The sequence below is a fragment of the Aeribacillus composti genome (genome assembly GCF_007827555.1).
Lineage (GTDB): Bacteria > Bacillota > Bacilli > Bacillales > Aeribacillaceae > Aeribacillus > Aeribacillus composti.
The window spans coordinates 38,172-95,842 of the sequence record NZ_VISS01000009.1 but is presented as its reverse complement, the minus strand read 5'-3'; the positions used below and the strand labels follow the sequence as shown (position 1 = coordinate 95,842).

Annotated in this window: 43 protein-coding genes, 4 pseudogenes and 1 riboswitch (1 of these 48 only partly in view); of the genes and pseudogenes, 33 read left to right on the top strand and 14 right to left on the bottom strand. The window is 38.4% G+C overall.

The window, feature by feature from the left end; genetic code table 11:
- The 5 genes from bioD to FB379_RS06620 all read right to left on the bottom strand — a co-directional run.
- On the bottom strand, positions 1-42 hold the start of the coding sequence (gene bioD / locus FB379_RS06640) for a dethiobiotin synthase (RefSeq protein ID WP_144597548.1). 681 nt of this gene lie to the left of the window's left edge; the window shows 42 of its 723 coding nt (coding positions 1-42); its start codon is at positions 40-42; the stop codon falls past the left edge of the window.
- A complete protein-coding gene (locus tag FB379_RS06635) occupies positions 42-605 on the bottom strand; it encodes a biotin transporter BioY (RefSeq protein WP_144597546.1) in 564 nt (187 codons plus the stop codon). Before FB379_RS06635 ends, bioD begins: the two co-directional genes overlap by 1 nt.
- Positions 606-741: 136 nt before the next feature.
- Complete coding sequence (locus FB379_RS06630) at positions 742-936, bottom strand: uS14 family ribosomal protein (RefSeq protein ID WP_242009304.1); 195 nt, start codon at positions 934-936, stop codon at positions 742-744.
- Positions 937-998: 62 nt separating this feature from the next.
- A complete protein-coding gene (gene dcd, locus FB379_RS06625) occupies positions 999-1,541 on the bottom strand; it encodes a dCTP deaminase (RefSeq protein WP_094245416.1) in 543 nt (180 codons plus the stop codon).
- 20 nt (positions 1,542-1,561) lie between these two features.
- Complete coding sequence (locus FB379_RS06620) at positions 1,562-2,761, bottom strand: GTP-binding protein (RefSeq protein ID WP_144597544.1); 1,200 nt, start codon at positions 2,759-2,761, stop codon at positions 1,562-1,564.
- Positions 2,762-3,163: 402 nt separating this feature from the next.
- Here FB379_RS06620 and FB379_RS06615 point away from each other — a divergent pair.
- The 4 genes and pseudogenes from FB379_RS06615 to FB379_RS06600 all read left to right on the top strand — a co-directional run.
- Positions 3,164-3,370, top strand: a pseudogene (locus FB379_RS06615) (NAD(P)-binding domain-containing protein); the annotation flags it as partial.
- A gap of 236 nt (positions 3,371-3,606) precedes the next feature.
- Entirely contained in the window at positions 3,607-4,629 is a 1,023-nt protein-coding gene (locus FB379_RS06610) for an amidohydrolase family protein (RefSeq protein WP_144597542.1), read from the top strand.
- Positions 4,630-4,681: 52 nt separating this feature from the next.
- Entirely contained in the window at positions 4,682-5,392 is a 711-nt protein-coding gene (locus FB379_RS06605; RefSeq protein WP_117017476.1) for an iron-sulfur cluster assembly protein, read from the top strand.
- A 56-nt stretch (positions 5,393-5,448) separates the two neighbouring features.
- Positions 5,449-6,021: a DJ-1/PfpI family protein gene (locus FB379_RS06600; RefSeq protein ID WP_063386439.1), complete on the top strand. Its 573-nt coding sequence runs from the start codon at positions 5,449-5,451 to the stop codon at positions 6,019-6,021.
- A 396-nt stretch (positions 6,022-6,417) separates the two neighbouring features.
- On the opposite strand, the gene FB379_RS06595 is transcribed toward FB379_RS06600, so the two are convergent.
- Positions 6,418-7,548, bottom strand: a complete 1,131-nt coding sequence (locus FB379_RS06595; protein WP_130157612.1) for a CdaR family transcriptional regulator — start codon at positions 7,546-7,548, stop codon at positions 6,418-6,420.
- A 133-nt stretch (positions 7,549-7,681) separates the two neighbouring features.
- Between FB379_RS06595 and glcD the strand changes: the two genes are divergently transcribed.
- Together glcD and FB379_RS06585 are read left to right on the top strand one after the other, a co-directional pair.
- Positions 7,682-9,094 carry a glycolate oxidase subunit GlcD gene (gene glcD, locus FB379_RS06590; RefSeq protein ID WP_063386437.1) on the top strand — a complete coding sequence of 471 codons (1,413 nt, stop codon included), beginning with the start codon at positions 7,682-7,684 and terminating at the stop codon, positions 9,092-9,094.
- Positions 9,094-10,410: a (Fe-S)-binding protein gene (locus FB379_RS06585; protein WP_144597569.1), complete on the top strand. Its 1,317-nt coding sequence runs from the start codon at positions 9,094-9,096 to the stop codon at positions 10,408-10,410. Before glcD ends, FB379_RS06585 begins: the two co-directional genes overlap by 1 nt.
- A gap of 628 nt (positions 10,411-11,038) precedes the next feature.
- On the opposite strand, the gene FB379_RS06580 is transcribed toward FB379_RS06585, so the two are convergent.
- Positions 11,039-11,377: a thioredoxin family protein gene (locus tag FB379_RS06580; protein ID WP_144597540.1), complete on the bottom strand. Its 339-nt coding sequence runs from the start codon at positions 11,375-11,377 to the stop codon at positions 11,039-11,041.
- Between the two features lie 872 nt (positions 11,378-12,249).
- Positions 12,250-12,639 (bottom strand): type II toxin-antitoxin system PemK/MazF family toxin, encoded by a 390-nt coding sequence (locus tag FB379_RS06570; protein ID WP_242009303.1) that lies wholly within the window; start codon positions 12,637-12,639, stop codon positions 12,250-12,252.
- A gap of 541 nt (positions 12,640-13,180) precedes the next feature.
- Here FB379_RS06570 and FB379_RS18970 point away from each other — a divergent pair.
- From FB379_RS18970 to FB379_RS06525, 10 genes and pseudogenes are all read left to right on the top strand, one after another.
- Entirely contained in the window at positions 13,181-13,303 is a 123-nt protein-coding gene (locus FB379_RS18970; protein WP_261308773.1) for a hypothetical protein, read from the top strand.
- 579 nt (positions 13,304-13,882) lie between these two features.
- A pseudogene (locus FB379_RS19205) lies at positions 13,883-14,000 on the top strand (UPF0236 family transposase-like protein); the annotation flags it as partial.
- Positions 13,948-14,211 carry a hypothetical protein gene (locus FB379_RS19200; RefSeq protein ID WP_063386432.1) on the top strand — a complete coding sequence of 88 codons (264 nt, stop codon included), beginning with the start codon at positions 13,948-13,950 and terminating at the stop codon, positions 14,209-14,211. The pseudogene FB379_RS19205 and the gene FB379_RS19200, both read left to right, overlap by 53 nt.
- An 18-nt stretch (positions 14,212-14,229) precedes the next feature.
- The gene (locus tag FB379_RS06555) at positions 14,230-15,726 is read left to right on the top strand and encodes a TIGR02677 family protein (RefSeq protein ID WP_063386431.1); all 1,497 of its coding nucleotides are present in this window, start codon (positions 14,230-14,232) and stop codon (positions 15,724-15,726) included.
- Between the two features lie 47 nt (positions 15,727-15,773).
- Positions 15,774-16,904 carry a TIGR02678 family protein gene (locus FB379_RS06550; RefSeq protein WP_066249980.1) on the top strand — a complete coding sequence of 377 codons (1,131 nt, stop codon included), beginning with the start codon at positions 15,774-15,776 and terminating at the stop codon, positions 16,902-16,904.
- Positions 16,894-21,045 carry a TIGR02680 family protein gene (locus FB379_RS06545; protein ID WP_144597538.1) on the top strand — a complete coding sequence of 1,384 codons (4,152 nt, stop codon included), beginning with the start codon at positions 16,894-16,896 and terminating at the stop codon, positions 21,043-21,045. The genes FB379_RS06550 and FB379_RS06545 overlap by 11 nt, the downstream gene beginning before the upstream one ends.
- 12 nt (positions 21,046-21,057) lie before the next feature.
- Positions 21,058-22,350, top strand: a complete 1,293-nt coding sequence (locus FB379_RS06540; protein WP_066249918.1) for a TIGR02679 family protein — start codon at positions 21,058-21,060, stop codon at positions 22,348-22,350.
- A 429-nt stretch (positions 22,351-22,779) separates the two neighbouring features.
- The gene (hsdR, locus tag FB379_RS06535; RefSeq protein ID WP_144597536.1) at positions 22,780-26,025 is read left to right on the top strand and encodes a type I restriction-modification system endonuclease; all 3,246 of its coding nucleotides are present in this window, start codon (positions 22,780-22,782) and stop codon (positions 26,023-26,025) included.
- Positions 26,026-27,507 (top strand): class I SAM-dependent DNA methyltransferase, encoded by a 1,482-nt coding sequence (locus FB379_RS06530; protein ID WP_144597534.1) that lies wholly within the window; start codon positions 26,026-26,028, stop codon positions 27,505-27,507.
- Complete coding sequence (locus FB379_RS06525) at positions 27,504-28,946, top strand: restriction endonuclease subunit S (RefSeq protein WP_144597532.1); 1,443 nt, start codon at positions 27,504-27,506, stop codon at positions 28,944-28,946. Before FB379_RS06530 ends, FB379_RS06525 begins: the two co-directional genes overlap by 4 nt.
- 322 nt (positions 28,947-29,268) lie before the next feature.
- Here FB379_RS06525 and FB379_RS18740 read toward each other — a convergent pair.
- A pseudogene (locus FB379_RS18740) lies at positions 29,269-29,801 on the bottom strand (DDE-type integrase/transposase/recombinase); the annotation flags it as partial.
- A gap of 265 nt (positions 29,802-30,066) precedes the next feature.
- Positions 30,067-30,855, bottom strand: a complete 789-nt coding sequence (locus tag FB379_RS06520; protein WP_066249929.1) for a helix-turn-helix domain-containing protein — start codon at positions 30,853-30,855, stop codon at positions 30,067-30,069.
- 231 nt (positions 30,856-31,086) lie between these two features.
- Between FB379_RS06520 and FB379_RS06515 the strand changes: the two genes are divergently transcribed.
- The 8 genes from FB379_RS06515 (at position 31,087) to FB379_RS06480 (ending at position 43,285) form a co-directional block, all read left to right on the top strand.
- Entirely contained in the window at positions 31,087-32,232 is a 1,146-nt protein-coding gene (locus FB379_RS06515) for a mandelate racemase/muconate lactonizing enzyme family protein (RefSeq protein WP_066249932.1), read from the top strand.
- A gap of 36 nt (positions 32,233-32,268) precedes the next feature.
- Positions 32,269-33,708: an aldehyde dehydrogenase gene (aldA, locus tag FB379_RS06510; protein ID WP_063386423.1), complete on the top strand. Its 1,440-nt coding sequence runs from the start codon at positions 32,269-32,271 to the stop codon at positions 33,706-33,708.
- A 25-nt stretch (positions 33,709-33,733) separates the two neighbouring features.
- On the top strand, positions 33,734-35,083 hold the full coding sequence (locus tag FB379_RS06505) for a lyase family protein (RefSeq protein WP_063386422.1): 1,350 nt from the start codon (positions 33,734-33,736) through the stop codon (positions 35,081-35,083).
- Positions 35,067-36,578, top strand: a complete 1,512-nt coding sequence (locus FB379_RS06500; RefSeq protein ID WP_063386421.1) for an aldehyde dehydrogenase family protein — start codon at positions 35,067-35,069, stop codon at positions 36,576-36,578. Before FB379_RS06505 ends, FB379_RS06500 begins: the two co-directional genes overlap by 17 nt.
- A 60-nt stretch (positions 36,579-36,638) precedes the next feature.
- A complete protein-coding gene (locus FB379_RS06495) occupies positions 36,639-37,796 on the top strand; it encodes a Zn-dependent alcohol dehydrogenase (protein ID WP_063386420.1) in 1,158 nt (385 codons plus the stop codon).
- A gap of 59 nt (positions 37,797-37,855) precedes the next feature.
- Positions 37,856-39,052 (top strand): iron-containing alcohol dehydrogenase, encoded by a 1,197-nt coding sequence (locus FB379_RS06490; RefSeq protein WP_063386419.1) that lies wholly within the window; start codon positions 37,856-37,858, stop codon positions 39,050-39,052.
- Positions 39,053-39,136: 84 nt separating this feature from the next.
- Complete coding sequence (locus FB379_RS06485) at positions 39,137-40,699, top strand: BCCT family transporter (RefSeq protein ID WP_063386418.1); 1,563 nt, start codon at positions 39,137-39,139, stop codon at positions 40,697-40,699.
- 1,107 nt (positions 40,700-41,806) lie between these two features.
- Positions 41,807-43,285, top strand: coding sequence for an aldehyde dehydrogenase family protein (locus FB379_RS06480; RefSeq protein WP_066249948.1), 1,479 nt, complete (start codon positions 41,807-41,809; stop codon positions 43,283-43,285).
- Between the two features lie 626 nt (positions 43,286-43,911).
- Here FB379_RS06480 and FB379_RS06475 read toward each other — a convergent pair.
- Complete coding sequence (locus FB379_RS06475; protein ID WP_144597530.1) at positions 43,912-44,190, bottom strand: hypothetical protein; 279 nt, start codon at positions 44,188-44,190, stop codon at positions 43,912-43,914.
- Positions 44,191-44,923: 733 nt separating this feature from the next.
- Here FB379_RS06475 and FB379_RS06470 point away from each other — a divergent pair.
- A complete protein-coding gene (locus tag FB379_RS06470) occupies positions 44,924-45,439 on the top strand; it encodes an OsmC family protein (RefSeq protein ID WP_063386415.1) in 516 nt (171 codons plus the stop codon).
- A gap of 313 nt (positions 45,440-45,752) precedes the next feature.
- Here FB379_RS06470 and FB379_RS06465 read toward each other — a convergent pair whose 3' ends face one another.
- The gene (locus FB379_RS06465; RefSeq protein WP_144597528.1) at positions 45,753-46,616 is read right to left on the bottom strand and encodes an SDR family oxidoreductase; all 864 of its coding nucleotides are present in this window, start codon (positions 46,614-46,616) and stop codon (positions 45,753-45,755) included.
- Positions 46,617-47,897: 1,281 nt separating this feature from the next.
- Between FB379_RS06465 and FB379_RS06460 the strand changes: the two genes are divergently transcribed.
- The gene (locus FB379_RS06460) at positions 47,898-48,512 is read left to right on the top strand and encodes an SRPBCC family protein (protein WP_144597525.1); all 615 of its coding nucleotides are present in this window, start codon (positions 47,898-47,900) and stop codon (positions 48,510-48,512) included.
- Positions 48,505-48,885, top strand: coding sequence for a VOC family protein (locus FB379_RS06455; RefSeq protein ID WP_144597523.1), 381 nt, complete (start codon positions 48,505-48,507; stop codon positions 48,883-48,885). The genes FB379_RS06460 and FB379_RS06455 overlap by 8 nt, the downstream gene beginning before the upstream one ends.
- Before the next feature lie 65 nt (positions 48,886-48,950).
- Here FB379_RS06455 and FB379_RS06450 read toward each other — a convergent pair whose 3' ends face one another.
- The gene (locus tag FB379_RS06450) at positions 48,951-49,994 is read right to left on the bottom strand and encodes an LLM class flavin-dependent oxidoreductase (protein WP_144597521.1); all 1,044 of its coding nucleotides are present in this window, start codon (positions 49,992-49,994) and stop codon (positions 48,951-48,953) included.
- A gap of 578 nt (positions 49,995-50,572) precedes the next feature.
- Here FB379_RS06450 and FB379_RS06445 point away from each other — a divergent pair.
- A complete protein-coding gene (locus FB379_RS06445; RefSeq protein WP_063386410.1) occupies positions 50,573-50,767 on the top strand; it encodes a hypothetical protein in 195 nt (64 codons plus the stop codon).
- Positions 50,768-50,852: 85 nt separating this feature from the next.
- Here the strand turns inward: FB379_RS06445 and FB379_RS19090 are convergent.
- Positions 50,853-50,969: pseudogene (locus FB379_RS19090) on the bottom strand (ATP-binding cassette domain-containing protein); the annotation flags it as partial.
- 834 nt (positions 50,970-51,803) lie between these two features.
- Positions 51,804-51,892, top strand: a riboswitch (cyclic di-GMP riboswitch).
- A gap of 515 nt (positions 51,893-52,407) precedes the next feature.
- Between FB379_RS19090 and FB379_RS06435 the strand changes: the two are divergent.
- The 5 genes from FB379_RS06435 to FB379_RS18440 all read left to right on the top strand — a co-directional run.
- Entirely contained in the window at positions 52,408-53,679 is a 1,272-nt protein-coding gene (locus tag FB379_RS06435; RefSeq protein WP_144597519.1) for a methyl-accepting chemotaxis protein, read from the top strand.
- Between the two features lie 428 nt (positions 53,680-54,107).
- Complete coding sequence (locus FB379_RS06430; RefSeq protein ID WP_144597517.1) at positions 54,108-54,398, top strand: hypothetical protein; 291 nt, start codon at positions 54,108-54,110, stop codon at positions 54,396-54,398.
- Between the two features lie 66 nt (positions 54,399-54,464).
- Complete coding sequence (locus FB379_RS06425; RefSeq protein ID WP_144597515.1) at positions 54,465-54,773, top strand: hypothetical protein; 309 nt, start codon at positions 54,465-54,467, stop codon at positions 54,771-54,773.
- A gap of 615 nt (positions 54,774-55,388) precedes the next feature.
- Positions 55,389-56,966: a type I restriction-modification system subunit M gene (locus FB379_RS06420; protein WP_130156735.1), complete on the top strand. Its 1,578-nt coding sequence runs from the start codon at positions 55,389-55,391 to the stop codon at positions 56,964-56,966.
- Positions 56,967-57,213: 247 nt separating this feature from the next.
- On the top strand, positions 57,214-57,671 hold a 458-nt coding region (locus FB379_RS18440), incomplete at its 3' end, for a hypothetical protein (RefSeq protein ID WP_422386924.1).

The following is a 57,671-nucleotide window of genomic DNA, read 5'->3' as shown; positions in this document are numbered from 1 at the left end:
AATTTCTGTTCCGGTCCCTGTGATAAAAATCGCTTTTCCCATTAAGATGCAACTCCTTGTTTATGAATCAAAAAGTTCGTCCGTGGAAGAATCTGCGCTGCGATGATGGAACATAGGATACATAAGAAAATATCTCCCGGTATAGGAATCACAAAACCAAATAATAATGTTTGAGCAATCGTTAACGACTTATCGAAAATAAACTTCATTGCTCCATATAACCAAAGACAGCCAAGAAGATACACTACAAGAAGGCAGGCGAAATTAGCGAGGAAAATAGAAAATGTTTTTACCAATTGAAATCTCTTAATCAACCAGCCATTGACGTATGCTCCTAACACAAAACCTAGTAAATAACCAAATGTAGGTTTAAAAATGTAACTTGGACCTCCTCCTTCCGCAAAAACAGGCGCACCTGCCAGTCCAATCAAAACGTAAACAAGCTGGCTTAACATTCCGAGTTTTGGGCCTAACAAACACCCAGCTAAATAAACAGATACAATTTGCAGCGTAAATGGGACATATGGAATAGGGATTTTAATAAACCCACCGATCGCCGTTAACGCCGCAAAAAGAGCAATTAACACCATCGACTTGATTTTCATGCTTTTCCTCCTAATACAATATTTGTTTTTTATTATGCAAGAAGAATGATAGAAATGTCAACCTAAAATTTTATTTGGTTAACATATTAAAAAGGAAGGAGGTTAATGAAGGGAACTTTTCCAGCCATAACAGCAATCATCGAAAGACCGATTTTGTCATTGAAGCATTTTTACGGAGATAACCTCTTGGCCTTCCGGTAATTTCACAACGATTTTTTAGACGGATAGGGGGGAGCTTTTGAAGAGCTTCATAGTCCCCTTTCTCCTTTAGCTCTCGTCTTAGCTCAGCATATTTAACAACGAATTCTTGTCTTTTTCTTTCTTTCGCTATTTTTGATTTTTAAGCCAATGTTCGTCCTTCCTGTCATATCATTTATTATTGAAAATTCCTCATTATTGCGTGACATCATCGTCTTGAAAAATTCGGCTTTCTGTCGCTCCTTTTTGAAATAGATATTTTCCGCTGTATGGTTTTGCTTCTTGATCAACTTTAGAAATGATAATCTGACAAATTCTTCTTCCTATCGTTAATTCGATCGGTAGGCGATTCGCGTTAAACAGTTCCAACGTGATTTGTCCTTTAAATCCCGGGTCAACCCAACCGGCATTTTGAATAAATAGCCCTAAGCGGCCGATCGAGCTTCTTCCTTCTACGAAAGCAGTAAGATTTTCCGGCAGCTCGATGGTTTCTATAGTAGTAGCAAGCAAGAAAGAGAAGGGGGGAATGACAATTTTCTCGTTTTCAGCCACTACTTCTTTATATTTCGCTTTCGCCTCTAATGATAGATGAGCATTGGCGTGCTCATCCATCACAAGAAAATGATTTCCAAGGCGCAAATCTACTGAAGCAGGTTGAATTTGCTCTTTTGTTAAGGGATCAATGACTAATTCTTTATGTTGTATTTTCTCAAGAATAGTTTTTCCAGATAAAATCATTCCTTCTTTCCTTCCTCCAGTTACACTTTTTGTAAATTCCAAGGGAATGGATCTGGAAGAGTAGACCAGTCTTGATCAAACTCAGAGTCGGTTAGTAAACATTTATCCAATTCCTTTATGATTTCTTCAGGGCGTAAATCCATTCCAATAAATACTAATTCTGTTTGCCGATCTCCGAACTGATCATCCCACTCGTCCAGCAAATGAGGGTTTTCCTTTAAAATTTGCTGCTGCTCTTCTTTCGGTAAAGAAGCGACCCAATAAGAGATCGGTTCAATACTAACAGAAGGTCCTGCCTGAGACATCAAAAGGGCAAGGTTATTCCTAGTTGCGCACCATGCAATTCCCTTTGCCCTTACAATATTTTCGGGCATGGAGTGAAGCCAATTGTAAAAGCGCTCGGAATGGAAAGGCAAACGTCTTGAATAAACAAAGGAAGAAATTCCATATTCTTCATTTTCCGGTGTATGCTGATCATGCCCTTGCTCTAACTCCTTGATCCATCCTGCTGAAGAGCTTGCTTCCTCAAAATTGAATAGTCCAGTGTTTAAAATCTCTCGAGGATCAATCTCACCTTTGACAGTACGAATAAATTTCGCTTTTGGCTGCAATGTTTTTAATACCTTTTCCAGCTTTGCCAATTCTTCTTCAGACACCAAGTCACACTTATTCAAGATGAGCACATCGCAAAATTCAATTTGGTCAATAAGAAGGTCTGCGATTTCACGAGTATCGTCTTCACTTAACGCTTGCTTTCTATCTAATAGCCGATCACCTGACTGGTAATCCTTCCAGAATCGATTGGCATCTACAACCGTCACCATCGTATCCAATCGACAAAAGCGCGTCAGATCGATTCCTAGTTCTTCATCAATATATGAAAAAGTCTGAGCAACTGGGATTGGCTCACTAATTCCAGTCGATTCAATAATGATATAATCGATATTTCCTTGTTTAGCGAGCCTTTCTACTTCGATTAATAGATCTTCCCTTAATGTACAGCAAATACATCCGTTTGACATTTCGACTAGCTTCTCCTCAGTTCTTGAAAGCTCTCCGCCTTGTTTGACTAATTCAGCATCAATATTGACCTCGCTCATATCGTTCACAATAACGGCTACCTTGAGCCCTTGGCGATTTTGTAAAATATGATTCAGAATGGTAGTTTTCCCTGCTCCTAAGTAGCCGCTTAAAACGGTCACAGGTATTTTTTTATCCATTGTCATCTTCCTTTCAACAATTAAAGTTTTTCTTTGACCTCAGATTGGTTCGAGAAAATTGAAAACCAATTTATATAAATCGTAATCATTACGATTTATATAATATTTAAACATATTTTTTTCGTAAATGCAAAATAAACTGTGGGAGTATTGATTTAGAATGACGCAAGCCGAATATTAAACGATATACACAAAAGCAGAACGGTTGGTGCAATCCATCCATAGCTGCCAAAAAATACTTCAGAGAAAGGTCTTCTACAAAACAATCGTACAATACACATCATGAACAATTTCTGGAAGCTTGAAATCGATGTGCACAATGCTTTTATAAATGGAAAAAAGATTATCCATTCACAAATTCCGTTTTAGATGGTATAGTTTTTACTATTTTCAAGGAGTGAGATGAACCCTTTTATTCTAATCGTAGGAGCGGGTCCTGCCGGGATTGGAATGGGGATATTATTAAAACAATTAGGAATTAAAAATTTCGGAATTTTAGAGCGTGACCGTATTGGGTCATCGTTTATGCAATGGCCGAAGGAGATGAGATTTATTACGCCATCGTTCACAGGACAAGGATTTGGTGCATTAGATTTAAACGCCGTTTCGCTGTCTGTTTTTGATTATAAAAAATTTGTTTAATCACCCAAAAAATTGCTGGAGAAATGGTTATTTTTTTGTTTAAGTGTATATATCAAATTGAGGATGAACCAAGTATAATTTGATTAAAATTTTCTGAATAAAAAGAAAATAAAGTATTATTACCTGACAAACATCAATGAATATTCGTAAAAAATGATAGCGATTTCAATTATTTAATTAATCTCATGTGAGGGGGAATGAAATTGTTTAAAGCATCTAATGGTGAAGAAATTTTTATTATTGATGCACACATTGCCTTATGGGATGGAAGCAAGGAGAATCAATTGAATATCCACGGAGAACAATTTATTAGTTGTTTTTATGATTATCACAAAAATCTAAGTCCGAAAGAATATTGGTGGCCGAAAGATGAGTTTGTAAAGTATTCTCCAGAAAAACTTGTGAATGACGTGTTTATGGAAGGATATGTGGATATGGCGATTTTTCAGCCAGTTTTTCTAAAAGAGTTTTATAAAAATGGCTTTGGTAATTTTGATGCAAATGAGGAGCTTTCAAAAAAGTACCCTAATCGTTTTATTTGCAATGGAACATTCGATCCTCGGCATGGCGAACGAGGCTTAGAAAAATTAGAAGAAAACAAAGAAAAATACAACTGGCAAGGGGTCAAGTTATATACAGCTGATTGGTATGGTAATTCAAAGGGCTATAAACTATCTGATGATTGGTCAAAAAGATATCTTGAAAAATGTCAAGAACTGGGGATAAGAAACATACACATTCATAAGGGGCCGACGATCACTCCTTTAAATCGGGATGCATTTGACGTAGCAGATGTTGATGATGCAGCAAGCTGTTTCCCTGAACTGAACTTTATTGTCGAACATGTAGGGCTTCCAAGATTAGAAGATTTTTGCTGGATTGCTACACAAGAGAAAAATGTCTATGCAGGTTTGGCAGTTGCCATTGCTTTAATCCATGATCGACCTCGTTATTTTGCTCACATTATAAGTGAATTGTTGTATTGGCTTGATGAAGACCGAATCATTTTTGGAAGTGACTATGCTATATGGGAACCGAAATGGATCATTGAAAAGTTTCTTGAATTTGAGCTTCCAGAGGATATACAAGAAGAGACTGGAGTTACATTTGATTTGGAAGTGAAGAAAAAGATTTTAGCAGGAAATGCAGCGAGATTATATAACATTGATATCGAAAAACAAAAAGAAAAATTAAAAAATTGTCAATTATCCAAATGGATAGCGTGACGAATAGAGAATAGTTGATGAAAAGACTTAAAAGGGAGGTGAAAGCGAGGTAATGGATAAAGAAAAGCAAGTGTATAGCATGCTTGAAAAAGTGTATGATCCTGAACTGGATCAGCCGTTAACAGAGTTGGGATTTATCGATCAAGTCCTAGTGAAGGATAATCATGTTAAAGTAGTCTTTCGCCTTCCAACTTATTGGTGCTCTCCTAACTTTGCCTACATCATGGCTGAAGATATAAGGAAATATGTATCTGAGATTGAATGGGTAAAAACGGTTCAAGTTCATTTACTCGATCATTGTGCATCCGATGAAATTAATCACGGAGCATCAGCAGGAAAATCATTTCGCGAAGTCTTCCATAATGTATCTGACGGAGATCTTGAAGAATTGCGCAAAACTTTTGATATAAAAGCCTACTATGCTAGGCAAGAGAAACTGATGAAATATTTACTAAAAATAGGAATGTCAAAGGAAGAAATTACGTCTTTATCTCTGCAAGAACTGAATGAACTGTCCCTGCCTGAAGAAGGGAGGCTGTTAAGAGAAAAATATTTGGAGAAGAAAAAAGTATTCCATCACTCAAGTACATTTGCCATAACAACTCCAGAAGGGAAGCCATTGACTGAAGAAGAGTTTTCAGATTACTTGAAAGGCGCCAAGCTGACAAGGTTGAGCATGGAGTTTAATGCGCATTATTGCCGGGGATTGTTGGAGGCACGATATAATTTGTCTGCTGCTTATGAAGGCAGTTTGGCAAAATGATTCATAATTTTTACAGCGTACAAATAATTTCATAATAAAAGGAAAGGTGATGTAAGATGAGTAAAAATGTTCTTATTATTACTGGCGATGCTGCTGAAGCATTAGAAGTGTTTTATCCTTATTATCGCTGTATTGAAGAAAATATTAATTGTACAATTGCCTCACCTGTTAAAAAGAAGCTCCAGACGGTTGTCCATGATTTCCTTCCTGAAATGGAGACTTTTACAGAAAAATGGGCATATAAAATCGAATCTCATGCATCAGTAGATGAGATTAATCCTGCCGACTATGATGGATTAATTATCCCAGGAGGGCGTGCGCCTGAATATATTCGTATGAATCCAAAGGTTCAGGAAATTGCTGCTCACTTTTTAAAAGAAAATAAACCTCTTGGGGTGATCTGTCATGGACAATTAGTCTTAACAACTGTAAGAGAATATATCAAAGGAAGAGAGATGACAGCTTACACTGCTTGTAGACCAGAAGTGGAAGCAGCAGGAGCTACTTATGTGGAAAAAATGCTTCATGTGGATGGGAACATTGTATCGGGCCACGCTTGGCCGGATTTACCGGGGTTCATGAGAGAATTCTTTAAATTGTTGAATGTAAGAGAAAAGTCTGCTGTTTAAAACATAAAAGGGCTGATGTATTTGAAAATGCCCCCCGAATATCGGATACTTGAAAAAAGTTCGATATTCGGGATTTTTTGTTTCATCAGGAAAAATACGTTTATCATCGAATCCAAGATGTAAGCGGAGAAAATCCAATGAGGATGATTTTGAGTGACGTTCAAATGAGACAGTTAGAGAAAATCATTGGAATGTCAAACATGTGTCGAGACGTTCTCCACATTTAGAGCAGTTCCTAATTACTTGTCTAAAAGGAAATTGCCCATTGAAAGACACTATGGACTTAATACTTGGCGTATAGCAGCAATCCCAAGTTTTCCTGCCGGTCGTCTCCCCGAACAACATTTGCCGATTGTCTTTTTTCATTCACTCCCGTTTCGATCAAATTATCCGGACTTAACGGTTTAAAGAATTTAATAACAGTAACGATATATAAAATATGACAATTCCTTCTGTTGTTTTAGGGTTAATTCCTGTCAGCTCTTCGATTTTATTTAAACGGTAGTGCAGTGTATTAATATGGATATTCATTTCCTCTGCTGTTTTTTTGATCGATTGATTATTGTTCATATAGTGTTGTAACGTTTCGATTAGAATTTGATCTTTTTCCATCATATGAATGGTTTGCTTCAAAAAATCTTTTTGCATCTCTGATGGGATATCTTCCAAGATGATTTCTAATATAAGATCCTCATAAAATACAATGCCTTTATTTTTTCGCGCTACCTTTAATGCTTTTTGTGCTTCTTTAAAAGATTTATTGATCATGTGTTTGCAAGCTGTTTTTCCTATGCCAATAGCTAAAGTGCTTTTGTATCTGTTTTCGAATCTTTTTTTTAAATCGTTTAACTGACTGTAAAAATAATTTTGTTTATAAGAAGCATCCATCTTTTTTAATACTAAAAAGCGCTCTTGCCCCCATCGAACAATAAAATGTTTTTCTTTCCCGAAGATAGAATAAAACAATTCTATGATTTCTTTTTGAATTCGATGAATATCGTAATTATTTAATGTGTGTATCTCCAATTCCATGAGTGTGCAAACATGAGTGTCATACACAGGAATGCCTAACATAAACCCGCGCTCTAAAAAATCTTTATCCACAGATGAAGCATTGATCCATTCATAAAGATACGATTCTATTCCTCTTATTTCCCATTCGTTTCTTTCAGTATAATATGCTTCTTGTATAATGAGCTCTGTCATTCTTCTAATTAAGTCCGCATAAGGCTCCACTTGTTTCGGTTCGCCAGTTATTCCGATCACTCCAATTACCTTCTTATGAAACATAATGGGCATATTGATTCCTGCTTTGACTCCTTTCAGCACTTGCGCTTTGATTTGATCAATGTAAAGCTTTTGTTTGGACTTAATAACAATCGTAGCTCCTTCATGAAAAGAGCCGATCCGACTCTCATCAGTGGAGGATATGATGATCCCATTAATATCAACTAATATGATATCCTCTTTGACTACGTCCTGAACCTCTGAAATAATTTTAGCAGCCAGCTTTGGGGATAATTGCAACTCGTACACCACCCTTTTGGTTAAAAAGACAATAAAAAAGGCATTTTTGGTATGTTAATTATATCATCATACATAGATAATGTGACTCTCATTCTTTATAATAAAACGAAAAGAATAAAAGTGAGGGGTTTGAATGATTGCTCCTGATATAAAGAGGGAATTCATAAATATTGTAGGAGAAGAAAATTTTGAAGATTCGGAAGTTGAAAGGTTAGTATATTCGTATGATGCGACTCCAAATTTTCAATCGATTCCGGATGCGGTCGTTTCGCCTAGAAATACAGAGGAAGTATCTAAAATATTGCAATTATGTAATGAAAATAAAATACCGATTGTTCCGCGGGGCTCTGGTACGAACTTATGCGCCGGCACTTGTCCTGTTGAAGGAGGAATCGTTCTTCTATTTAAACATATGAACAAAATTTTAGAGATCGATGAGGAAAACTTAACCGTCACATGTCAACCGGGAGTTATCACACTTGATTTAATCCATGCGGTGGAACAAAAAGGTTTGTTTTATCCACCAGACCCAAGCTCAATGAAAATATCTACAATTGGGGGAAATATTAACGAAAATTCTGGAGGATTAAGAGGACTGAAATATGGAGTAACTCGTGATTATGTGCTAGGGCTAGAGGCGGTTCTTCCTAATGGGGAAATTGTTCGAACAGGAGGAAAGCTAGCGAAAGATGTGGCAGGGTATGATTTAACGCGCTTATTTATAGGTTCTGAAGGAACGTTAGGAGTGATTACAGAAGCGACATTAAAGCTGATCCCACTGCCTGAATCAAAAAAGACAATGCTTGCTTTATTTCAAGATTTAGAAGCTGCTGCGCGTTCCGTATCGAAAATTATTGCCAATAAAGTAATTCCGGCAACTTTAGAGTTTTTAGATCAGCCGACGCTAAAAGTAGTGGAGGACTATTCACAAATCGGACTGCCAACAGACGTTCAAGCCGTATTACTGATTGAACAAGATGGAACGCCTGAAAATGTGAGTAAAGATATGAAGGTCATGGAAGAAATATGCAGGAGTGAAAACGCCGTATCTGTACAAATTGCCCAGTCAGAAGAAGAAGCTGAAGCTTTACGAACAGCGAGACGCACCGCTTTGTCCGCCTTAGCCAGACTAGCACCAACTACTATTTTAGAAGATGCGACTGTTCCAAGATCAGAAATTGCCAAAATGGTCAAAGCCATTAATGAAATAGCCGCAAAACATAACGTAAAAATATGCACGTTTGGTCATGCGGGAGACGGAAACCTTCATCCTACCTGCACGACAGATATTCGGAAGAAAGATGAGATGGAACGGGTGGAAAAAGCTTTTGCTGAAATATTTGCAAAGGCCATTGAACTGGGAGGAACAATTACTGGAGAACATGGAGTAGGAGCCATGAAAGCGCCTTATTTAGAATGGAAGCTAGGGAAATCTGGCATCGATGTGATGAAGTCGATCAAAGCTGCATTGGATCCAAACAATATTATGAATCCTGGGAAATTATTTGCAAAGGATACACGAAAACGAGTGGTGATCTCAAAATGATGACAGAATCAGAAAAGCAAAATATCCAAAGAGATTTCAAGGAACGCATGGACGAAGATGAGCTGTTAAATTGTATGAGATGCGGTTTTTGTTTGCCATCTTGCCCAACTTACATTGTGTCTGGATATAAAGAAAGCCAATCACCAAGAGGAAGAATTGCCTTAATGAAGGCAGTTTATGATGGGGTCCTTCAACCGGATGATGAATTTGAAAAGTCTTTAAACTTATGTTTAGGATGTCGTGCGTGTGAGCCGGTTTGTCCATCGGGTGTGAATTATGGACATTTATTAGAAGAAGCAAGAGACATAATTAACCAAAATAAAAAGCATTCTTTACCTGTGCGGGCAGTTCGAAATGTGGTTTTTAAACAACTATTTCCTAAGAAAAATAATTTAATCAACATAACTAGCTTAGTTGGATTTTATCAAAAATCTGGACTTCAAAAAGCGGCACGTAAAATAGGATTTATGAAACTGTTTCCAGATCATCTCCGCGAAATGGAAAAAATATTGCCTGATGTTCTTGAGAGAAAGACACTGAAACAGCGATCTGAATATTTCCCGCCAAAAGGAGAGAAAAAAGCAACTGTTGCTTTCTTTTCCGGATGTTTAATGGACACGTTGTTTCTCGAAACAAATCATGCAACCATTCAATTATTGCAAAAAGCCGGGTGTGAAATTGTTATTCCTAAAACACAAGCATGCTGCGGAGCTTTGCATGGTCATAGCGGAGAAAAAGAACTAGCGAAAGAATTAGCAAAACAAAATATTGAAGCGTTTGGAAAAAACGAAGTAGATTATATTATAACAAACGCGGGTGGCTGCGGCGCTTTCTTGATTGAATATGATCACTTATTAAAAGATGATCCGCAATGGTCAGAGCGCGCTGAAAAATTTGTTGCAAAAATAAAAGACATTACGTCCATTTTATATGAGCTTGATTTTCACAAACAATTTCGCCTTTCACTTCCTGAACAAGTCGTCACATATCAAGATTCCTGTCACCTGAGAAACGTCATGAAAACGTCAAAAGCTCCTAGAGAATTGCTTCGTTCAATTAAAGGAGTAACATTCACAGAAATGGAAAATGCCGATAGCTGCTGCGGCTCTGCAGGCATTTATAACATTGTCGAACCGAAAACATCCATGGAAATTTTAGATCAGAAAATGGAAAAAATGAAAAAAACCAGTGCTACTACAATAGTAACAGCTAATCCAGGATGTTTCATGCAAATGAAGCTAGGAATTGAAAGAGAAGGATTAAAGGATGTAAAAGCTGTTCATATTGTGGATCTATTGTTAGAAGCAGCGAAATAACGAACAAGCACTATATTTGATGTAATTTTGAAACTTAATGTGAATGTTTAATTGTTAAGCTGCAGTTTTTTGTTCAGATGGTTATGGGGGAGGACTTTCTCTAAGAAACGGACTTGTTTGAAGTAGCTTCTACTCAAGTTTCTCAGACCTTCGGAAGCATCTGTGTCTGATTTTAAGTTAAATTCAACATAAAATGAAGAAAAGAAACGGAATGTACCGCGCATGCATTCCGTTATTTCAACCGCCATCAAGATAGATTTTACGGTTGGCAAAACATTTAGATTTTTCATGAAATAACTAAACGTTTCTTTTTATTCCAGACTTCATTTTTATCATTGGAGATTTTTCTTGCGGCGTTGGCAAGTTTGCTTTCGTTTGATGATCCAGTCTAACTTTAAGCAGATTCATTCCCTTTTAGAACAAGAATATTTTTTGGGCTGTCCAGAATGAAACATCATAAGCATTGATATATCAACGTTTCAAAAATATTAAAGGGGCGTCTATAAGCCGGAAAATCGACTTATTAGACAGCCCCTATGTGTAGAAGACTCCGCTCATGGAATACATTTGTTAGCATTCCGCCTCTGTGAAACATCTCAGCCAAAAGGCGCCTTCACCCGCAAACAAGTTACGATTGCTCCGCTAAAAAATAAATTTTCTTCACTTTCTCCTTAAACTGCTCAACATGAACAAACCGTGCTTCTCGCAAAACCTCTTTTCCATCGACATACAAAATTAAAACAGGTGCGGTAAATATGGATAAGTGACCGGCTATGCTCGGAATATCATCGACGTTGATAAAGCCCATTTGAATCTTTGGAAACTCAGCCAGCACTTTTTCCACCTTTGGCAGCAAAGCATGACAAACACTGCAATTTGTTTTGGATATATATAAAAATGCCAAATGATGACTATTAATAAATTGCTCGACATCTTCTATGGAAAATAAATCATGGTTTGTCTGCAAAATTCATTTCGTCCCCTTTCATGATCAAAAAACTTACTTCATTATACCATAGGAATGTATAAAGAAATTGAACAGATGCTTCACACGTTGAGAAGCAGGAGATTCACTTGGAGGGGCTTTAGAAGATGTGTATTGACGGCTTCTATTCTTTAATCGTTTGAATAGAAATATTTGAAAAACTGATTATGAACAAAAACTGGAAGTGATGAATCAAATTTGAGAGTAAACGTTCGATGATTTCAAATTGTGCGGATGATATCGCTTACCTTAACAGGAAAGAACACGGAAAAACGAATTGATGTTAGAAGTCTTTCTTGTATATAACAAAGAAATTTTAACTTATTGCCCTTTGTATTGTTCTTGTTCGTTGATCTGCTGGGCAAAAATACCTTTTTCTATTTATTAGGCAACTGGCAGCAAAATCAACGGATGCTCTTTTCTACCCCTTGTAAGTGAACACGTACATTAATTATGTTGAATTACACAAGTCATTCAGCCGCTTTGATGCGGAATCATTCAACATCGCAGACCTTTATGTAGATTTTCTTCGAGAGAAATCTTCTCCAATAAATACATTAAACCCCAGCACCTAAGTACTGGGGCAAAAAAACATGAATCCCCCGCTGACGGGGTGAAATGGCCTGCGACGCGGCAGGCAACTTATCATTAAGTTATGAGCTTTTTGCTGATATTATGCAAGGAGAGGAGCCATTTAGGCTCCTCTCCGTTGGAAAACACAAACGAATCCACGTTTTTTCACGTGTGAAATGGTCTGTGACGAGACAGACAACTTATTTTGTATTCTAAGTATAGAAAAAACCTTGGGAAATGTCAATACATGATCAATACACTGTCAATACGTTGTAAGTACGTTACAGATTAAATACCCATTTTACACGGTTCATAATCTTATTTAAATCATCCTTGTTTATATTGCCGATATGTTGCTTTAGCCTTACTTTGTTGACTGTCGTTAATTCTTCCACCTTTACGGCGGAAGTCTGCGTTAAAAACGGATAGACTTCCTTTTTGAGAAAATAATGTGTCGCAAGTTTTGGCGATACCTTTGTTTTTCCTTTCCGATCTGTTACAATTTTGTTTTTTAACTTTGTAGTCAGCGGAGCTATCTTAACATTACCGGATGTACGGTTAATTCTGTTATTAGAAAGGACAAGCACCGGTCGTTCTCCGTTTTGCTCTGTGCCGATATTTTCCCCGAGTTCACAAGTGAAAATGGCCCCTTGAACGATCAGTCGTTTCATTTGCATTTGCTCATTCACAATCCATTCATTAGCTAATGTGATCTTATTGGGATACATTCGTCTAGTTTAGCTTTTTTGTCAGCTTTTTTTAAACTAATCATCGCTCCTGTTTTACTGCATCTGATTCCATCTTCTTCTCCCTTTCCCTTTGTTTTATACCGTCACACTCATGATTGTATCACGTCATGATCTTAAAGTTTGTTAAAGCTTCAATATTTTTTCCGCTATACATTCCCATTATTTTGTCGTTTGCAGGGTATGCCGAAACATCAATAGAATGATTATATAACAGTGTTATAACAGAATGTATCGGTGTTTTGACTAGTGATATAGACGAAGGACTAATATTGATTGAACCGAGAGACGTGTGTACCTAGTTAAGAATGAAGGAATCTGCTTTAAGAAAGTATGCTCTCATTCTCCAAGCAAGACGCGGGTGGGAGCGAGGCTATTTAGAAAAGACATTATATTCTCTTGAAGCGTTTTATGGAGATAAAACAGAGCAGCGATATGACGCCAGAAACAAGCGGCAGAAGCAGTAATGGCATGTGTTCGACAATCAAACGTAGCAGTTTGCGAAATGAAGACAAAACGGGAATTAGATCGTTATAACGATAATATACAAACGTTAAAAGTGATGGTGCCAAACAAAACGATCTGCTAAAGTACTCATGATGAGGTTAGATCAACAACAGAAATACATAAAGGAAAGGGATGAACTTCTCACGCGGTTTCTAAAGGAATCCATGGAGACACACAAAATGATCACTGTGGCCAAAGAGGAAGAGCAAAAGAAGAAAAAGTGTTTTGGTCTCTTCATCTCTTTTGTGATTGTTCATTTCACATGCATCCTCTTTTCCCTCAAGTTCAGTATTCATGCGAGAATCAAAATTGTACATTTATTAAATTAGCATTCATATGCATCTTCGCTCTGTATGAGTAAAATGTTTGTTGGAGAAAGATAAGATCCTTCCGTTAGAAGCAGGAGTTTCTCTTAAATGGTAGGGGGAAAGGCAAAATAAATGCAAAAAGGACTCTCCTCCTGTATTGTGATAAGTGCACAAACCAAACACAAGGAGAAAAGAGAGGTGGGCAAACATTAAAAGAGATCGAAATGGAATTATTTTCGATGATTCAAGAAACCTTCGGGGAACTGCTTCAACAGGTGTTGGAGTACATCGATCATGAGTGCCCTTGGTAAACAAACGTCACTATGTGCATCAGACGAAATGAGCCGGTGTAGGAAGGGCTTGAAGGGTTTATGATGGAAGAATACAGCTATGACCCGATGATGGACTGGTTTTCTCAATGGAGATAGAACCGCGTGGATCACCGCTTGCCGGGAGTATTTCGGAAAACGGCAGGAACACCGATTTACAAGCATTAAAAGTGTTGAAAGGATTTAAAAAAACAAAAGAGGCACATACAAACAGGATGAGATGGTTGGCGAACGCTTACAAAACAGATCGTAAAAACGAAATATACCCAAAAAATCAAAACAGCAAAAAAATCCCCATCAAAATCTTGTCTCAATCTCTCTGCAAATCTATTACAATAGAAATAAAAACATAATTTATAAGGTGATGCATAATGGATTCTTCATGGCTGAAGCCGATTTCTGAGGCAAAGTATTTGGCAACGGACAATGCTTATCGCTATCGGGCGATTTTACGATATTTTTATATGCAGCATGAACGAATGCGGCAATATTTGTTTCCTGAAGAAGTATTTGCATTTTTAAAAGAACATAAGGAGTTTCAGAACTATACTGAAGACGATCTCCAGCAGGATTTAGATCAGCTTGTCAAATGGAAAAACTTAATTGCTCGGCAAGAGACGGTGAATATTCGCACAATCGAAGAATTTAAAAAGAAACGGTTTCGTTATCAATGCAGTCCTTACACGGTTGAAATTGAGAGGATGATCCGCACGTTAGAGAAGCTAGGGGATTCATTCGGAGGATCTTTAGAAAAAACGCGTTTTGACCGTTTATACTCTTCACTCGTTCGAATAGAAAATATTATACAAAACGATTTTCAAGAAAAACGAGAAGAGATTAATCAAATTTGGGAAGAAACATTCGATTATTTCAAAAAAATCATTCAAAATTCTGCGGATTACATCGCTTACCTTAACAGTGAGAACACGGAAGAACGAATGATGTCGGAAGCCTTTCTTGTATATAAAGAAAAATTTACGACATATTTACGCGATTTCATCGTTGCCTTACAGAAAACATCGTTAAAAATTGAAAAGTTGTTGGAAGATATCGCAGAAGATGATGTTCACAAACTAGTCGCAATTGTTGCTGATTATCAAATGACGATTCCTCGATTAGAAGAAATGGAAGTGACGAAAGAACAACTTGAAGAAGATTTATTCGAAAAGTGGAGAGGTCTAAAAGAATGGTTTTTAGGCAGAGAAGGACGTGAAAGTGAATTGTATTTTCTTCAGCACCAAACGAATGAAGCCATTCGCCGCATGACTCGGGTCGTGCAAAGGCTGGGGGAACGTCATCACAATTTCCGCAGCCGCAAGAAAGATTTTCTCCATTTAGCAAAGTGGTTTTCCGAGCTTCCGAGTTTAGTAGATGCCCACCGACTATCCTCTGTTGTTTTCGGCTGTTTCCATACAAAGCATCTCATAACAGAGAACGATGCAACAGAAAACTTTTATCGCGATATTTGGGAAGAAGAGCCGACAGAATGGACGGTAAAGCCTCGCGTTCGCCATTACCGTGAAAAGAAAAAGCCGGAAGCGATCGAAACACATGAAAAAGAGAAACAGGAGATGAAGGAGAAATTTTTGCTGGAGAAAAAACGTGAGAAAGAAGAGTTAGAGAACCTCATTCAAGACAATAAAATCGTATTACGAGAGTTGCCGGTGATCGAACCGCACATTCGAAAAACATTGTTAAGCTGGATAGCAAAATCAATGACAAAACAAGACGGAGTCGTAAAAACGGAAAACGGGTGGAAAGTGAAAATCTTGCAAAAGGATTCTTCCTCGATTCAATTGAAAGCCTCTGACGGTACACTTACGATGCCGAATTATGAACTTTATGTCCTCGAAAAGGGAGAGATGTAACATTGGAAAAGACGGAGCAAGGGTTTGATGAAAAAGCGAAAGAAGCCATGACAGCCCTGTTTGAAAACTTCTGGATTGTCCGGGAAGAGGAACCAGAGCTTTATCAAAAGATTAGAGAACGTGAAAAAGTATTGAAACGTTACTTGCAAGAAAAGTTTGGATATCGGCTAATCATTCACCGCTATTTTGCAAAGCTTGAGAAAATCCCGGCTGAGCCAGAATCGTGGATGGGTATTCAAGATTTTCAAGATATATTAGATTATGCCCTGTTTTGCTGCTTATTAGCATATTTAGAGAGCAAAGCCGTCGATGAGAAATTTCTTCTGTCCGATTTATGTGAAGAGATTCAAGCGATGTATCCCGGGGAACTGCCAATCGATTGGACGAATTATCAACATCGGAAGTCGCTCATTCGGGTACTGAGGACGTCGGAGCTAATTGGTATCGTAAAACGCGTCGATGGGGATCTTGAAGGGTTTGCAAATAAAGAAGACCATGAAGCACTCTATGAAGTTCCCGTTGTATCCCGCTATTTTATGAGATCATATCCGAAAGACTTGTTTCAATATGAAACGATAGAGGAGATTTTAGAAGAAGAATGGAAAGCGTCCCCGCAAGACTATCGCCGCCATCGGATATATCGGCAACTATTTTTATCGCCAGCCATTTATCGAAGACAAAAAGACGATCCTGACTTTTATTATTTAAGAAACTTTCGCCATCGCTTGCGGGAAGATATTGAAAAACATACTGATTATCACTATGAACTTTTTAAAAATGCGGCACTTTTAACTTTACCGGAACGTCAAAGCCGCTATACGCTGTTTCCAGATCAAAAAGGTACTTCGGAGATTATTCTTCATTTTTCCAAAATTATTCGCCAGCATCTTGATGTTCACATACCTGATGAATATGGACAAATCCGCTTAACACCAAATGATTTTTTAGGTCTGTTAAAAAAATGCCGTGACGAATTTTCCGAAGGATGGAGTAAAACATACCGCGACATGACAATCTCTCAGCTTTCTGATGAAGTATTGAGTGCATTAAAGGAGTGGAAAATGGCAGAACGTGAAGCGGAGACTGGGATGATTATTCTCTACCCTCTTTTAGGTCGATTAGTCGGAACATATCCTGATGATTTTCTAATGAAAGGAACGAATGAAGATGACGAGTAAATGGGAGTTATATCGAGCGGGAGTGTTAAATTTTTGGTATTATGATGAAGAATTTTTTCATTTCGCAGACGGAAAACTTCTATTGCGTGGAAGCAACGGCTCCGGCAAATCGGTGACGATGCAAAGTTTTCTTCCGGTTCTGCTTGATGGAAAAAAGAGTCCTGACCGCCTCGATCCGTTCGGTTCCCGAGCTAGAAGAATGGAAGATTACTTACTTGGGGAAAAAGAACTCGTCGACAGGGACGAACGAACAGGCTATTTATTTTTAGAATATAAGCGGAAAAACTCTGAACAATATATCACAACGGGTATCGGCTTACGGGCAAAACGGCAGAAAAATATGGATTTTTGGGGATTTGTCGTTTTTGACAATCGGCGCATCGGCAAAGACTTGCGTTTATATAAAGAAGAAAAGACAGACGGGAAGACGCAAAAAATTCCTTTAACGAAACGGGAGTTGATCACTGTTATTGGTGAAGGCGGTACGGTTGTTGATTCGCAACGTGAATATATGGAGTTAGTGAATAAACATATTTTTCGATTTGAGTCGCTTGATGCGTTCCACGAATTGATTGAATTACTCATTCAATTACGCAGTCCGAAGCTTTCAAAAGATTTTAAGCCAACTGTGATCTACGAAATATTAGAAAGCTCGCTGCCAGCACTTACAGATGAAGAGCTGCGACACTTGTCAGAAACGATAGAAAATATGGATCAAGCAAAACAACAATTAGAACAGCTTGAAAAAGACGAGAAGGCTCTAAAGCATCTTTGCCAGCATTATTCGACTTACAATGAGTATATGTTGGCTGAGAAAGCGAATGAATATTTAAAATCGGAAAAAAGCTTTAAAAAGTTAGCTGAAGAAAAGAAACAGTTTGTCGCACAACATCGTGAATATGAGGAAACACTTGCGACATTGAAAGAAGAGACTCAACAATTATCGATTGAACAAGAAGTGCTGCGTAAACGGGAACTTGATTTATCCAATCATGAAGTGTTTCAGGCAGAAGAAAAGCGTAATGAAACAGCGGAAAAACTGCAGAATGTAAACAAAGAGCTCAAAAAGAAAGAAAGATTTATAGATGAAAAACGAGAGCAAGAACGGAAAATTGAACAAAACTTAAACATGTATGAAGAACGTTTCGAACAGTTATTGAAAAAGCTAACAGAACAGTTAGAAATGATGCGGAACGATGCGTTAGAAAGCTCTTTTTCCGAGCATACAATCAACGAAGAAGATTTTCAGCGGAACCGAGAATATGAATTTGATTTTACCGTATGGAAGCGGGAAGCTAATGCACATTTTGATCGACTGGAGCAAATTAACGGACTTTGGAAAGAACATGATGAAATTCAATTACGTTATGAAGAAACGTATAAAGAGCTCGGCGAATTAAATAGGGAATTAGACCAACTAAAAAATGAAGAGAAAAAATGGTATGAACTGGTTGAAGACGAAAAATCCCGTTTGCAGGAAAGCGTGTTTGAATGGAGCAAAATGTATCCGGATATAAAGGTGGATGACGAAGCATTTCAAGTATTTTTACAAAGGTTGAATGAGCTATATGAGCGCTATCATTTCGAAGAGGTGAAACAACCGTTTACGAATCAATATTATCAATCGTTAGAATCGTGGAAAGCGGAAAAAATTAAAAAACAACATGAAATGAAATTGATAGAAAATGAAATTCGTGAAACGGAAGAAAAATTACGCTATTGGAAGGAACAAAAAGATCCTGAACCAGAACGAGACATGCAAACGGTGCAAACAAGGGTTTTGTTAAAAGAGAAAGGAATACCTTACGTTCCGTTTTATGCAGCTGTGGAATTTCAGGAGCACGTTTCTGAAGAGTTGCGGGAACGGATCGAATCTACATTAAATCATGCTGGATTGCTCGACGCTTTAATTTTGGAAGCGGATTTAGATATCCAATATGATCGAGTAATCATGCCAAACCCGGCAATGATGGCACACACGCTAGAGGATTATTTAAAACCTGATGTAGAGAATGACTCAGGTGTTTCTAAGGAACGAATCGAAGCGGTATTGCGCAGTATTATCGTATCGGACGAACCGCAAGAAAAGGATTATTTTGTCATAAACGAATCCGGACAATATTCACTAGGACTTTTAAAAGGACATGCCCCTGAAAGGGAAAAGGCAAAGTATATTGGAAGAGCCGCACGGAAACGGCTGCGTCTTGAGAAAATTCAGCAATTTGAGGAAGAATTACAGCTTTTAAACACTCAACTCAGAGAAAAACGAGAGCAGCTGGTAGCCATTGATGAACGAATCCGCCACATTACGGAAGGGTTTCAATTGTTTCCAACTGACAAAAATGTCAAATATGCCTATGACCAGTGGGAGCAAACGAAACTCCTGGCAGCAAGCAAAGAACAAGAAACAGTAAGGAAAAATGAAAAACTCGGACAAATCGCTCGAGAATGGCAGCAAGTGAAAAATACTTTGCGCAACAAGACAGAAGGACTGGACCTTAAGTTTTCAAAAAAAGGGTACGAAGATGCTTTGTCTTATATGAAATCATATTTAAAAGAGTTAAATGACGTACAAATTACTCATGGAAACATTGTGCACACCGATGAAATGATCAAAAATCTAAATGATCAGCTTGAAACATTACAAAACGAAATAGACGAAGCGAAAGGCGAAATCAATGTTCTTCTCGATCAACAACAGCGGGTATCACTTGAACTTGAGCATATCGAATCGATGTTAACGAAAATGGGAGCGGAACATATTCGCCAAGAGATTCAACAGATTCGAGAACGATTAACGTTTTTAAAAACGGAAATTCCTCAGAAAATTAAGAAGCAAGCAGACATCGGGAATCAGCTTTCAAACATGGAAAACAAATTAAGCAGTTTAGAGAGAAAACTGGAATTTGCAAAGGTTCTTGTCCAAGCATGGGAAGAGCTATTTGCCAAAGAATTGGAACGAGGGCTAGTGTTTGTTGACGAAAATGAAACAGGCTCACTTTTGGACAAAGCAATAGACATTTCCAAGAAATATGGTTCTGTATTAAAAGAGAATACACGACTTTCTGTCACCGAACGATTAAACCGAATATTTTTCCAAGAACAACCGAATTTAATCGAATATCGTCCGACACAGGAACCTGCCGATTGGAACAAACAAAATCCGTTCGTTGAGCTTTCATTAGATGAGGAATCGGAGCTAAAAGCGAACGATTGGAAGGAAAAAGCAGGACGCATCATCATTTTACTAGACTACAAAGGACAACGCGTCACACCATATTATGTATTAAAAGAGATTGAAAAAGATATATTGCTGCAAAAAGAATATATTAACGAACAGGACCGCGAATTGTATGAAGATATTATTTTGAAAACGATCGGGCGAATATTGCGAAGCCGCATACAGCGTGCCGAACGCTGGGTAAAAGATATGAACGCATTAATGGAAAAACGTGATACTTCTTCAGGTCTGACATTTTCAATTCAATGGAAGCCGAAGACCGCGGAAACCGAAGAAGAAATGGACACGAAAGATTTAGTCGAATTGTTGCGAATGAATTCGCGGCTGCTAAAGGAAGAAGATTTGCAGCGGGTTACGATGCATTTCCGCTCAAAAATCAACCGAGCGAGAGAAATGCTTGAAGAACGTGGGCAAGGCAATACGCTTCACCAAGTCATTAAAGAAGTGCTCGATTACCGAAAGTGGTTCTCGTTTACGCTTTATTACCAAAAAACAAATGAACCAAAGCGGGAATTAACAAACCAAAAGTTTTATAAATTTAGCGGCGGAGAAAAGGCGATGGCGATGTATATTCCACTTTTTGCTGCGGCATATTCACGTTATCAAGAGGCTGCAGAGGATGCTCCATATATTATTTCGTTAGATGAAGCGTTTGCCGGTGTTGATGAAAATAACATTCGTGATATGTTTGCTTTAGTCGAAGAGCTTGGTTTCAATTATATCATGAACTCTCAGGCACTTTGGGGAGACTATGATACGGTACCAGCGCTTTCTATATGTGAATTAGTTCGCCCGAAAAATGCTCCGTTCGTAACGGTTATACGTTATCATTGGGACGGAAAGGTGAAACGACTTGCGACAAATCCGGACGAAGAATTTACTTTTACATCATCCATATAGGAAGGATGGTTCATGTTGGAACAAAAAGTAGCGGATGCTGTTGAGTTTTTTCGCGGTGAACCCGGCTTTCACCGCCTTTTTTTGCTGATGAAAAAGAAATATCAATCACTCGGGAGAATCGGCGGAACGGTCAAATTAGACGGTTTTTCCTTTGAAGAAAAAGAAGCGCTCGGGGCGTTTTTTGGGAAGGATTTTCATCAAGAATCTACTCCTTCGGTTTCATTAAAAATGTTTGCCGAACAATTAGAGAAAACGCGCTTTGCCGGTATACCGCTCGTTACGCTACTTGAGAATTATTTTGGTGAAGACATTACAACCAATCAAGAGAAGAGGGAAACAGATCGGAAGAAAAAAGAAGAATTTTTTCAAAACCTTATTCATCAATATCCCGAACAAGCAAGGCTTCTGTCTTTTATAGCTGAATCAGCTCCCCAAAACCGCTTTATTCATATCGCCTATTCGCAAGATCGGGAACATTTGGAGACTGTTTTAAAGAATGTGTGCACTGCGCTTCAGTATTTGCCGAAAAAAGGTGATTATGAACGTCTTTCAATTTTTTCACAAAAAGTGCTAAAAGATCCGCACGCATTTGACTTGCATACGTTTCAAGGAAAAGTATTTCTTCATGTACTTCAATTTTACTCTGATCAAGACTATGACTTATCATCAGTCGAGGAAGTCAATGAGCTCCTGCAATCATTTGGCATTTTACGGGAAGATATTTTAAACTTTGTGACATGTGCGGGAATTTTGACAGAAACGGAACAGGGAATTCATTCTGTGTTTGCTTCTGCTGTAAAAACGAATACAGTACTCAATGTGCCATTGCGGGAAATATTGAAGTTAAAACGTGCATATCCTGCTAAGGGGCAGACCGTATTTGTCGTTGAGAACTCAGGCGTATTTTCCGCTTTGTTGGATTTATTTCCTGACGCTTTCCCGCCGCTGATTTGCACAAATGGGCAATTTAAACTAGCGTCACTGATGTTAATAGACTTAATCATCCAAGAAGGTTGTCAAATATATTATTCTGGAGATTTTGATCCTGAAGGACTAAAAATGGCACAGCGATTAAAGGAGCGGAATCAGGAGCATATTCATTTATGGCATTTCCAATTAGAAGATTACTTAGCGTCATCTCCAGAAGTTTTGTTGTCGGATGACCGAGTAGCGAAACTAGAAACTGTTACGATCGAAGAATTGCAGCCGATCAAAGAGAAAATGCGGGAAATAAAAAAAGCTGGGTATCAAGAAGAAATCCTGAAGAAGCTTTATGAAGATATTTGTCGCCACATGTGGGATTAGGCTGGAAACATGATTTGCGAGTCTGTTCCCATTCGATTTGCTAACAATGCGCGAATGGGGACAGGTGCCAGCAAAAGCAAATGTACCAAAGGAAATAAAAACACTCAGTTGCCATTAAGTTGGACCGCCAAACTCTAATGGAGAAAAGATTTGAATGTACCAAAACAAGTTTAACCTAGATTTAGAAATGTTGCATCAACTTCTTCGAGGAAATTCAAAAAATTTGCGGTTAAAATAAACCAGATTTTACAAGCTCAAGCATCTAAAAGGATCGGATTTGAAATTGGCTAGTATTTTTAGACCCATTCATTTTTACACAATTATACGGACTTAGCTCTATTAAATAGATGTATGACTGGAAATGATATATATTGTAAAATTTATGATAAAATAGCACTATATACATGTTCTTATGGGTGAGGTGTGTATATGTCGCAAAATTTTCGCTTTTTAGAAGAAAAATGGGAAGTTCTCGCCCGTGTTGGGGAAACAGCAGAACGAAATGTCTATCAAAATCCAAATGTGGCGATAAGTGAGCTTAGAAAATTTGCTGAAACTATAACAAAATATATTTTAGCGTTAGAAGAAATAAAGGAAGAACGCAGAACTGATCAACAGGAGCGTCTGAGAATTCTTTTTTATGAGCAAATTCTGCCGAAGGAAATATATGACTTATTTACGGTCATTCGTTTGAAAGGGAATCAAGCGGTACATAATCCGAGCTATGGTGAAGTAAATGAAGCCAAAGCTTTATTGCATATGGCGTTTCGAATTGCGGTTTGGTTTATGGAAGTGTATGGCGATTGGTCATTTCAAGCTCCAGAATATATCGAACCGACACCGCAAACATCTATATCAGAAGATGAATTGAACCATGTAGTTAAGTCATACGAAGAAAAGCTTGCTCATTTGGAAACAGAGCTTGAGAAGATACGCAAAGAACAGCTATATATAAGCAATGAAGAGAAACAAAAACGACGTGAGTACTCACAACGCGCCGTTGCCAACTTTGAATTGACAGAGGCAGAAACCCGTATTCTTATTGATCAGCAATTACGAGATGCTGGCTGGGAGGCTGATTCAGAAAAGCTGCGTTTCTCAAAAGGAGTTCGTCCGGAAAAAGGAAAAAACATGGCGATTGCGGAGTGGCCTTTAAAACATGGTTACGCTGATTATGCTTTATTTATTGGCCCCGAGCTAGTAGGGATCATTGAAGCGAAACGTGCTAGTAAAGATATCCCATCTGACATTGAGCAAGCAAAAGAATATGCAAAACTTATTGTTCGGCATGGCCATGAAGTGATCCATGAACCATGGGGAGATTACTATGTTCCATTTTTGTTCGCAACCAATGGCCGCCCCTTTTTAAAACAGTTAGAACAAAAGTCAGGCATTTGGTTTTTAGATGCGCGGAAATCAACGAATCACCCGCGACCACTTCAAGGATGGTACACTCCTCAAGGACTGAAAAATCTATTAGAAAAAGATACGGAACGTTCGGAACAATTTTTGCGTGATGAAAAATTTGATTATCTTAAATTACGAGACTATCAAGTCAAAGCTATTCAAGCGGTCGAAAAAGCATTGGAAGAGAAAAAACGCAGCATTTTAATCGCCATGGCAACCGGAACAGGGAAAACAAGAATGGCGATTGGTCTCATTTATCGATTGATCAAAGCAAATCGTTTTAATCGTATATTATTCCTTGTCGACCGAAAAGCTCTTGGAGAACAAGCGGAAAGCGCTTTTAAAGAAAGTAAGCTGGAAAATTTCCATACGTTCACTGAAATTTATAGCTTACAATCGTTATACGATCAAAAACCAGATGATGAAACGAAAGTACATATCGCTACCGTACAAGGAATGTTAAAACGCATTTTCTACAACGAGAAAACAGAAGACATTCCATCGATTGATCAATATGATTGCATTATTGTCGATGAAGCCCATCGAGGCTATACACTAGATAAAGAGATGAATGACATAGAAATTGAAATAAGAGATCACAATGACTATGTAAGCAAATATCGAAAAGTACTTGATTACTTTGATGCCGTTCGCATCGGTTTAACAGCAACTCCTGCGCTGCATACTACAGAAATTTTTGGATCGCCGGTTTTCACTTATTCTTATCGTGAAGCAGTCGTCGATGGATATTTAGTCGACCATGAACCACCATATCAATTTGAAACGGTATTAAAAAAGGAAGGAATCACTTGGGCCAAAGGTGAAAAGGTCGACGTATATGATACGGTTTCCGGCACAATTTCACAAGAATACCTTGAAGATGAAGTGAATATTGAGGTTGCACATTTTAATACAAAAGTTATCACAGAAAGCTTTAATCGTGTTATTATACGAGAGTTGACGAATTATATTTCTCCTGACGATGAAGGCAAAACATTGATATTTGCAGCGACAGATGATCACGCAGACTTAGTCGTACGTCTTTTAAAAGAAGAATTTGAAAAAGTATACGGTGAAGTCGAAGACAATGCGATTATGAAAATTACAGGCTCCATTAAAGACCCATCAGGTGCGATTCGACGCTTTAAAAATGAAAAATATCCAACTATTGTTGTGACGGTGGATTTGCTAACGACAGGTGTCGATGTTCCAGCAATTACAAATCTCGTCTTCTTGCGCCGCGTTCGCTCTCGGATTCTTTATGAGCAAATGCTAGGCCGAGCAACGAGAAGATGTGAAGAAATCCGAAAAGATCACTTTAATATTTTCGATGCGGTTGGAATCTATGAGTCTTTAAAACCATATACAAGCATGAAGCCTGTTGTCACTCGACCAAATATTTCACTGACTCAATTAGTAGAAGAATTAGAAGGTTTAGAAAAAGAAGAACACCTTCAACATCAACAAGAACAAATTATAGCCAAAATCCAACGAAAAAAACGCCAATGGTCAGAGAAGCAGCACCAAGACTTTAAAGTATTATCTGGTGGAAAAACAGTTGATGAATTTATAGATTGGGTAAAAAACTTGAATCCTGCTGAATTAACTGGACAGTTAAAAGAGTATAAATCGATGTTCCGTTATATGGATGAAAATCGCTATCGGGAAAATAAACAATATATTTCCACGCATGAAGATGAACTTATTGGAGTTAAACGCGGATATGGAAATGCGGAAAAACCGGATGATTATTTACAATCATTTGGAGAGTTTATCCGAAACAATATGAACAAAATCCCTGCGCTAATGATTGTATGTCAACGTCCAACTGAATTAACGAGAGAAGAGTTAAAGAAATTGTTGCTTGAATTGGACCAAAAAGGTTTTTCCGAGAAAAAATTACAAGCAGCTTGGCGCGAGGCGAAAAATGAAGACATCGCAGCGGACATCATCGCCTTCATCCGCCAGCAAGCGTTAGGCGATCCGCTTATTAGTCATGAAGAACGAATTAAACACGCCATGAAGAAAATTTACCAAATGAAAGCATGGCCGCCTGTTCAAAAGAAATGGCTGGAACGTATTGAAAAGCAATTACTGCAAGAATCTGTTCTTCATCCGGACCCTGAAAAGGCTTTTGAATATGAACCTTTTAAGAGCCGTGGAGGCTTTAAACAATTAAATCAAATTTTCGATGGACAATTAGCACAAATTGTTCGCGAAATTAATTATAATTTGTATAACTATCACCAAAAGAAGGAGCAAGCGTAGATGAACAACAGAGAAATCGTCCAAAAACTATGGAATTTATGTAACGTTCTTCGTGATGACGGCATTACGTATCACCAATATGTGACAGAGCTAACATATTTGCTGTTCTTAAAAATGATGAAAGAAACCGGTCAAGAATATATGATTCCTGAAAAATATCGTTGGGATTCGTTAGTAGAAAAAGACGGGATCGCACTTAAAGAGCATTATCAACAGCTGTTGCTTGATTTAGGAAAAGAGGAAAATGAATTATTAAAACAAATTTATACAGATGCGACATCTAATATTAGAGAACCAAAGAACCTAGAAAAAATTATTCAATCGACCAATAACTTAGATTGGTACAATGCGAAGCAAGAAGGATTAGGGGATTTATACGAAGGGCTGTTAGAAAAAAACGCGAGCGAAGTGAAATCGGGAGCGGGGCAATATTTTACGCCTCGCGTCCTTATTGATGTTATTGTCGAACTTGTCAATCCTCAGCCGGGCGAACGCTGCCATGACCCTGCTGCGGGAACATTCGGCTTTATGATCGCGGCAGATCGCCATGTTCGTAAACAAACCGATGATTATTTTGACTTATCTCAAGAAGAAATCGAATTTCAAAAATACAAGGCATTCTCAGGAGTAGAGCTTGTCAGAGACACGCATCGTCTAGCGGTCATGAATGCGTTGCTTCATGATATTCATGGGGAAATCTTGTTAGGCGATACCCTCTCTTCACTAGGTGAAAGTTTGAAAAATTTTGATGTGATTTTAACGAATCCGCCTTTTGGAACAAAAAAAGGAGGCGAGCGGGCAACACGAACTGACTTCACCTTTACAACATCGAACAAACAGTTGAATTTCTTGCAGCATATTTACCGCGCTCTCAAGGCAAACGGCAAAGCCCGTGCCGCGGTTGTCCTTCCAGATAACGTCTTGTTTGAAGGCGGGGTAGGAGCCGACATTCGCCGCGACTTAATGGATAAGTGTGATTTACATACAATTTTACGCTTGCCAACTGGCATTTTCTATGCCCAAGGAGTGAAAACGAACGTTTTATTCTTCAACCGCGGGACAACAGATGTCGGCAACACGAAAGAAGTATGGGTGTACGATTTACGAACAAACATGCCTTCCTTCGGCAAACGGAATCCGCTAACGAAAGAACATTTTGAAGGATTTATCAAGGCTTATACGGCAGAAGATCGCAGCCAAGTCAAAGACGAGCGCTGGAATGTGTTCACACGTGAAGAAATTGCGAAAAAAGGCGACAGCTTGGATATTGGTTTAATTGCTGATGAATCCTTATCCGTCTACGAAAACCTGCCAGACCCAATCGAATCTGCAGAAGAAGCGGTGGAAAAATTAGAACTAGCGATTTCGTTACTAAACGAAGTCATTGCCGAGTTAAAAGCTGTCGAACAACCGAACACCTACCAAACAGATTCTAAAGAAATGCTAAAAGTCGCAGAAACATCTGAGGTGCTTGAAAAATGAGCAAAAAGAAACAAAAATCGATGGAAGAACTACTAGAAGAAGCATTAGTGCCGGAAGAAGAACAGCCTTATATAGTTCCAAAAAATTGGGTTTGGACTAGAACTGGTATTATACATGAAATAGTAACTGGGGCTACTCCATCTAAAAAAAATAATGAGTATTATGGTGGAAACTTTCCATTTGTTAAACCCGGAGATTTAGATCAGGAAGATTCGGTGATAGTAGCTTCTGAATATCTTACTGATAAAGGTAAAGAGGTAAGTAGAATAATTCCAAAACACTCAACATTAGTTTGTTGTATAGGTTCGATTGGAAAGACTGGATTTAATTTAGTAGAATGTACTACAAATCAACAAATAAATTCTCTAATTCCGAATAAAAAAGTAATTTATCCGAAATACACATACTATTTTTCATTAAGTTCTACTTATCAAAATTTATTATTGAAATCATCTTCATCTACAACCGTATCCATAATAAATAAAAGTAAAATGTCTAAACTTCCATTTGCGCTTCCGCCATTAAACGAACAAAAACGCATTGCTGAGAAGATCGAGAGGCTTTTTGCGAAAATTGATGAAGCAAAGCAGCTGATTGAGGAAGTGAAAGAGTCGTTTGAACTTCGACGAGCAGCGATTTTGGATAAGGCCATTAAGGGGGAACTAGTTAGCCATAGTCCTCTTGATGAATCAGCAGATAACTTATTAAAGTATATTGAAGAACAAAAACATCATTTAGTCAAACAAAAGAAAAGTAAGAAAGAAAAACCTTTGCCTAGTGTAGAACAAAATGAACTTCTTTATAAAATTCCTGAAAACTGGTGTTGGGTAAGACTTGGAGAGGTAATCGAGCTAATTTCCGGACGCGATGTTAGTGCAAAAGAATGTAACAATGAGGGTGTTGGTGTCCCATATATTATGGGGGCAAGTAATATTGTAGACGATAGTCTAATAATTGAAAGGTGGATCGAAAAGCCCTCAGTTGTTGGAAAAAAAGGCGATGTACTTTTATCAGTAAAGGGAACTGTTGGCAAAACAATAATTCAAGAAGTAGAAGAAGCTCATTTGAGTAGACAAATAATGGGATTAAGACCTATACAAGGTGTGCATAACGGTTACTTGAAGATTTTTATCCAGACATATGTGCAAGTATTAAAGGAAAAGTCTAAAGGGGTAATTCCTGGAATTTCTCGTAAAGATGTTCTCTTAGCTCCATTTCCACTACCACCATATAATGAGCAAAAACGCATTGCTGAGAAGGTAGATATTTTATTAAGTAAATTAGAAACTGAAAAAGAAATGGTTTTAGAAGTTGAACAAAAACTTAATTCATTAAAGCAATCTATCCTTAACAAAGCCTTCCGCGGCGAGCTTGGTACGAACGATCCAACCGACGAACATGCGATTGAGTTGTTAAAGGAAGTGTTAAAATATAAATAAATCATTTATGTATGAGCTCATTCAGTGATTATGGAGTAAACTCTTAGAAAAATTTCAGTAATTCCCCCGCTTCCAAAGTCGAAGAAATAAACTTCTTATGTGATTAACAAAGTAAACTGTCAATAATCAAAGATTGGAGTTTAAATAAGGTGTATTTGTGTAATGGATTTGTTTTACAATATTATCCATTATAATAACAATAGCATATTGTTAAGGCATCTCAGAGAGCAGTGAAATCTCGAGATGCCTTTTTGTTTTACAAATTATAATCATGATGATTGAGCGGATAGTTCGGTATTACTTTTGAAAATTAGTAAATTCTTCTGCTTGTATATTGAGAACCTAGGCCAGTATGGAGGATAAGCACTTTTTCCGGAGCTTGAGTGTTATACGCGTTTGCTGTAGCTTGAATCACCAGATCCGTTGTCATCGTCTGTGAAAAGGAATAGTCAATAACTTTTTAGAATGTAAATCCAGTACGGAAGCTAAATAACAACAATCATCTTTCACTGTATGGATATAAGTCATATCTGATACCTATTTTTCATTAATGGAATGTGTCGAAACATCATGTTCTAATAGATTTCCCCGTTCTTTCACTTTTTGATTACTTGAATATGGACGGAATTTTTTCGAAATAATAGAACGAATTTCAGCTTTTTTCATCAAACTCTGGATTCTTTTTTAACCTCACCCAATACCCCTTTTTTGAAGAGTGATATGAATTTTGGAGGCACCATAGAGTTGCTAGCTTACTGCATGAATTTCTATGATTTTGTCGGTTAATTCCTTGTTTTCTCGATTACGATTAGACTCAACATGTTGAAGCGATTGATAATGCGTACTTCTGGGTATTTCTGGCACCTAGATCTATACATTATTTAGACAAATCTTGATGTTCTTGAAGATAGATGGATTCATGTTGCGCAAAACGCAAAACGCATAATTGATGAGGTACCTAATTTGGGGCTGTCTAATAAGTCGATTTTCCGGCTTATAGACGCCCCTTTAATGTTTTATAAAAAGTTGATATATCAATGTTTATGATGTTTCGTTTTAATGGATTTTGATTTCTGGACAGCCCCATTTGCATGAGACCGTATGTTCAAGATAGTTTGAACTATATTCTATGTAATTTTCTAAAGTTTGAAGGACTCATTTTCATTTTTTTAGAAAAAATCCGACTGAAGTAAAAGCCATTACTATAACCACAACGACTTGCAATGTCATCGATTGTATAATCTGTCTCTAATAACAATGTTCTTGCTTTTCTAAGGCGTAATAACGTTAAGTATTCAATAGGCGGTATACCAATGCTTGCTTGAAAACGTCTTGTAAATTGAACAGAGCTTAAACCGAAATTTGCGGCAATGTTTTGTATTGTGATATTTGTAAAAGCTTGTTCATGCATTTGCTGGATTGCTTTCGCTATAACGGGATCTTTAATTTTAGGCTGATTCTCAATCGTTAAAAGCTGATTCTCCATATTGTATAGTTGTAGGAGATCATAAATTAAATGTGCTTTCCATCTGTTGCTTAGTTCCGTCTCATTGAATGCCATCGAACGAAGATGTGTATAAGTTGAAGAAAGACGATCGGTATCAAGTATTTTTATTTTTCCAATAGGCAAATGATAATGTTCGATGTTTTTAAAGGAAAAGCGAAGAAAATGAAACTTTAATGGAGTAATTGCTTTTCTTTTTAGTGGAATATTTGGTGGACAAAAAATGATATCCCCGAATTGTGCCTCTCCTTTTTGATCCATCACTTGATATTCAAAAATCCCTTCCTCTATACAAAAGATATTCCAATGAGGATACGTATCCTCCGATAGTTGAAATTGAATAATCGGATTCCAATAAGAGTGTTGATGTATTTTCATTTCTGTGATTGTTGATACGTCAGACATAGGCATCCTCCCGAATTTTGAAAAAAAGTATATATTTTTGATAAATGTGTGCATGTAAAAAAATCTATTCACCTTGTAGTATAAGTATAAAGAATAAAGAAAATTAAATTTACTTTATTATAATCCTACCTGAAAGCGTTTTTAAATATTTTTAGAAAGAATAGGTAAAAAAGTGAATGTTTAATCATTATCCCTGAATTTGAATGAGAATTAAGAAAGGGTTGGATAACGTTGAAAATTACATCTATTGAAATCAAGCAATATTTATTGCCGCTTGATCCGCCATTTAAAGCTGCGTGGGACCCTGAACCGAGAAAAAATTTTGCGACAACGATTGTTTATGTCCATACCGATGAAGGGATTACCGGAATTGGTTCAGGAGATTTGATGATTGGGTTTGAAGGACATGAACATTTGTTTATTGGCCAAGATCCATTTGCGATTGAGCGCCATGCGCAAATTATTGATAATATTGATTTTCACTACGGAAGATGTTGGCCTCTTGACTTAGCGCTTTGGGATTTGATGGGAAAGGCAACCGGACAGCCGGTGTATAAATTACTGGGTGGAAGATCAAATAAATTGCTTGCTTATGCTTCAACTGGAGAAATCGTAAGCCCTGAAGAACGTGCGGAAAGAGCGTTGTGTTTCGTTGAGCAAGGGTTTAGAGCCATGAAGATTCGTTTTCATCACAAAGATGTGCGTGATGACATTAAAGTGGTTGAAACAGTAAGAAAAGCTGTTGGAGATAAGCTTGACATTATGGTTGATGCAAATCAAGGATGGAAAATGCCTTGGGATGTAGAAAGAACGTGGGATTTAAAAATGGCTTATCAAGTTGCTAGAGAACTTGAACAGTTAAATGTTTTTTGGCTGGAAGAACCATTGCCGGCTTATCAGTTTGAATTAATGGCAAAACTACGAGAAATGGTAGGTATTCGCATTGCAGGCGGGGAAATGAATCGAAGATATCACGACTTTATGGAAATGAATAAACTACATGCTTTAGATGTTTATCAACCTGATGTAGCTCTTGCAGGCGGGATTACACAAGTAAAGAAAATTGCTGATCTTGTTCAAGGGCACGGTGCATGGTTTAGCCCGCATACGTGGACAAATGGAATTGGTCTTCTTGCGAATTTACATCTTGCCGCAGCGGTCAGTCATTGTCCGTATCTCGAGTTTCCTTATGATCCGCCTGCATGGACGCTCGAACGGCGTGACTATACCCAAAAAGAAAGACTCATGATCAATGCAGATGGATATTTGGTAGTGCCTGAAAAACCAGGATTGGGGATTGAATTAGATGAAGAGTCTTTAAAACGATATGAAATTCACCATGTGTATGTAGGAGAAAACAAAAAAGTATACATTTAATTTTTGAACCATTTTAAAGATGAGGTGAATGTTCGCTTGAAACAGTATAAAGCATATATCAATGGTCAATTCAGAAATAGCTCCAATCATACATGGATTGACGTTTTTTATCCAGCAACAGGGAAATTGGTTGGTCAAGTGCCTGCTTGTTCAAAAGAAGATACAGAAGAAGCTATCGAGAGTGCAAATAAAGCCTACAGGCAGTGGAGAACGATTCCTTCTTATCAAAGGGCAGAGTACTTACTGAATTTTCTTACGTTAATGAAAAACGAAGAACATCTTCATGATATTGCACAAGCGATTACGTTAGAAATGGGAAAGCCGTTATCTCAAGCTAAGTCTGAAGTATATTATGCAGCGGAATTAGGAGAGTATCAAACACAGTGGGCACGCAGAATTGAAGGAGAAATTGTTGATAGCGACAATTCAAATGAAAAAATTTTAACATATCGTGAGCCGCTCGGTGTAGTCGTAGCGATTGTGCCATGGAATTTCCCGATTTACGTACTCATTCGTAAAATTGTACCGGCACTGGTATGTGGAAATACAGTCGTAATCAAACCAAGCGTTAAATCTCCTATGTCAGCCTTAGAATTGGCGAAATGTATCGATCAATCTGGATTGCCAAAAGGGGTCATCAATATTGTTACTGGTTTGGATGAAGTCGTTGGAGAAACATTAACTTCTTCGAATCAAATTAACATGGTGACATTTACCGGAAGTACAAAAGTAGGAAAAAGAATTATGGAAAAATGCGCTCGAAATATGGTGAGAGTATCCTTGGAACTCGGGGGAAAAGCTCCTGCTATCGTAATGGAAGATGCCGATCTTGATTTAGCTGTTGAAGCGATCAAAGGTGGAAGGCTTTCGAACTCCGGACAGGTGTGCAATAACACGGAGAGAGTTTATGTACATCACAGCATTAAAGAAGAATTTACGAAGAGGTTGTTAAAAAGATTTCAGGAAGTGAGTATAGGAGACGGTTTAAAAAATCCTGATGTGGAGATGGGCTGCTTAATCAGTCCTCAAGATGTGCAACGAGTTCATTCGATGGTACAAGAAGCCGTGCAGGAAGGAGCAGAAGTTTTATGCGGGGGAGAGCCATTAAAAGAATTAGGAGAAAGTTTTTATCCCCCAACATTATTAGATCACTGTACCCAATCGATGAAAATTGTTCATGAGGAAATTTTTGGACCAGTACTTCCGATTATCACGTTCGACACGCTGGAAGAAGTGATCGAAATGGCGAATGATTCAAAATATGGACTTACATCGAATGTATATACAAACAATTACAAATACGTGATGGAATTGACAACGAAGCTTGAGTGCGGCGAAGTTTACGTAAATCGCCAGCAAGGAGAAGCTTATCAAGGATTTCATGCGGGTTGGAAGCAATCAGGGATTGGCGGAGATGACGGAAAACATGGTTTTGAAGAGTTTATGCAGTTGAAAACAGTGTATTTGAAATATTAAGTTTTCCCGACTGGAGCGAGAGAAATTGAAAACAGGAAGGATCGAAGAAGACTTTATCGGCAAAATGGAAATTCCTATCGATGCTCTCTACGGTATTTATACAGCACGAACGGTACGGAACCTTTCATTTTCCGAAAAAAAACTATTTCAATATCCTCGGTATATTCATGCGCTGGCTTATGTGAAAAAGGCAGCAGCATTGGCCAATTTCGAGGCTGGTTTATTACCTATTCAAATAAAAGAAGCAATTGTATGGGCATGTGATGAAATTTTAGATAATCGTTATCATGAATCGTTTGTTATTGATGTGCTTCATGGCGGCGGAGGCATCGGCACAAACATGAATATAAATGAGGTAATCGCCAATCTCGCCAATGAAAAACTAGGTGGAGAGAGAGGAACGTACCATCCTGTTCATCAAAATGAGCATGTCAATCTCTCTCAATCTACTTCCGATGTATGTCATACCGCCAATAGAATTGCCGTTATATTAAGTTTCCAATCTTTGAGACTACAACTAGAAATGTGTATTCAAGTGATGAATGAATTGTCAGAAAAGTTTGATCATGTCGAAACGATGTCAAGAACATGCTTACAAGATGCTATGAAAGTGAGGATTGGGGAGTCGTTTCGCAGCTATGCAGCTATGCTTGAGCGGCGACTTCATTTGCTTAGCGTTTCGGTTGATTACCTCCACCAAATTAATTTAGGCGGAACGGTAATTGGCTCAGGAGTTGGGGCTCCTCAGCATTATAGGGAGGTTGTCGTTCAAAAGCTTTGTGAAGTGTCAAACCTTCCTCTGCGGCATCGAGAAAATTTATTTGATGCTGCTCAACATATTGATGATCTCGCAGCTGTTTCGAAAGAATTACACTTACTCGCATCGTGTTTGATAAAGCTAGCCAAAGATTTGCGCCTTCGTTCATCAGGACCTGAGGGGGGATTTGGAGAAATTGTTTTACCGGCTGTGCAAGCGGGCTCCTCCTTTTTCCCGGGAAAGATTAATCCTATTGTCCCTGAAACATTAATTCAGTGTTGTTTTCAAGTACTCGGTTGTGACCGTGTGGTGCAAGCGACTTTAGAACACGGTGAACTAGATTTAAATGTTTTTGAAGGTATAGCATGTATCAATATTTTAGATGCAATGAAGATGCTTGAACGTGCCCTTGCTTCTTTTATCGAAAATTGCTTGTTAGGGATTGAAGTAAATGAGCAAAGATGTAAGCAGTTAGCAAATAGTCTTATTCCTGCTATTGTCGAGCTTAAAGAGAAATTTGGCTATTCAACAGTTTCTAGATGGCTGAAAGAAAAAAGCAGGGAAGAATTGATAAAACTTTTGCAATGTGGAGGGAATGACGATGACAAAAATATTTGAAGGGATAGAACAGCCAAAGCTGGATTGGGCAAAAGAATGGCTCAAAGAAACAAAAAAATTATATATCAACGGCGAGTGGGTCAATAGCGCAAAAGGTGAGGTTATTGAATCTATCAATCCTGCAAACGGAGAAGTTCTTGGAAAGTTCCAAAGCGCTGAAAAAAAAGATGTCGATAAGGCAGTTGCAGCGGCCCGTCATGCGTTTGACCATGGACCATGGCAGGAGCTTTCGCGTAAAGAGCGGGCGAAAATACTGCGGCAAATTAGTTCTTTAATCAAAGAGCATCAAGCAGAGCTTGCGACATTAGAAGCGTTGGATAATGGAAAACTGTATACCGAGGCCTATAAAGATGATGTGCAGGAGGCATCGGATATTTTCGAATATTATGCCGGCTGGACTGACAAATATTACGGGGAAAACAACCCTGTTGAAGGAAACTTTTTAAGCTTTACGACGCGTGATCCTGTCGGAGTATGCGGGCAAATTGTGCCATTTAACTTTCCGATAGATATGGCTGCTTGGAAGCTTGCACCTGCACTAGCAATGGGAAATACGGTTGTGTTAAAGCCTTCAAGCCAAACTTCATTTTCTGCGGTTCGCTTGTTTGAACTTATTGATGAAGCAGAGCTTTTACCAAAAGGTGTTATCAATTTAATTTTGGGAAAAGGTTCAATTGGTTCGTATATTAGCCGTCACATGGATGTGGATAAAGTATCGTTTACAGGGAGTACAGTAGTTGGGAAACAACTTGTTCATGATTCAGCCGATTCAAATTTAAAACTCGTGACACTTGAACTCGGCGGTAAATCACCGAACATCATTTTCAGTGATGCTCCTGATTTGGATGGAGCGATCGAACGTTCATTTTATGCGTTGTTTACGCATAAAGGCGAAAAATGTTCTGCGCCGACGCGCTTATTAGTGGAACGAACAATTTATGAGCAAGTGGTCGAAAAAATTGCTGAGTATGCTAACAGCTATAAATGTGGCGATCCATTTGATCCTGAAAGTGACCAAGGGGCACAAATTTCAAAATCTCATATGGAATCCATTTTAAACTATATCGAGATCGGGAAAAAAGAAGGGGCGCGTCTTGTCGCCGGAGGTCAACGAGATGTATCAGGCGAAAATGGAAAGGGATACTTTGTTCGTCCAACAATCTTCGCTGATGTTAACAACAAAATGACAATTGCTCAAGAAGAAATATTTGGTCCTGTTCTTTGCATTATTCCTTTCGATACAGAAGAAGAAGCCATAGCTATTGCCAATGATACGATTTACGGATTGGCGGCAGGGCTTTGGACGAACGATGTGTCTCGAGCAAACCGTGTGGCACGAAAACTTCAAGCTGGAATGGTTTTTATTAATAAGTATGGCTGCTATGACTTTGCTAGTCCGTTTGGTGGATGGAAGCAAAGCGGCTGGGGAAAAGAATATGCGATTCACTCCCTTCAATCGTATACGAAAATGAAAGCGATTTGGATGGCTTACTAAGGAATCTTAAGCGGAACAGTGAGCAGTTCATTGGAAAATCTAAAGAATTGAGGGAACAAAATGAAAATGAAGGCTGCGGTGATGACCGAGGTAGGAAAACCACTGCAAATTCAAACGGTGGATTTAGCAAGTCCAAAAGCAAATGAGGTACTTGTCAAAATAGAAGCAACAGGTGTTTGTCATAGTGACTTGAATGCCTTGTATGATGACACAACCCCAACTCCTGCTATTCTCGGACACGAAGGAGCAGGTGTCGTAGTAGAAGTAGGGACAAATGTAAAGAACGTTCAAGCAGGGGATAAGGTGGCATTAAGTTGGATGCCTTATTGCGGTACGTGCGAGTTTTGTGTGACAGGTGCTGTCCATTTATGTGAATCAGCATTTGGACCGATGTTTAACGGAACGCTGCTGGATGGAACGTCTCGTTTGAGTAAAGATGGAAATCCTATTTACCATTACTCCTTATTATCGACTTTTGCAGAATATGCTGTCGTTCCTGAAATGTCATGCATCAAGCTTCCAGAAAAAATGCCATTTGCCCAAGCTTCTTTAATTGGCTGCGGGGTTGCGACTGGGTATGGAGCTGCGGTTAATGCGGCAAAAGTTACACCTGGTTCTACAGTAGCAGTATTTGGCATAGGTGGGGTTGGTATCAACGCTATACAAGGCGCTCGCATCGCTGGAGCATCGAAAATTATCGCGTGCGACGTAAAAGATGCTAACTTAGAAATTGCGAAAAAGTTTGGTGCCACACATACGGTAAATGTAGGCAAAGAAAATGGGGAAGAAGCATTAAAATCGTTAACCAATGGTTATGGCGTTCATTATGCCATTGATTGTTCAGGACATACATCGGCAACTGAAACAGCATGGAAAGGAACAAGAAAAGGCGGAACGATTGTTGTCGTCGGTGCATTTAATCCAGCGATGACTTTGAATCTGCCGGCCGGAGGATTTCATAGAGCAGGGAAAATATTGAAAGGAAGCTTTTATGGAGATATTCAGCCGTATCGAGATTTTTTAAGAATCTCCGAATTATATCTCGATGGAAAATTTATGTTGGATGAACTCATATTAAAACGAATGACACTCGATCGTATCAATGAGGCACTCGAAAGTTTTCACGATTGTAATTGTATAAATGTAGGACGTTCAGTTATTGAATTTACTTCCACGCCTATACAGTGTGAAGAAACTTCGTTTGAAAGAATTCCATAATAAACTTGGCCGCTCTTGTGGAGTGGCCAAGTTTCAAATAAAAGTGAGGAGGCTGGGAAATGAATCAGCTATTTGAATTTATACCGAGAACGAAAATTGCTTATGGAGTCGAGCGTTATTTACAAATTGGAAAAGACGTTAAAACAATAAGTCAAGATACAAAAGCCGTACTAATCACGGATAAGGGAATTCTCGACAATGGATTGGCAGACCTTGTTGTTTCAGCATTAGAAAGGGAAAAGATTGCTGTAAAAGTATTTAGTGATGTTCAAAGTGATCCAACAGCTGCCTCCATTGATGAAGCAGCCAATGTAATACGCCAATTTGAGGCTAAATGTGTTATAGGGCTTGGTGGCGGATCAGCGATGGATGTAGCAAAAATGGCGTCGCTTATTGCTGGCGGCGAGAAAGGGGCGATGCATTATGCATTAATGGCCAATCCGTTTCCTAAAAAACAAGTAAAATCCATTATGATCCCAACGACATCTGGTACAGGTGCGGAAGTAACAAGTACAGTAGTTTTCTCGGATGAGCATAAACGTAAAGTATGGGGATGGGATGAAAAAATGGCCCCTGATTTAGCTATCGTTGATCCGACATTTACAGTTGCTTTGCCAAGATTTTTAACAGCTGCTACAACGTTAGATGCTCTTGTTCATGCGATTGAAGCATGTGCTGGAAAGCGTTCTAATCCTTTTATTGAAGCATTTAGTTTGCAAGCCATTCAACTAATTGGAGAAAATTTTGAAAAGGTGTTGCAAACTCCAGATGATCTGGAGGCTCGAGGGAAATTAGCTTTGGCTGCTACTCTTGCTGGTATGGCGATTGAGCAAGGAGGAACAGGAATCGCCCATTGCATTGGTCATGCACTCGGTACGATTGGACGTATTCATCACGGTCGTGCTGTGGCAATCGCGCTTAATGCGGTGTATTCTTGGAATGTCGAATCAGCTGTCGATATTCACGCTAAAATTGCTCGTTGTCTTGGGGTGGACTGCCAAGGATTATCGAATAAAGAGTTGGCTTTAGCAGGAGCAAAAGAGTTTAGCCGATTAGTGGAAATAAGTGGACTGAAACAATCTCTCGAAGATGAAGGTTTATCTCTTTGCGATGTTGATAGATTTATAGAAACAATGCTTTCACCAGAAAACGAACCGATGCGGTTAAATAATTGCCGTTTAGCTACAGAGAAAGATTTGCGTCAATTTGCTGAACAGATTTTAAGTGCAAATAAAGAAGTAAGTCATCAAGCATAGAATAACACTTCGAATTGTAAACGTTTACTTTTATGCGGTAGCGAATCGTTTTTACAATTTAATTTTAATTTTAGGAGGAGTTTTATGAAAAATTTAAGACATTCTGTATTTTGGCCGCCGTTTTTGCTTTTAATTGCAGCTACCATTTTGAGCTTTACGAATAGAGAAGCTTTTATCAAGATGGCTACAGATGCAAATAATTGGGTTATTCAAAATGTAGGATGGTTGTTTAGTTTAAGTGGTTTGTTGATGTTAGTTGTTGTGGTCGCTATCTATTTTTCTCCACTTGGAAATGTGAGAATTGGTGGAAAAAATGCAAAGCCATTGTTGAAACTTTCTAGCTGGATTGCGATTACGCTATGTACAACAATTGCTGCGGGTGTCACGTTCTGGGGAATTGTTGAGCCTGTTTATCACATAACGTCACCACCTGAGTCACTCGGAATTAAAGCGAATAGTGATGAAGCTGCGATTTTTGCGATGTCAACGATGTATTTGCATTGGACATTTACACCGTATGCTATTTATTGTGTTCCTGCATTAATGTTTGCTTTTGCGTATTATAATATGAGAAAGCCTTTCAGCTTAAGTTCAACATTAACACCTTTGTTTGGGAATAAAGTGCTTGGCGGATGGGGAAATATGATTGATGCCCTATGTCTGTATACATTAGCACTTGGAATGGCAGCGGCAATGGGAACGAGTGTTTTAAATTTAGCCGGGGGACTCAATTATCTTACTGACATAGCAAGTTCACCATCTCTTTGGGCAGTTATCTCACTTGTAGTAATGATTACATTTATTGTTTCCGCATCTACTGGACTTATGAAAGGAATTCGTATTTTATCTGATATCAACATGAAAGTTTATATTGTTATTATTCTCTTTATGTTTGTCGCTGGTCCAACTGCTTATATTCTTAATTTAGGAACAGAATCTTTTGGAACGTATTTAGCAAATTTTTTTGATAAAAGCTTATTTACAGGAGCGGCAGCAGGAGATCCTTGGCCGCAATGGTGGACGGTATTTTACTGGGCAAACTGGTTTGCATGGGCTGCAATTACAGCGCTGTTTTTAGGGAGAATTTCATACGGTTATACGGTTAAAGCATTTATTCTTGTGAATTTTGCTCTTCCTGCTTTATTTGGCGGCTTATGGATGACAATTTTTGGAGGAACATCGATTCATAAGCAGATGACAGAAGGCACCCTTGGTAGTATTTTAGCGGATAAAGGTCCTGAATCAGTGTTATACGCTGTTTTGGCTGATGTACCTTTGTCAAGCATTATTATTCCGTTCTATTTATTCATTGTCTTCATTTCTTTTGTAACAGCAGCTGATTCAAATATTTCGGCAATGGGCGGTATTAGCTCTACTGGAATTTCTCCAGAAAGTCCTGAGCCAAGCTTGATGATCAAAGTTATATGGGGGCTTTCAGTCGGTACGATCGGTTGGATCATGATCAGCTTTGCAAAGATTGATGGAATTAAAATGCTATCAAATCTGGGAGGAATACCGGCAATTATACTTGAGCTGCTTGTTGTATTTGCGTTGATTAAAGTGGCGCGTTCTCCGGAAAAATATGATATAACGATGGAAGGTAAAGAATATGAAAACGAACAAAGAAAAGAAAAGTGCTCTAATTGATATACCCGCTTTAAAACAGACGGCATGCCTTATCAAGAAGGATAAATTAAGAAAAAGAATCAGCTATCATTTATCCAATTGTTTTTAAAAATCCTTTGTTTGGTCCATTTTATTGACAAAAGTTGCAATATCATGTCAAAAGGTATAATGGTGAAAGTGTCATTTAATGACAGTAAAAAAGAATGAAAGATTTAAAAATCATATAATGATGAAGCTTTTCCCATGTTGCATTTTTAGAGTTTGTTTATTAACCATACGAAACTATGTTATAGGCATAAGCAGATATGCAAAATAAATACTGAAAAAAATGGGTTTGAGGTTGATAAAAGCACTGATAAGGGGGGGCTAATAAGTCGTTTTTACGGCTTATTGACGCCCCCATTAATGCTTTAGAAACGTTGATATATCGGTGTTTATGATTTTTTGTTTTCAATGGCGATTTGAATTTCTAAGACAGCCCCTAAAAATCATGATGAAGCCATCACTTGAAGTTTCTCCAATTATATATTTCTTCATGTTTTACAAACTTCCTCCATTTTTAATATCCTTTCTTTAAAAAAGCAAAGATAAAACAACAACTCAGCCATTCGGTACAACCCTTATTATAAAATGTGTTAGCCCTTTTTTTGAAACCCCAAACGGCTTCATCCAAATCATGCATTAGAAAGATACAAGGACTTAACCATATGATCGTTTTCAGAGACACGTATTCCTCAACTTTGACTCTAAAAGAAAATGAATGAAAAACAAAAATTTAAAGATAAGATAATAAAATTTTTAAAACAAATATCATGAATTTATATTAAATTTATGGAAAGCGTTTACATTTTATTTTTTTGTTAGGAGGGGAATGTATGCTCTTACGTATGAAATAGAAGAGCCTTTCAAAATTGACACGATCATGATTGATGAACCGAAAGATGAAGAAGTTTAAGTCCATATTAAAGTTTTTGGATTTGTCATATTGGTTTAATCGTTCGCGCTCAATTATTCTATTATACTCCTGGCGTCTTATGCATGAAGGGGATGAAGTTGTTGAGAAATTGCGTTATATTGGGCTTTCTATTCTAACTATTTAAAATGTTTAAAAATAAGGAGGAGTATTCGATGTCTGGAGTAAAAGCGGTTGAAAAATTTTCTCTATGGAATAAAATGCCTATTGGCGGTGTGTGGAAACATGGTTCCAGCAATAGAGAATGTGTTGTGACAAATCCATATAATAACGAAGTGCTTGTCACCTTTAACTATGCAAGTAAAGGAGATATCAATGAAGCGTACGAAACTGCACAAAAAGAGCAAAAGAGCTGGGGACAAACTTCCGCATATGAACGTATTCGTGTTTTAGAAAAAGTTGCACAGCTCATCGAGGAAAAAAGAGAAGAAATTGTGGAAATTCTCGTGAAAGAATCCGGGAGTACAAAGTTAAAAGCAAATGTTGAGGTGGATTGCGCCATTGCGGATGTGAAAGAAGCAGCAAAATATCCGTTACAAATGGAAGGCTCGATTCGTGAATCTCTCATTCCAGGGAAAGAAAACCGTGTTTATCGTGACCCAATTGGAGTAGTAGGAGCGATTACACCTTGGAACTGGCCATTCTATTTAACCATTCGTGTTGTTGCACCGGCTATTGCAACAGGAAATGGTGTAGTACTAAAACCAGATTCTCAAACACCAATTTCAGGCGGACTCATTATTGCGGAAATTTTTGAAGAAGCCGGGCTTCCGCAAGGGGTGTTAAATGTAACAGTGGCTGATCTTGAAGAAATTGGTGATTATTTTGTTGAGCATCCAATTCCTGAAGTAATTTCTTTCACAGGGTCAACAAAAGCAGGACAGCATGTCGGGGCTTTAGCTGTGAAAAATCTGAAAAAACCTGCACTTGAATTAGGTGGAAATAACGCCTTCATCGTACTTGACGATGCCGATGTTGATCAAGCGGTATCTGCAGCAGCATTTGGAAAATATATGCATTCAGGTCAAATATGTATTGCGATCAATCGGATTATCATCGATCGAAAATTGTATAAACCATTTGTTGAAAAATTCAAAGAAGCCACTAAGGCCATAAAAGTTGGGGATCCGTCCGAAGATGGCACAGTTATTGGCCCTATTATTAATAAAAAACAAGTGGATCGAGCAATTCAGTTAGTAGAACAAACACTTAAAGAAGGTGCAACATTAATTCATGAAGGAAAAGTGGAAGGAAACTTAATTTATCCATATATTTTAGGGGATGTGACAAATGACATGACAGTTGCGCAAAATGAAGTGTTTGCCCCAATAGCGGTCATCATTCCTGTTGATAGTGAAGAAGAAGCTATTGAAGTGGCAAATGGAACTCCGTTTGGATTAAGTGGGGCTGTATTCTCTGGCTCATTGGAACGAGGCATTCATGTAGCAAGAAAAATTAAAACAGGTATGATTCACGTAAACGATCAATCGATCAATGTAGAACCGAATGTTCCGTTTGGCGGAGAAAAATATTCGGGTTTAGGACGTTACTGCGGCGAATGGGCTATTGATGAATTTACAACTGTTAAATGGGTTTCAGTTCAAAAACAACCTCGTCAATATCCATTTTCATAATGCTTCTTCATCATGACATATTCTAACAATTTATACCCTTTTGTATCATGTGCGAAATATTGCACATGCTGCAAAAGGGTTTTCTTTTGACAAGCTTAATTTAGGAATTATTTCATTCATGATTGCAACGCAATAAATACTTAATTTCTCGAAAAAGACATCACACCCGCCTTCATTAACGATGGTCCAGAATATCAAGTTTAGTTTAATTCTGGAAGACTATTTCGACCAATCCATAGTATTTCTTCACCACTGAATATTCATTTCGCTTTTCCGCAGGCTTCGTAAGATCCATGAACGGCTTTTACGAGTTCGTTTCCACCTTCGATTTTCAGTCTCAGTCAGAGGTGTCTTGAGGAGGTTCTGGATTTGTTTCAATATTAGCTAGCTTATTGCCCATCACAACTGTGCGAAATGCTTTTCCTTTGGTTACATACTACGCAATCATTGTACTAAAATATGTCTTGTCTGTTCGTACACTTCTATAGAAAACAGATTCTTTTTTCGTTCGATAATTGAGTTCTTCCACGGACAACGCTTTGCTTTAAATATTTCCGCCCATTTTCATCAAAAAAATTGCTTCAAATGTTAGCAATGGCTAACCATTGAAGCAGTATTACTAAATTTTATTTAGTTCTTGAAGTAACTCTAAATATTCTTGGAATTCCGGATTGTATAAGTCTGTGTTTTCCACACCCAAAAGGATAACCTGTTTCTTTTACTAAATGCCGGCATACCCCTTGTATGGTAAAGTAACTCACAGTGTTTTTGAATTTTTTCCTATAAACAATGATATTAATTCTTTTTCCTTCTTGGATATCATTCCACATTTTGATGCTTTGATGCTCACTTTCTGGATACAAATCTAAATCATCGGGCGCTTCCTGATTTTCTTGAATTTGCACTAAATGTTCTTTTTTCAGCATCAGAATAGATAGAATTTAGTATGGTTTCATCATCGATGACAAACACTTTCCAAATATTCTTTCTATTTTCAACGCTCGGGTCCAGTTTTAAGAAATCTCTAAGAGGAATTTCTTTGGCTTTATAAGTGGATTGAAGAAATTCCAGAATTCTTCTAAAGAATACTAGGTAGGCAACCCGCTGGCGATAAACTTTTTGTACAGAGTTTGATAGTCATGCTTTTTGTCAATTTCAATCTCCCCTTAACTTGCTTTTTAAATCATCAGCCACTAGAGGTTCTACAGCATATACAGGTGAAACGGCGAAAGAAAAATAGAATTTATTCATTAAATTATAAAGGTAGAATTTTGAGTTAGTAAATGGAAAAAAGTAATTTTTTTCATTAATTTATAATATTTTGAAGCCAATTTTTTTGAAGCAGGGTACGATCACATATAAGTTTATCTAAAAACTTTCCGTGTGAATTAGGTGAATATGCATGATGCAGTTTGGAAGAACACCATCTACCGGTGCTTCTGACATTTTTAAGAATTCAACAAAATGCTCGATTAATTTTTGGAAGGCTTCAGCCCAATACAGTTTATTTTCTTCATCATTGATAAAGACACTTTTGCTGAAGGTAGTTACACATAAATAAATTTGACAAATAATAATAGGATGGTATACTAAATAAAACTAAAATTATATGAATTATATGAATAGGGGAGATTAAGCATGGCAAAAAGCTGCTTTCAAGTGAATATAGGTGCATTTGATCAATTTATTAAAGATGTAAATAATGATCCTGAAAAGGGGAAAGTGACCTTCAAAACGACAACTGAATGGCAAGGAGGAGCAGTTTCTAAAACGACAGCACGAGATTTTGTACTGCATACTGATGAGCCTGCAAGCTTAGGTGGAACAGATTCAGCTGCAGATCCGGTCGAATTGTTGCTTGCTTCGATTGCTACTTGTTTTTCAATAGGTTTTGTCACCCAAGCTGCAAAAAGAGGAATTGATTTTAGTGATGTGATAATCGAAACAGAAGGTGACCTTGACTTAAGAGGGTATTTTGGTTTAGATAAATCAATAAGGCCTGGCTACACAAATATTCGTTATAAGGTAAAAGTAAAATCTGACGCATCGATCGAACAATTAGAAGAACTGCGTCAGCTAGCGCATGAACTGTCTCCAATGATTGAAACGGTTGTGAACGGTGTTGATATAACTGGTTCTGTTGAAAAAATATAAATCAAGCAATAAAATTGTTGTTTTACAGTGTTTTATGCAAAAACTTTTTTACTCGAGCCTAGTCGGAATCATTAAAAATTCCTCTCTATACGTTTTAATCAGCAGACGCGATGATATACTCTCGTTTCGTTTTTAAATCCGCCAACGTGATCAAAAGAAATAAAACAGCCTGAGTCCTTATGTAATTTTAGGTCTCAGGCTGTTAATGTCTGTCTGCGTGACAGGGCTTATTTTCGAACTAAGATAAAGCAAGTCACGAGTTTGCTGTCATTGGATGTTCAGTTTTTTTCATTTTATGTCATTTGGTCAATTCTTACATTTTCAGGGCTTGTTTTACGGTTTCCTTCAGAGGGGTCAAGGATCCGATCAGTTTTTGCAGATCATCTGATGTTTTGGACGCTTCTCCTTTGGAAATCGCGTCATAGATCGCTGCCGTAATTTCAGCAAACGGCTCAGGGACACCAGCGTTTACGAGGAAATTTTTCTCTTCTTCGAATGAGACAGGCTGATGCACGACTTTTTTGCCGGAAACCTCGGAGAGAATTTGGGCAAGTTCATCAAAGGTCCAAGGTTGATTGGAAACAAGGTTATACGTTTTGTTTTCATGCCCTTCCTCTGTAAGAACCGTTGCGGCAGCCAAAGCAAGTTCATTGCGTGTTACTGAATTAACGATCCCGCTTCCCGCATTCGTAACAATTGCTCCAGACTCTATGGATGCGCGCAGCCCCTCATTTACAAAAAAGTCCGTATATAAGGCATTACGCAGGAAAGTATACGGGATATTGGTCGTACGGATGGCATATTCCGTTGCTAAATGAACGTGTGCAAGGGGAATTATTGACTCCTCAGCAAAGGCATATCCTGTGTAAGCAATATGTTTGACTCCCGCATCTCTGGCAGCTTTTACAACATTTGCATGTTGAACGATACGAAGCGTATTATCAGAATCCGGACCTGAGATAAAGAACAGCTTGGAGACACCTGCAAAAGCCTTTTGAAGAGATTCTGGTTGATTATAGTCGCCATGGCGAACTTCCACGCCTTGATCGGCAAGAGCAGAGGCTTTTTCAACATTACGAACGATGGCAATGATTTGACTGGCGGGAACTTTTTTGAGCAAATGTTGAATCACAAGCCCACCGAGTTGACCAGTAGCACCTGTAACCGCAATTGACATAAACATTTCTCCTTTTTTTCTAAAGATTTTTTGAATAAATAACATCATCTAGGTGGCGGAAGCCAAAAATAAACGAAGGCGGCCGCAATTGAAGACTGGATTGAGGAATGACTGTTTATTATGTATTTCGGCCATTCTTGCCCACCATTATAATTGCATCAGAAATGTAAATCAAATCTTATGCCTGTGCTGCTAAACAAGGTGAACGCCTCCTATCATTTTGTCGCGCCTATTATAGATAAGGCCGTGCAATCAAAATTCTTACAAGTCAACTCCTCTTTTTAGCTTTTTACTAGTTTGTAGCTGTTGTTCAACTCATGAAAAAGTTATTTTCTCTTTCCCTAAACTAGATAAACCTATGATGTTTCGCGTTTTTTATATATGATAGAGATTTTTTGTCCTCTTAAACAGTTTTATTTTACATTCACATAAGGATAGGGGATCTGGGGTAAGCTCTCAAATTGAGAAAAAAATACTCCAAAACAACGGTTTAATATTCTGAATTTTCTGTTAAAATGTAGGTGAGCAATTCATAAAATTTTTTGAAGGAGAGGGCTCAACATCAGATTGCCGATCCATATTGAAATCGGTGGAGGTATTGAAACGGGGAGCTTTACTGAAAATATAGCTGAAAGCGACAAATCGATGGAAGTCTTTCAAAATCGTAAGTTATAGATCTTCTAGATAAACCTGATCCGGTTTTACGAAGTTTACAGGGGAGCCGATTGCCACTTGCCCTTTTTGTGGTGGGTTACATGTCTATTTCGATAATCCTGATTCGGTTTATTTTACGAAGTTAGTTGGAGTGAGGATTTCCATTGGTTCTCTATGTCGTATGCTATAAGTCTATTTCGATGATTCTGATTTGTTTTTACGAAGTTTGCAGGGGCAAGGATTTCTATCGGTTCTCTTTGTCATGAGTTATAAGTCTATCTCGATAATCCTGATTCTGTATATTTTGTGAAGTTTGAAGGGGCTACGATTCCTACTTGGACTCTTTGTCCCTTGAGGTTGGTGATGGCAGAAATGCAGAGCATCCGTTCGTTCATTTTGTCTGATGGAAAGAAAAAGGTTTGATCAATTCAATAGAGTGATTATCCTCAAATAATGACGAAAAAGCTGGCTGCATCCAATACAAATGAACGGCCTCATCCAACTGACTTATTTGCATAGTTGCGAAGTACAACCTGTCGTGCAGTATCCATGCCGATCAGGATGCCGTCAAAAAGATTTTGATCCTATCGTGTTTCTTTTTTCACTGAAAAGAGGGGAGGAATGAAAATGCCAGGGGCCGTTTTTCGACAGGCTGTTCAGGATGCGACGGGAATTACCTGGGAAGAATGGGTTGCCACCTTGAAACAGGCTGTGGATTCTTCTTGGTCTCACGAACATATGAAGGAGCACATATGTGAACAATTTCAGGTGTCGGATGAATGGGGGGAATGGCTGACCGTCATGTATGGACAGCTGCTCGGCAGGATTCCTGTTGGTGTCACCAAAGATGCGGGCGTTCAAATCAGCGTCCGAAAAACGATAAAGGTGGAGCAGGAAAAGGTTTGGGACTATTTGACTTCGCCGCAAGGCTTGCCCTTATGGATCGGGGACGTCTCCGAGTTTCGACTGCAAAAGGGTTACGAATTTAAATCTAAGGAAGGTATCTGCGGGAAACTTACGGTAGTTTTGCCATTTCGAAAGCTCCGCATGAAATGGAAACTTCCGGAATGGGAAAAGCCTTCCCGGCTTCAATTGTATTTGCTGCCCACGGATTCGGGCAAAACGACGATCGCCATCCATCAGGAAATGCTGGATGATGTCTATGTAAGAGAATTGATGAGACGCTTCTGGGCAGACAAGCTGGAGCAAATTAAAAATTATTTGGAGGGGCGCAATGAATAGATACAGTCATATCGATTTAAGAGTAAATTCATGGGAGAAAGTGTGCACGTTTTATGAGAATCTTCTTCCTGCATTGGGTTTTACCCGCACTTTCCATTCGGAAAAATGGAAAGTGTTTGCAGCGGAGGGAGAGCTTCCGAGCGTTCCTTATTTCGCTATCACGGAAGATCCCAATCATAAGCCAAACGAGAATTTGATCGGGTTTTGGGCGCATGACCGGGAGGAGGTGGACCGGATTGCAGAGCTTGTTGTTCGATATGGGGGCACCATCGACAGCGGTCCCTGGCAGTTCCCGATCAGTCCGACTTATTATGCGGTTTATTTTCAGGATCCTTGCGGAAACAAGTATGAAATGGTCCACCGATTAAATTGATTCAGCACCCGTTGTTGCTCAGCCGAAACCTTTTCTTGCTGCTAGCTTCTTTTAGCGGATATCGGTTACGGTTTCCGATTTGTGCGGGCAATTTCCCGCTTGACGGCAGGTGCCACTTTAGTACCCAGCAGTTCGATGGCACGCAACACTTTTTTGTGCGGCAGCGTGCCGACGGTCAATTGCAGAAGGAAGCGATCGTGGCCGAAAATTTCATGCTGGAACAAGATTTTTTCGATCACCTGCTCAGGGCTGCCGACAAAATTGGCGCCCCGTAAGGAAAGAGAGAATTCGAACTGCTCCCGGGTCAATGGCGGCCAACCGCGTTCCCGTCCCAGCCGATCCATCATCGTTTTAAACGCTGGAAATGCAATGTCAGCTGCTTCCTGCGACGAATCGGCGAGAAAACCATGTGAATTGATACTGAGGTGTGGCGTTTCGTGCCCCGCCTTTTGCGCTGCCTCCCGGTGTAATTGAGCAAAGGGCGCGAACCGTTCGGGCAGACCACCGATGATGCCCAGCGCCATCGGAAGACCGAGCATGCCTGCACGGACGGCCGACTCCGGGGTTCCTCCAACGGCTATCCAAACCGGAAGCGGATTTTGCAGGGGCCGCGGATAGATCCCTAGATTGTCCAGCGACGGACGATGCTTTCCCGCCCATGTGACCCGTTCGGATTCCCGCAGTTTGAGCAGCAGATCAAGCTTTTCTTCAAAAAGCTCGTCATAATCTTTCAGGTCGTAGCCAAAAAGGGGAAAGGATTCGATAAACGAACCGCGGCCGACCATGATTTCAGCGCGGCCTTGAGTGAGCAGGTCCAAGGTGGCAAATTGTTGAAACACCCTCACCGGATCGTCAGAGCTTAAGACGTTTACTGCACTGGTCAACCGAATGCGTTTGGTGCGGGTCCCGGCAGCGGCAAGCACTACCGCTGGAGCCGATACGGTGTAGTCGGGACGATGATGTTCACCAATGCCGAACACATCCAGTCCGACTTGATCGGCTAGTTCAATTTCCTCCATCAAGTTTTGCAGCCGTTCCCCCGGGCTGATCAATTGACCGGTTTCCGGATCAACCGTCCGTTCTCCAAATGTGTAAATGCCGATTTCCATCCGTTGGCCCCTCCTTTGATTACTGTTCGTTCATACCGATGTTAGATTTATCTTACCTTATTTATTCGAAGCCAGGCAATAAAAAGGGCTTAAGGCAGCAATCGCCTTTCCTCAAGGGTGTTTTGCTATGGATGGGAAGTTCGTTTCGGACAATTTTATCGTAAGAAAAATTTAGCTGACAGGGAAGACGAGATGCCCCAAGATTTTTCCCTAATTCGCTTATGGAGAGGGAATGCTGGTGTGTTTTGTCGCTGTCCCAACGTTTTTGATTCATTAGCGGAGCGGGAAAACCGCACGGTGCTTTTCATATCCGTTGTTCGCTTCCAGACTGGGAATAACGCCTGTCTATTATCCAAAAGCATTTTTCTCCCGGAAACGGGCATTTTGCGGAACCCAAAAATCATGACGTATCTTCATAGAGGCTTCTTTAGAATGCTGAGAGCGGAGGGATTCTTTCTTCCATCTATTTAAAATAAATCTTGACGTTTGCCGGATATCCAACATATGCCCATACCAAAGCCGTGGCGAATGCATAAAAAATATTGAGATGTAAATTGTTACAACGGGAGGTATGGAAAATGTACCCGGAACGTCAATTTTTCGGAAGGAGACCCTTTTTCTTCGGAGGGCGGAACCCCTTTTTCTTCGGTGCGCCGTTTTTTGGCGGCTTGCTCGGCGGCTTTTTAGGTAGTGCACTGGTAGGACCGCGGCCATATCCGTTTTATCCGCCGTATTACGGAGGATTTTATGGCGGTTATCCGTACTATTGGTAAACGAAAATTTTTTCGACGAGCTGTCTTAAACGGTCATTTTAGAATGACTTTAAGGCGGCTTTTTTTATCCGCAGATTGCAAGATGTAATTCGGGATCAAAGGCAGATGTCGATTCATCATATAACATCGCTTTTGGTTCCATAGCAAGCTCTTGTGCAATTGCCACGCGCTGTTGTTGTCCTCCGGAAAGTTGACTTGGGTAATAGTTCATTTTTTTCAGCTAAAATCAACTTTTTTAAAATAATTCTCCGCAGTTTTACGAGCGGCTTCCTAGGAATTGTTGAGGGCTTTATCTGTACCAGCCATTTCGTCACCATTGGAAATAAGTTAAAGCATCGAAGAGCCCTTCTTATTTCTTTTCAAAGAGCAGCTACATGCTTTTCATTAAAAAAATGTCCAACTATTTTAACTGTTCCTGATGTAGAAAGACATCTTATTCTATTGGGATATGCCCTGTATAGATTAAAATTCATAACTGTACCAAGCTTAAGGTTAAGGCAAAAATTTATGTTCCATTTTTCTCTGCCTTTCTTTTCTTAAACAGAGTATATTTTTCTATTTTAAGTGGTGCAAAAATAAGTCCATAATCAGAGGTCATTCCCCGTCTGTATGTAAATCATCAATATTCTGGAAAAGCTTTACCCGATAAGCCACAAAAATAAAGCGGACGGAAGAAAAAGAACAAGTTTTCTTCGTCCGCTTTTTGTATTGTTTTTTATTAAAAGTGGTTGGCTTTGTGTCATAGCTTCTGTCATGTAGAGAATAAATTGAAAAATTTACTACCTTCCATAGGTCTTTTGTCTTCACCAATAAAGAAATCAAGAAGCTGACTACTACACGTCGGCTTGTTACTAATCAATTGATCCTAAATTTCTAATGATTAACAGGTCAATTGTCATGCATTCAATTAAAACTTTTTACCTATCGATTTCAAAAATAGTTCATTTTAACTATACCATTTTCACTATAAAATTTGTTATACAATTAAGTAAGAGATATTATTTGATAAATTCCTTCAAATTTCTACAAAAATATAATTTTGTTTCGGCAAACTACTCGAAAGGGTAGGACGCAAAGCTAAAGGGGCTAAATCTATTTTGATAGACATGCCAGCCAGCTGCCCTTCCTATAAAGAATGGTTTTGATTCTTTTTAAGAAGGTTATTAGCGGATGTATTGTCTATTCAACTGCCCTCTTTAGAATTTTTAAGGGCAGTTTTTTTATTTTTACATAGGAAAGGAGGCTTGGTGATGGAGTAAAATAAAAATACATATTTGGCAAAGTTCATTCTATTGGCCCATTGTAAAAACATCTCAATCGTTCTAAACCCTCTGTGTCAAAAGGGAGTATGAATTTCCCAGGGAATATTCCTGAAATTGATTTACTTCAACGCCTTCCCGGAATTTCATCTACTGATTAAATAGATTAGTGGTAGTAATAGTTAAGGAAGTAGATGTAGGAAATATTTCATGCATTAAAAGAAGTAATCGACATCAACGAAGAGCAACTCCAACCCTACACCTACTATTCCCCAAAACTATAAAAAAATTTTTTGTTAAATCACAAAATTATCCAATTGATTCAGTTTTGTTTGATATTGGTAAAAATTACAAAAATAAAACAGTGTAAGGAGGACAATAATGAAAAGTCTGCGATTAAAGATTATTAGTGGATTTGTCGTTGTTATTTTATTATTTACTACCGCAGCAATTTTGGGTTTAAATCAACTTGGACATTTAACTGCAGATGGAACAGGAACAGGAAATACATTTGTGCTAACTGTTATTATTATTTCTGTTCTTGTCAGCTTGACGATTGCGATTGTTCTTTCGAATCGGATTGTAAAACCAATTTTCCAAGTAGTAGATCGTATGAAAATGGTGGCAGAAGGAGATTTGTCTGCAAAGCTGCTTGAAACAAAATCGAAAGATGAGATTGGTCAATTAGTTCAATCAATGAATGAAATGATTTTAAACTTGAGAAATGTTGTTGGGGAAGTAAGAAACACTGCAGAACAAGTAGCTGCATCTTCTGAAGAATTAACAGCAAGTGCCGATCAGACAACAGTTGCAACGGAACAGGTTGCTTCTGTCATTCAACAAGTAGCAAGCGGAGCTGAAACACAGACGAATGGAATAGAACGAAATGCTGCTTCTTTAGAAGAAATTGCACAAGGGGTTATCCGTGTTGCAGATAGTTCTAATCAGGTTGCAGAGCTTGCAAAACAAACTACTCAGCAAGCTGAAGATGGTGAAGGTTCCGTTGTACGTACAGTTGACCAAATGAATTCAATCTATAAATTGGTTAAAGAGACTGATAGCATGGTTAAGTCTTTATATGAACGTTCAAAAGAAATTAGTAAAATTCTTGATGTAATTAGTGGAATTGCCGATCAAACGAATCTTCTCTCTTTAAATGCGGCAATTGAAGCAGCAAGAGCGGGAGAGCATGGAAATGGTTTTGCGGTCGTAGCCGATGAAGTGCGGAAACTAGCTGAACAATCTCAGGCATCAGCAAAGCAAATAGCAGATTTAATCTTAAAAATCCAAAGCGATACAGAAAACTCTGTTAAAGCTATGACAGAAGTAACACATAACGTCGAAAATGGTCTTGAGATCACGAAGGAAACATCTGAAAAATTTGCTCAAATCGTCCAAAATATGAAGGATATTGCACCGCAAATTGAGGATATTTCTTCAATTGCTCAACAAGTCTCAGCGGAAGTAGAAGAAATAACATCTACAGCGGATGAACTTACAACAATAGCAAAAGAAAACGCAGCAACATCCGAACAAGTAGCAGCGTCTACAGAGGAACAATTAGCTTCGATGGAGGAAATAACTTCTTCAGCAAAAATGCTTGCAACAATGGCAGAAGGAATGCAAGAATTAGTTCATAAATTCAAGCTATAAAATGGGGAATACAGCCCCATTTTATAGAACATAAGCATTCCGGATGCTGCCGTCTGTTGCTTATACCATAGTTTATAGAATATAAACCTTCGAGATGATTCAAATAAATCTGAGAATGAATATAAAACAAATATTTAGGCAATGAAAGAATCGTTGCCTCAGCTAATTTTATGGACTTCAGAATTTTGAACTTCAGCTTTTGAATGCTCATTTATGATGTTGCGAAATCTTTTCCGTATCGCCCAGCACCTTGCCTCCAAAAATTCCATTCGTGCCGTTCTGCATGAGTGATTCGTTTATTTCGACCTTTATAACTTTCCCGCCGCATCTTTTTGAAAAAAATCCATGTTTTCACTAGAATATTTGACCAGTTAAATTATTTCATTATGAATACTATATTGACAAAAGCAAGAAAGGTAGTGAAACGAATGAGTGTATGGTATCCAGACAAAGAAGAGAATAGACGCTCCGATTCAGAAAAACGTGCGAACGCAAAGGCAAAAGCTGATGTAGATTTTAAAAGTGACGTTGATGTGGATACGGACAACGAATTAGAGAATAAATTAAAAAATATTGATCGTAACACAAATATTGCAAAAGTAAATAATAGCGGCAACTCAAAAGTGGAACTTGATATTCATGTTGATTCCGATTCTGATGCAAAAGTTCGGTCGAAAGCAGAATCTGATCAAGATCAAAACCAAGAGCAAAGAGATTAATTGAGCATAATTAAATGTGGGTGAGATGTCTTTTTTGTCCCGCCTATAATATAGGGTGAGAATGTTATGGAACATTTAGATAAAGGAGAGTTCTCTTGGTTACGGAATGCTTCTACCCAAATCCCTCAATCAAATAAATCTTCCATTGATTCGAGCGGTAATTCAGATGTAAATGTTGATGTAAATATTCAAGTTGATACGATACCCATTGCATTTGCCGTTCTTTACTATTTATTGGCTACTAAGCAATTATCGCACGAAGAGTTTGAATATGCTTTACGTAAATTATTGGAGACAACAAACAAGTATAAAAAGCTGAACCGTGACGGTTCTTCAAGGGTCAATTTGTTACATCCTAATGTATGGGGAAGGTAAAATAATAAAGGAGATTTTACTTTTCCTTCATTTTTTTAAAGGGAAACATGACAGGTAACCTAGTTTTTTTATCGTTTGGAATTTATTTTAGCATCTAATCATTTCTGAAACTATTAAGATGATAGGGACGGTACGTTTCTTAAAAAAAATGTGAAAATGCAAAAAAATTGTAAGACTGTAAAGCATCTTCCTTTATTTGAATTCAGCCCGGGTTACGATCTAGTTATAAAATGGTAAGCACGTAAATGATCGAGAAGATTGGAAAGGAAAGCTGCTGTAAGGATGCAGTGAAAGTTTAAAGATTTTGTAAATGAATTTTTTTTATCCCTTCAGCAAAAAGCACTGGCACGTTTTTCTTGATTAAAGCAGCATATGTAGAAAGGGTATTATTTTTTCAACCAAATTCAGAATTGATGAAGAACATAAATGGGCAAGAGTTTACTGGAAGAGGATATCAATCGACAGTTCATATTGTGAAAATTCGAAAATTTATTTTGTTTCTTATTGCGGCCAAAGCATGGGCCGCTCTTTTGTTTTGAAAAAGAGGAAGACAGATTATGCTAAAATATTTTTAAAATACAATGAATCGACAGCAAGATTTAGAGGGGGAAAACCATGGCGGTTAAAGCAGAGATTGATTTCCAAAAAGAATTATTTGAAGCAGCTAATAAAATGCGCGGAAGCGTGGCTCCAGCTGACTATAAACATTATGTACTGCCGCTTATTTTTTTGCGCTATCTTTCGAATAAATATGAACAGAGCTGCAATGAGTTGGAGCAAATTTTTGCGGAAAATGAAGAAATGCAGCAAGGTTTCGTTTCAGATTCTCATCAATATAGAGATAAAAATGTGTTTGTCGTCCCGAAGGAAGCAAGCTGGCACTATATAATGAAAAATGCTAAACAGCCGAATATTAAAGAAATTCTCGATAATGCGATGAAGCGAATCGAGGAAGAAAACCCAGAATTGACAGGGGTGCTGCCGCAAATTTATCAAGGCTTGAACTTACCGGTAGAAAATGTTGCTGGATTAATTGAAATTTTTTCACGTGATGTGTTTAGTGGCAGCTCGGAAGACAGCATAGATATACTCGGTCGTACTTATGAGTATTTTATTAGTTCATTTGCTTCGTCAGAAGGGAACAGAGGCGGCGAGTTTTTTACCCCATCCTGTATTGTGGAATTGCTGGTGGAGATGCTTGAACCAAAAAGAGGTATCGTGTTTGATCCAGCGTGTGGAAGCGGTGGAATGTTTATTCAAAGCGGGAGGTATGCGCCGAATAAAAAGTCTCTTTTATTTTACGGACAGGAAAATGTCGTCACGACAGTACGTCTTGGAAAAATGAACGTATTGCTTCATGGCATCAATGCGGAAATACGGCTGGGAGATTCGCTGTTGAACGATCAATTTCCTGAATTAAAGGCTGATTATGTGATTGCCAACCCGCCGTTTAATCAAAAAGATTGGGGGGCGGACAGAATATCGAAAAGCGATCCGCGCTTGATCGGGCCTGTTACAAACAGCAATGCAAACTATATGTGGATGCAGCATTTCTTATACCATTTAAATGATGCAGGATCAGCAGGGTTTGTGATGGCAAATGGCGCAATGACAACTAATGTTAAGGAAGAAAAGGAAGTGCGGAAAATATTGGTGGATGAAGGGTACATCGATTGCGTTGTCCAATTGCCGGAAAAACTGTTTTTCACAACAGGCATACCGTGCTGTTTGTTCTTTTTAAGCAAAAACCGCGATGGAAAAAACGGTTACCGTGCTCGAAGAAACAAAATTTTGTTTATCGATGCCCGAAAAATGGGAAAGCCCGTCAGCCGCAAGCAAAAAGCATTGTCTAAAGAAGAAATTGATAAAATCGCATCAGTTTATCGAGCATTTAAATATGAACATGCAAAAAGCTGCGAAAATATTGAAGGTTTCTGTAAAATTGCAAAACTTGAAGAAGTACAACAAAACGACTACAAACTGACACCAAGCATGTACGTCGGAACAGAGGCAGAAGAAGAAGAAGAAGACATTCCTTTTGAGCAAAAAATAGCCGAACTAACGAAACGGTTGCTCGAACAATTTGAAGAATCGAACAAACTACAAGAAAAAATCAAACAAAACCTGGAGGAGCTGATGTATCGGAATGGGGAAAAGTCAAACTTAGTATTCAAAAGGGAAAAAAATGAATGATCTGAGAAAATGTGAAATTTTTTTATCGGTGCTTTCGAAAATTTCCTAATAAAGATTAATCGAGGAAAAAAGGTGGTATTAAGACCTTTCTGTCAGAGAAAAGTGTATTATAATCATTATAAAAGCAGAAGTTAATATGAAACTTTTTCTTCACAAAACCAAACATTTGTTCTATTATTTTATGTAGAAACGTTTAGAGGATAGATATTTGTTATTATAAAATGAATCATGATGGAGGTTTAATATGATGGAAGAAGCGTTAAAATTAATATTATCAGAGCTAAAAGAAATGAAAGAAGGACAATCCCGTTTAGCAGTCGAACAACAAGGTGTAAAGGAACAGCTGAAAGAGCTAAAAGAAGGTCAGTCTCGTTTAGCAGTTGAGCAAAAAGGTATGAAGGAGGAGCTGAAAGAGCTAAAAGAAGGTCAGTCTCGTTTAGCAGTTGAGCAAAAAGGTATGAAGGAAGAGCTGAAAGAGCTAAAGGAAGGTCAGTCTCGTTTAGCAGTTGAGCAAAAAGATATGAAGAAGGAGCTGAAAGAGCTAAAAGAAGGTCAGTCTCGTTTAGCAGTTGAGCAAAAAGATATGAAGAAGGAGCTGAAAGAGCTAAAGGAAGGTCAGTCTCGTTTAGCAGTTGAGCAAAAAGGTATGAAGGAAGAGCTGAAAGAGCTAAAGGAAGGTCAGTCTCGTTTAGCAGTTGAGCAAAA

Excerpts from the sequence above, each read along its gene's own strand:
- FB379_RS06530 (WP_144597534.1), top strand. The coding sequence starts at position 26,026 with ATGAACAACAGAGAAATCGTCCAAAAACTATGGAATTTATGTAACGTT.
- FB379_RS06470 (WP_063386415.1), top strand. The coding sequence starts at position 44,924 with ATGGCAAAAAGCTGCTTTCAAGTGAATATAGGTGCATTTGATCAATTT.
- FB379_RS06450 (WP_144597521.1), bottom strand. The coding sequence starts at position 49,994 with ATGGAAATCGGCATTTACACATTTGGAGAACGGACGGTTGATCCGGAA.
- FB379_RS06620 (WP_144597544.1), bottom strand. The coding sequence starts at position 2,761 with ATGGATAAAAAAATACCTGTGACCGTTTTAAGCGGCTACTTAGGAGCA.
- FB379_RS06550 (WP_066249980.1), top strand. The coding sequence starts at position 15,774 with ATGACAGCCCTGTTTGAAAACTTCTGGATTGTCCGGGAAGAGGAACCA.
- FB379_RS06480 (WP_066249948.1), top strand. The coding sequence starts at position 41,807 with ATGTCTGGAGTAAAAGCGGTTGAAAAATTTTCTCTATGGAATAAAATG.
- FB379_RS06425 (WP_144597515.1), top strand. The coding sequence starts at position 54,465 with ATGGAACATTTAGATAAAGGAGAGTTCTCTTGGTTACGGAATGCTTCT.
- FB379_RS06430 (WP_144597517.1), top strand. The coding sequence starts at position 54,108 with ATGAGTGTATGGTATCCAGACAAAGAAGAGAATAGACGCTCCGATTCA.
- FB379_RS06570 (WP_242009303.1), bottom strand. The coding sequence starts at position 12,639 with ATGAAACGACTGATCGTTCAAGGGGCCATTTTCACTTGTGAACTCGGG.
- hsdR (WP_144597536.1), top strand. The coding sequence starts at position 22,780 with ATGTCGCAAAATTTTCGCTTTTTAGAAGAAAAATGGGAAGTTCTCGCC.
- FB379_RS06445 (WP_063386410.1), top strand. The coding sequence starts at position 50,573 with ATGTACCCGGAACGTCAATTTTTCGGAAGGAGACCCTTTTTCTTCGGA.
- FB379_RS06435 (WP_144597519.1), top strand. The coding sequence starts at position 52,408 with ATGAAAAGTCTGCGATTAAAGATTATTAGTGGATTTGTCGTTGTTATT.
- dcd (WP_094245416.1), bottom strand. The coding sequence starts at position 1,541 with ATGATTTTATCTGGAAAAACTATTCTTGAGAAAATACAACATAAAGAA.
- FB379_RS18970 (WP_261308773.1), top strand. The coding sequence starts at position 13,181 with ATGGCATGTGTTCGACAATCAAACGTAGCAGTTTGCGAAATGAAGACA.
- FB379_RS06525 (WP_144597532.1), top strand. The coding sequence starts at position 27,504 with ATGAGCAAAAAGAAACAAAAATCGATGGAAGAACTACTAGAAGAAGCA.
- FB379_RS06605 (WP_117017476.1), top strand. The coding sequence starts at position 4,682 with ATGGATAAAGAAAAGCAAGTGTATAGCATGCTTGAAAAAGTGTATGAT.
- FB379_RS06635 (WP_144597546.1), bottom strand. The coding sequence starts at position 605 with ATGAAAATCAAGTCGATGGTGTTAATTGCTCTTTTTGCGGCGTTAACG.
- FB379_RS06540 (WP_066249918.1), top strand. The coding sequence starts at position 21,058 with ATGTTGGAACAAAAAGTAGCGGATGCTGTTGAGTTTTTTCGCGGTGAA.
- FB379_RS06495 (WP_063386420.1), top strand. The coding sequence starts at position 36,639 with ATGAAAATGAAGGCTGCGGTGATGACCGAGGTAGGAAAACCACTGCAA.
- FB379_RS06420 (WP_130156735.1), top strand. The coding sequence starts at position 55,389 with ATGGCGGTTAAAGCAGAGATTGATTTCCAAAAAGAATTATTTGAAGCA.
- FB379_RS19200 (WP_063386432.1), top strand. The coding sequence starts at position 13,948 with ATGGAGATAGAACCGCGTGGATCACCGCTTGCCGGGAGTATTTCGGAA.
- FB379_RS06490 (WP_063386419.1), top strand. The coding sequence starts at position 37,856 with ATGAATCAGCTATTTGAATTTATACCGAGAACGAAAATTGCTTATGGA.
- FB379_RS06455 (WP_144597523.1), top strand. The coding sequence starts at position 48,505 with ATGAATAGATACAGTCATATCGATTTAAGAGTAAATTCATGGGAGAAA.
- FB379_RS06555 (WP_063386431.1), top strand. The coding sequence starts at position 14,230 with ATGGATTCTTCATGGCTGAAGCCGATTTCTGAGGCAAAGTATTTGGCA.
- FB379_RS06500 (WP_063386421.1), top strand. The coding sequence starts at position 35,067 with ATGACAAAAATATTTGAAGGGATAGAACAGCCAAAGCTGGATTGGGCA.
- FB379_RS06520 (WP_066249929.1), bottom strand. The coding sequence starts at position 30,855 with ATGTCTGACGTATCAACAATCACAGAAATGAAAATACATCAACACTCT.
- FB379_RS06460 (WP_144597525.1), top strand. The coding sequence starts at position 47,898 with ATGCCAGGGGCCGTTTTTCGACAGGCTGTTCAGGATGCGACGGGAATT.
- FB379_RS06585 (WP_144597569.1), top strand. The coding sequence starts at position 9,094 with ATGACAGAATCAGAAAAGCAAAATATCCAAAGAGATTTCAAGGAACGC.
- FB379_RS06545 (WP_144597538.1), top strand. The coding sequence starts at position 16,894 with ATGACGAGTAAATGGGAGTTATATCGAGCGGGAGTGTTAAATTTTTGG.
- FB379_RS06485 (WP_063386418.1), top strand. The coding sequence starts at position 39,137 with ATGAAAAATTTAAGACATTCTGTATTTTGGCCGCCGTTTTTGCTTTTA.
- FB379_RS06600 (WP_063386439.1), top strand. The coding sequence starts at position 5,449 with ATGAGTAAAAATGTTCTTATTATTACTGGCGATGCTGCTGAAGCATTA.
- glcD (WP_063386437.1), top strand. The coding sequence starts at position 7,682 with ATGATTGCTCCTGATATAAAGAGGGAATTCATAAATATTGTAGGAGAA.
- FB379_RS06465 (WP_144597528.1), bottom strand. The coding sequence starts at position 46,616 with ATGTCAATTGCGGTTACAGGTGCTACTGGTCAACTCGGTGGGCTTGTG.